Source organism: Sphingomonas qomolangmaensis, assembly GCF_024496245.1.
Lineage (GTDB): Bacteria > Pseudomonadota > Alphaproteobacteria > Sphingomonadales > Sphingomonadaceae > Sphingomonas > Sphingomonas qomolangmaensis.
This window is the reverse complement of sequence record NZ_CP101740.1, coordinates 2,481,631-2,535,630: the sequence shown is the minus strand read 5'-3', so window position 1 is coordinate 2,535,630 and position 54,000 is coordinate 2,481,631. Positions and strand designations below refer to the sequence as shown.

Here is a 54,000-nt window from a genome sequence, read left to right as displayed (position 1 = left end):
CGCCCGATCACCGCGCGCTTGGCGGCATCGATGTCCATCCCGTCGAGGAAGCGCGAATTCACCAGCGCGCCCGGGCCGGTATACGCCTCGTTGCCCTCGAACAGCGGATCGGTGCGGTCGCCATCACCGACGACTCGCGTCACCGGCAGGTCGTATTTGCGCGCGAAATCGAGATCGCGCTGGTCGTGCGCGGGCACGCCGAACACTGCGCCGGTGCCATAGTCCATCAGCACGAAATTGGCGATGTAGACTGGCAATTGCCACGTCGGATCGAACGGGTGCGTCGCGGTGAGGCCGGTGTCGAACCCCAGCTTTTCCTGCGTTTCGAGCTCGGCGGCGGTGGTCCCCCCCTGCTTGCACCGCGCGATGAACGCGGCAACCTGAGGGTTGTCGGCGAGCCCTTGCGCGATCGGATGATCGGCGGCGACCGCGACGAAACTCGCGCCGAAGATCGTGTCGGGGCGCGTGGTGAAGACTTCGACCGACTGCTCCCCTCCCGCTTGCGGGAGGGGCTGGGGGAGGGAATGTTCGGGCGTTTGGGTCGAAGACAGGCCCTCCCCCGACCCCTCCCGCAAGCGGGAGGGGAGGTTCAGCACAAACCGAAACTGCAACCCCACGCTCTTGCCGATCCAGTTCTCCTGCATCAGCCGAACCTTGTCGGGCCACTTCTCGAGCGACCCCAGCCCGTCGAGCAATTCATCGGCGAAATCGGTGATCTTCAGGAACCACTGCGACAATTTCCGCCGCTCGACCAGCGCCCCCGAACGCCAGCCGCGCCCGTCGATCACCTGCTCGTTGGCGAGCACCGTCATGTCGACCGGGTCCCAATTGACCGCGCTTTCCTTGCGATAGACTAGCCCCGCGGCATAGAGATCGAGGAACAGCGCCTGCTCATGCCCGTAATAGGCAGGATCGCAGGTCGCGAGCTCGCGCGTCCAGTCGAGCGCGAAGCCCAGCCGCTTCAACTGCGCGCGCATCGTCGCGATATTCTCGTAGGTCCAGCCGCCCGGATGGACGCCGCGCTCCATCGCCGCATTCTCGGCGGGCATCCCGAACGCGTCCCACCCCATCGGGTGGAGCACTTCCATCCCCTGCATCCGCCGGAAGCGCGCCAGCACGTCGCCCATCGTGTAGTTGCGGACGTGCCCCATATGGATCTTCCCCGATGGATAGGGGAACATCTCGAGCACATAGCTCTTGGGCTTGGGGCTGTCGTCGCGCGCGGCGAAGGTGGCGCGGTCTTCCCACACCTTCTGCCACGCCGCATCCGCCTTCAGCGCATTGAAGCGTGACGCCATGCTATGCTCAACTCCGTCGAGAGGCGGCACCGCCACGCCGCCCCGTCGGCAATGCCGGGCGGGGGAGCGGGCAGCACCGCACGGTAGATTCTATGCTCAGCCGGCGACCGCGGAGCGGCGCAGGTCGCGGGCGCGCGTCAGGATGACGTCTTCCAGCTTCTGCACCGTCGCTGCCTGGACCGGCGATGCGACCCACTGGCCGCCGCGATTGACTTCGCGCAGCGCCGCGACCCGCACCGCATCGGCGCGCAGGTCGGTATCGAGGATCGACACCGTCACCTTCATCCGCTCGGTCGGGGTGTTGGGGTTCACATACCAGTCGGTAACGATCACGCCGCCCGCCGAATCGGTCTGCAACAGCGGCATGAAGCTCAGCGTGTCGAGGCTGGCGCGCCACAAATAGCTGTTCACGCCGATTGTGGTGATCTGCGAAGGCGCGAGTTCGCGCGGGCGATCGCCGCCGCCACCGCAGCCGGCCAGCGCCAGAGCGAGGGCTGGGGCGAGCGGGAAAACAAAAGCCAGACGGCGATACATCGGCGGATTCCTCAAGGATGGGGACGCTACGAAAAGCCTCTATAGATACTGTAGCGAACCCCGCAAGCAGCGCCCGTGTCTCGTCCGCTGTGGGCGATCGGCAACAGGTCAGACAAAAAGCGTCGGGGCCATGGAACGGGCACGCCGAGTCATGGTAGTGCAACGTGCAGGAGACAGGGGATTTTCATGTCGGTTCGTCGGGCCATAGTTGCGGTTGCAGGGGGAGCGCTCGTCGCTGCCGGCATCGCGCTTGCGCCCGCGATTGGCGCGCCGGGTACTCAGGAAACCCGTCAATTGCGCAAGACGCCGTCGTTCGCGCGCTCGGGGATTGGTTCGTTCACCCCGGCGTCGGCCGATCCGCGGCTCGCCGCGGCGATGGCGCGTACCGGGCTGTCGGCCACTGGTTTTCGCTTCGCCCCCTCCGAATCGCGGCTGAAGCGCCAGGAAGTCACCGTCGCGGTGCGCGCGCGCACCACGCGCGACGATGGCGGCCTGACGCGCACGCTTTCGGCACCGACCGTCGCTGCGGTCAGCATGCAGCCGATCGCCTACAATCTCGGCATGTCGGTCGGCTGGCGCCGCTTCGCGGTGTCGGGTGATGTGTCGAGGCTCGACACCGCGGCGCTGCCCGGCGGACGCGAATCGGTTGATGTCGGCGTCAGCTACACCGGCCGCCGGTTGAGCGGCCGGCTTTCCGCCAACGCAGCCAAGCCTACCGATGGCCAGCCGCAGCTGGTCGCCGAGGCGCCGAGCTATTCGGTCGACGTCGGCACCTCCTATTCGCTGACGCGCAACCTCGATGTCACCGCCGGCGTCCGCTATCGCACCGAAACCGACCGGATGCGCCTGCAACAGCTCCCCGACAACCGCCGCGACAGCCAAGCGGTCTACGTAGGCACCGCCTTCCGCTTCTGATTCGCGTCCGGCGCCCGATCGTCGCCCAACGAAAGCCGACGTCATGCCTGGCTCCCCTCCCTGCAAGCGAGGGGCTGGGGTGGGTCGAGTGGTCCTGATCCGCAGCGTGCGGGGAAATAACCCGCCGTATCTGCGCACCTCGCGCGTCATGCAGGCGGAGGCACCCGCCGCCGAACCGAAACCTTGGCAGGCGCCGTAAGCGAGAAACGCACCTCGGTTAGCGCCCGGCCAGGCGCATCGAGCCAGAACTCCACCACATCCCCGTCCTGGTTCACCGCCCAAGGCGTCAACGTCGCCAACTCTGCTCGTATCGCCTTCGGACTCGCGCATAAATTCGAAAATGTCTCATCGACACAAGCAAACGCCGCCCGCGTCGATTGCTTCGGCAGGGTCGCGAGAACCCTGAGCGCCCTGAAGGCGACCTCAACCGTAGCCCCGCTATGAACCCGAACATACCCACCGACCGGACAGCGCCCGCCGCGTGCCAAGGCCACCTCGGTCGACGGATACGCGCTTTGCATCAACCCCGTTTCTTTCGGCTCGCCCACCGGCGCGGCAAAACCGACCCGCCAGCGCACCCGCGAACAACCCCCGTCCCCCGCCACCGCGCGCTCGACCATCTCGAGGTCGCTATGTCCCGGCGGCTGCAACGCGGTGTTGCGCTCGGGCACGACTGCCTCGATCGGCTGTCGGTTCTTGCCGCGCAGCACCAATTCGCCAGCCGCAGCGGGCGGCAGCCGCTGCACCATCGCCAAGGTCGGCGCGTCCTGCATCACCAGCATCAACGCCGTCGCCAGAAACATCGCTTCCTCCCTTAGCCACAGTCACCAGAGCCATATGGTTGTGCCATGCTAGCGCACCCGCTGGTTCAGGCCAGCATCGCCGCGATCTTTTGCCACCAACTGCGCTGTTTCCCCCAAAGCCACGCTTCAACGCGCTCCGCCGGCGGGGTATGATCGCCCGACGACAGGAGGGCACGGATGCAGGTTTCGTTGATCGACCACGCGCGAAGCCACTGGTTCTACCTACTGCTGCCGCTGTGGCTCGCGATCGCATTCGGCTTTCGCGCGACCCATCCATGGACCGAGAGTCCCGCGATCGGCGAAGCGACCGCGCTGTTCGACTGGTGCGTGTTCGTGCCCTAGCTCTATGCTATTTGCTACCGCGCCATGCCGCGTCGCGCGCTGCTGATCCGGCTGCTTGCGCTGGTCTGCGGCGGGATCTGGATCGCGGGGCTGGTCGTCCCCGCATCGGCGCAAACCATTCTCCCCCAGTTGGGCTGGCTGCGCATGATCGGTATCGCGGTGTTGGTCGTGGCCGAAGCTTTCGTCATCATCGCCGCGCTACGCGTGGTCTTCGGCGCCGACCCCGATGCGCAGCAGCTCGAACGGCAAGGCATACCCCCGTTGCTGGCCCGCCTGATGCTGGCCGAGGCGCGGTTCTGGCGCTGGCTATGGAGTCGCTTGCGCGGACGCTAACCGTCGCCGTGATCCAGCCACGCATCTATCCCCGCCCAGCCATGCACGCCCAACCCCCGCAACCGCCGGATCGTACCCGCGTCGATCCCCCCCATCGCCACCGCCGGCTGCGCAACGCCCCGCAGCAGCAACCCCAGCCGCACCACTCCCAGTCCCCGCGCGCCAGCATGCGAGCGGGTGGCGAATACCGGCGACACGAACACCGCATCCGCCCCCGCGCGCCGTGCCACCATCGCCTCGGCGGGATCATGCACCGCGCGCGTCCGCAGGCCGCGCCCGCGGGCGTTATGCACCCCCATCTCGCCGCGCATCGCCACCTTGCCAGCGCGCACCAGCACCAGTCTCCGCCGCTGCGCTACCCTGAGCACTCGCGCGAACAGCGCGCGCCGCTCGGTCACCGGCGTCGCATAATGCCGAAACACCACCCCGCCGCCGCGCGGCAGCCGCTCGAGCGCGGCCCATAGCGCCTCGCCCATCCGCTCGTCGGTCATCAGCCACTGCTGGGGCAGGGCGCGGGTGCCGAAAGGCGGGCGGGGCAGGGGGTGGCGGCGCTGCATCGCGCTGCGTATAGCCGCGACCATGACCCCAGACGAAGCCCGTATCGCGCTCGCCGCCGTCCAGACGCGCATCGCCAAGGCCGCGCGCACCGCGACGCGCGACCCCGCCGATACCACGCTGATCGCGGTATCGAAGACGCACGACGCCGAAGCGATCCGCCCGCTCATCGCCGCCGGCCAGCGCGTATTCGGCGAAAATCGTGTCCAGGAGGCACAGGGCAAATGGCCCGCGCTCCAGGCCGAAACCCCTGGGATCGCGCTCCACCTCGTCGGCCAGCTCCAGTCGAACAAGGCCGACGACGCCGTCGCGTTGTTCGACGCGATCCATTCGGTCGATCGCCCCTCGCTGGTGACCGCGCTCGCCAAGGCGATGGACAAGGCCGATCGCCGCCCCGCCTGCTTCATCCAGGTGAATATCGGCGACGAGGAACAGAAGGGCGGCGTCGCGGTCGCCGATCTGCCCGCGCTGCTCGCCGCCGCGCGCGCCGCCGATCTGCCGCTTGCCGGGCTGATGGCGGTGCCCCCCTTCGATATCGAGGCGGCACCCTTCTTTGCGCTGCTCGCGAAGCTCGCGCGCGACCAAGGCCTGGCGGGACTCAGCATGGGCATGTCGGGTGATTACGAAACCGCGGTGACGCTCGGCGCGACGCATGTCCGCGTCGGCAGCGCACTGTTCGGCCAGCGCGGCTGAGCACGGCTACTGGTTGAGTGACACGGCGGGCGTCCTACATGGCGTGCTCCCCCGATGAACGGAATTCCCATGCGTTTCGATGCGATACTCTTCGATTTCGACGGCGTGCTGCTCGAAAGCGAATATGCCGGCAACCGTCACCTCGCCGCCTATTTGACCGATCTCGGTCATCCGACCACGCCCGCCGATGCGATGGCGAACTTCATGGGGCTCGCGGGCAAGGATTTCCTCGACCGGGTCGAGCATTATATCGGCCGCGACATCCCCAATGATTTCCACGCCGCGCGCGCCGAAGAAGATGCCCGCGTCCTGCGCGAAGGGTTGGAGGAAGTCGCCGGCGCCCGCGCCTTCCTGCGCTCGCTCCCCGCCGAGCTCCCCCGCGCGGTCGCTTCCTCGAGCTCGACCCACTGGATCCGCACCCATCTCGAGCATCTCGGCGTCGCCGACGTGTTCGGTGACCACCTCTATTCGGGCCGCGAACACGTAACCCGCGGCAAGCCCGCCCCCGATCTGTACCTCTACGCTGCCGCGCAACTGGGCGTGCCGATCGATCGCTGCGTGATCCTCGAGGACTCCCCCGTCGGCGCGACCGGCGCGGTAGCCTCGGGCGCGCATGTCATCGGCATCCACGCCGGCGCGCATTGCCCGCCCGATCACGCCGAGACGCTACGCGCGATCGGCGTGCATGACGTCGCGGGCGACTTCGACGAAGTAGCGCGACTGCTAGCTTAGCTCCCTCCCTTTCAGGGAAGGGAGCGCGCGGGCGCCATCACCCTACAACTGGTGCCCGGTCCGATCGCGCTTGGTCGCCAGATACCGCGCATTATGCGCATTCGCCGGCAACGCGTGCGGCACCCGCTCGACCACCTCGACCCCTGCCGCCTCGAGTGCCGCCACCTTGGCCGGATTGTTGGTCAGCAACCGAATCCGGTCCTGCTTGAGCAGCGCCAGCATCCGCGCCGCCACCCCGAAATCGCGCGCATCGACGGCGAAGCCCAGCCGGGTATTGGCATCGACGGTGTCGAACCCCTGGTCCTGCAGCGCATAGGCGCGCAATTTGTTGACCAGCCCGATCCCGCGCCCCTCCTGCCGCAGATACAGCAGGATTCCCCAGCCATCGGCGACCATCGCCGCGAGCGCGGCATCCAATTGCGGTCCGCAATCGCATTTCAGGCTGCCCAGCACGTCGCCGGTCAGGCATTCGCTGTGCAGCCGCACCAGCGGCGGGCGGCCATCGGGGGCGCCGATCAGCAGCGCGACATGCTCGCCCGCCGCCTCGGGGGTGCGGAACGCGACGATCTCGGCATCCTCGGCGTGCGCGATCGGCAGCCGCGCGCGCGTCGCGATCGCCAGGCGCCCGGCATCCTCGTGCGCATCGATGTCGGCGATCGACAGCGCATGCGTATTGTCCGCGTCTTGGCCGCCCTCGATCACGAAGAAGGCGGGCAATATCCCCGCGATCCGCGCCAGCCGCAGCGCCGCCGCCGCGGCGTCGGCAACCGGCACCGCGATCGCGCGAAACGGCCCCTTCATCGGCGTCGCCAGGTCGAATTGCGGATCGGCGAGCGCGGTCGCCGCGGCGAAGTTGAGCCACGCCACGCGCGCCACCAGCACCGGCGCGTCGGGCACTGCCGCCTCGCGCTGATTCGCCAGCTTCAGCGTCGCCGCGCGCCCCGCCGACAGCAGCACCCCTGCGCTGCCCTCGGTATCGAACGCCGCCAGCCGCACCGGATCGGCGCTCTCGATCGCCAGCAAGGTCAGCACCCCGCTCGCGCCCGCGATCGCCACCGGCCAGCCGCGCCGCATCGCGTCGATCGCGCGTGCCGTCGCCTGCGGGCCGCTCAAAACGCGAACTCGGTCAGGATCGGCACATGGTCCGATGGCTTGAGCCAGCCGCGGCAATCCTCGTGCACCCGGTGCGCCACCGCCTTGGCGGCGACGTCGCGCGACGCCCACATATGGTCGAGCCGCCGCCCCCGATCCGACGCCGCCCAATCCTTGGCGCGATAGCTCCACCAGGTGAACAGCCGCGCGGGCGCGGGCAAGAAATGCCGCCCCAGATCGACCCAGTCGTTCGCCGCCTGCAGCCGCGCGAGCGTCTCGACCTCGATCGGCGTATGGCTCACCACGTCGAGCAACTGCTTGTGGCTCCAAACATCGCTTTCGAGCGGCGCGACGTTGAAATCGCCCACCAGCAGCGTCGGAATCCCCGCCAGCCCCTCGGACCAGCGCGTCATCCGCTCGAGGAAATCGAGCTTCTGGCCGAATTTGGGGTTCACCTCGCGATCGGGAACATCGCCGCCCGCTGGCACATAGACATTCTCGATCCGCAGCCCGTTCGGCAGCCGCACCCCGACATGCCGCGCCTCGCCATTGGCCTGCCAGTCGAAGCGATCGTCTTCGACCAACGGGATCTTGCTCAGGATCGCGACGCCGTGATGCATCCGCTGGCCGTGGATGACGATATGCGCATACCCCAGCGCGCGCAGCGGTTCGTGCGGGAAGTCGCCGTCGACCACCTTGGTTTCCTGCAGGCACAATATGTCGGGCGCGGCGTCGCGCAGGAACTGTTCGACGATGGCCATGCGAAACCGCACCGAATTGATGTTCCACGAAGCGATCTTGAGCGTGTCGGTCATGGCCAGCGATGTAGCGGCGCGGCGGCGCTACCGCCAGACATGGAAAGACCCCCGCTCCGGGGGCATGGAGCGAGGGCCAACCAGCGTTCGTCACGCATGGCAAAGTCGGGTACGAACCGGGCAACAGGGGGAAAAATCCCGGCAGGCCCCGTGCTCTGCAAGGCCGGTATTAAGGTTTTGCGCCTTGCCCCACGATGAACGAATCGTCAGCTTCGCCGCGCGCCCTTCCGTGGGTCGTTGAAACGGAACGTTCCGTCGGACACCGGCACGTTGAAGCGTTGGTTCGACAGCCGGATCGTCGTGCGGTTGTTCTGCGAATCGAGCGCGACCCAGCCTTGCAGCATCAGCCCCGACGGCGCCGATGCCTGGCGCGAGAAGATCAGCGTGATGCGGCCATATTCGGGGCGCTTGGGGTCATAGGCCTCGACGCTCAGCACCGATGGGTCGTTGCCCGGCACCACCTTGGCATATTTGGCGATGTCGCGGCTGGGATCGATCAGCACCCCGAGCGGTGAATCGCCGATCGGCCAGCGCGATCGCTGCCCCACCGCGTAATCGAGGAACCAGATCGCCTTGCCGTCGCCGACGATCAGGATCGGCACGCCCTTTTCATATTGGAAGCGGATCTTGCCGGGCTTCTTGAGCGTCAGCGCGCCGCCGAGCACCTTGCCGTTGCGGTCGGTCTGGGTGAAATCGGCGGTCATGCTCTCGGTCGCGCGCAGATGCGCCTGTACTGCGGCGAGATCGCGCGAGGGGGCCTGCTGCGCCACGACGGCGACAGGGGCGACGATCGCCGCGGCAAGCGCGGCATAGGGGGCGAGTGCGGTCATGGGGCTCCAAAGCATGCAAGCGGGATAGAGGTTCCGCGATGAAGGCGGGGTGAACTGCTCAAGGCAGCGTGAGCGTAGCGGTTCCGTCGCGGCGGATGTGCAGGTCGCACTGCCCGATGACGTCCATGCCGATGAGCACGTCGTGATCGAAGCTTACCAGCAGCTCGAACGCCAATAGCCCTTCTTCGAGCACATATAGCTGCTGCGGGTCGGCCGATAGGCGCTCGTCGTCGGTATTGCCGGTGGGAAAGCCGATCCGCGCATTCACCTCGGCTGCCACGATGATGCCATTCGCGGTACCGACGCGACGCCGGCCCCGACGCTGCAACCCCAACCTGTCGATTACCCGCGGATGAAAGGCCGAACCGGTTGCACCGGTGTCGAGCAGACCGACCGTGTGCAGCGTCAGGAACGGATTAGCGTCGTCGGGTGCGCTCAATATAACCACCGGCAGCAGCAATTGTCGCCGACTATGCCGCCATTTAATGGATGGCATGGGCGTAGATGCCGAACTCCACGGGTTCGTCGGTAACTTTCTGAATCGAATAGATGCGGTCCTCGAAGCGAGCCGCACCTGCCAAGCCGGCTTCACTGGCGGTGTCAAAGAACCCGATGACTTCGCCATCGCGCATCAGTGCGAACCGATCGCGCTGGGTCAGGAGATACTGCGCGAGCATCCGCTCGAACCGATCGAAATTAATCTCGATCTCACGCTGCTGACGTTCTTTATCCAAGGCCGTTCTCCCAAGCGTGCGAATGCCTACCCGATCTTTGATCGAAAGTGAATCGATCACCCCAGCGGCCGCCCCTCCTCGTCCATCTGCACTTCGCGGCGGCCGACATGGTCGGGCTTCGATACCAGCCCGTCCTTCTCCATCCGCTCGATCAACCGCGCCGCCGAATTATAGCCCACCCGCAACTGGCGCTGCAGCCACGAGGTCGACGCCTTCTGGCTCTGCGCCACCAGCGCGATCGCGTTGCGATACATCTGGTCTTCGGGGCTGTCGCCGCCCTCGGGCGCGCCGTCCATGCTGAAGCCGGCATCGTCCTCGGGCTCGTTGGTCACCGCGTCGATATAATCGGGCTCACCCTGCGCGCGCCAGAAATCGGCGACCGCCTGCACCTCGTCGTCGCTCACGAACGGCCCGTGGACGCGGCTGATCTGCTTGCCATAGGGCATGTAGAGCATGTCGCCCTTGCCCAGCAGCTGCTCGGCACCCTGTTCGCCCAAAATGGTGCGCGAATCGATCTTCGACGTCACGTGGAAGCTGATCCGCGTCGGCAGGTTCGCCTTGATCACCCCGGTGATGACGTCGACCGAGGGGCGCTGCGTCGCCATGATCAGGTGGATCCCCGCCGCGCGCGCCTTTTGCGCGAGCCGCTGGATCAGGAATTCGACCTCCTTGCCCGCGGTCATCATAAGGTCGGCGAGCTCGTCGACGATGATCACGATCTGCGGTAGCACCGACAGGTCGAGCGTCTCTTCCTCGTGCACCGGGCGACCATTGTCGTCATAGCCGACCTGCACCTTGCGGCCCAGTTTCTGCCCCTTGGCCTTGGCGCCGCGTACCTTCTCGTTGAAGCTCGCCAGGCTGCGCACGTTGACGCTCGCCATCATCCGATAGCGATCCTCCATCTGCTCGACCGCCCATTTGAGCGCGCGCACCGCCTTGGGCGGGTCGGTGACGACGTCGGCGAGCAGGTGCGGGATTCCCTTGTACATGCTCAACTCGAGCATCTTGGGATCGATCATGATCAGCCGGCACTGGTCGGGGGTCAGTCGGTACAGCAGCGACAGGATCATGCAGTTGAGCCCCACCGACTTGCCCGAGCCGGTGGTACCCGCGACCAGCAGATGCGGCATCGGCGCGAGATCGGCGATCACTGCATCGCCCGAGATGTTCTTGCCGAGCACGATCGGCAGCGTCGCCGATTGGTCGGCAAAGCCCTGGCTGCCTACCAGCTCGTGCAAATTCACCGGCTCGCGCCGCGCGTTGGGCAGCTCGATGCCGATCACCGTTCGCCCCGGTATCGTCGCGACGCGTGCCGAGATCGCCGACATGTTGCGCGCGATATCGTCGGCCAGCTGGATCACCCGGCTCGCCTTGATCCCCGCTGCGGGCTCGAGTTCGTACATCGTCACCACCGGCCCGGGGCGCACCCCGACGATCGCGCCCTTGACGTGGAAATCGTCGAGCACGCTTTCGAGCAGCCGCGCATTGCGCTCGAGCGACGCCTTGTCGATCGTGTTCTTGGCTCCCACCGGCGCGGGGGTCAGCAGGTCGAGCGGCGGCAGCTTGTAATGATCGCGCAGGTCCAGGCTGGTCTGCGGCTTGGGCTTGGCGGGCGGCGGGGCGAGGCTCGGCTCGGCGATCACCGGCGCGGGGCGGTTGTCGGGGGTCACCGGCTTGCGCGGCGGCGAGGGCATCCGCTTTTCGGTGAGTGCCTCGTGATCGGCGAGCACGAAGGGCGCGGCGTCGCGCTCGTCGTCTTCGTCATGATCGATCGCATCGCCGACCGGCTCGGTCCGCGCGCGGCGCGGCAGCCAGTTGCGATCGACCCACTGGATCGTCAGCCCACGCCCCCAGAGCACCGCGCCAGCGATCCCCGCGAGCGCGCCGACGCCGCGCCCGGTCCACAATTCGGCGACCGGCTGGCCGATGAAATCGATTGCCCAGTTCGCCGCCGCGGCGATCCCCATCGCGAAGATGCCGCCATAGCCCGCGGGCAGCGCCAGCACCGAACCGCCCGCGACGAAGGCAAGCGCGGTCCCCATCAGCACCGCCCCGATCACGCAATTGCGCAGCATCGCCTTCCAGTCGCCCACCGGCCGGTCGCGCCACAGCCGCAGCGCGAGCACGACGCCCAGCGGCAACAGCATCACCGCGGGCACCCCGAACAGGCTCAGCAACAGGTCGGCGGCATAGGACCCCGGCGTCCCCAGCCAATTCTCGGCAGGGCCGCCCGCTGCGGTGTTGAACCCTGGATCGCTCGGGCGATAGGTCGCCAGCGACACCGTCAGCGCGATCACCAGCAGCAGCAGCGCCGCCGCCCCCAGCATCGCGCCCGATCGCATCGCGCCGGCCCGCATGGTGTCGCGCCAGAGCCTGGGCTGCGCACGGCTCGCCATCGAAACTTCCCCTGATTCGGTTTCGGCGTCGATCACGGCCGGAACGTACCGGGAATCATCGCGCGAAAGCCGGGGTGGCGTCAAGGTTGGGGGCGGGCGGCCGATGTCGTCCGATCGCAAGCTGAGGCGCGACAATCGCCGGTTGGCCGTGTAGGGGCACCCGCCCTGCACAGCGTTTGGATGTTTCATGGCCGCCATCGGCATCGACTTCGGCACCACCAACAGCGTCATCGCGATCGCGCGCGATACCCAGACCGCCGACCTGGTCGAACTCGAATCGCCCGCCGGCCACGACGCGGTTTTCCGCTCGGCCTTGTGCTTCTGGCAGGACGACGACGCGCCCGGCGGCGTCGCGGCCGAGGCTGGCCCCTGGGCGATCGCCGAATATCTCGAATATCCGCAGGACAGCCGCTTCCTCCAATCGTTCAAATCGGTCGCCGCCAGCACCAGCTTCGAACATGCCAGCGTCTTCGACCGCCGCTATCGCTTCGAGGAACTCGGGCGCCTGTTCCTCGACCGCCTCGCCGCGCGGGCGAACGGCGCACTGGACGGCGGCAACCGCCGGATCGTCGTCGGCCGCCCGGTCGAATATGCCGGTGCCCGCCCCGACGAGGCGCTCGCGCGCACCCGCTACGCCGCGATGTTCGCCGCGCTCGGCACCGATTTGCACTATGTCTATGAACCCGTCGGCGCGGCGTTCAGCTATGCCGCGCGGATCGACGAGCCAGCGACGATCCTGGTCGCCGATTTCGGCGGCGGCACCAGCGACTTTTCGGTGGTGCGGATCGAGCGCCCCGGCGCCGCGCGCCGCTGCGTGCCGCTGGGCCATGCCGGCGTCGGCATCGCCGGCGATCGCTTCGACGCGCGGCTGATCGATCGGCTCGTCCTGCCGCTGCTCGGCAAGGGCGGCACCTATCGCTCGTTCGACAAGGTGCTCGACATCCCCGGCGGCTATTTCGCCGATTTCGCCGATTGGTCGCGGCTCGCGCTGATGCGCAACCGCCGCACGCTCGCCGAACTCGAAAAGCTCCAGCGCAACGCCACCGATCCCGCCGCGATCGGCCGGATGATCGCGGTGATCGAGGCCGAACAGGGCTATCGCCTCTACGACGCCGTCGGCTGCGCCAAGCGCGACCTGTCGGCAGCCGACACCGCGTGCTTCGCCTTCGAAGGCGGCGGCGTCGGAATCGAGACCGAGGTCACCCGCGGCCAGTTCGAAGCCTGGATCGCCCCCGACATCGCGCGGATCGACGACGCCGTGACCCGCGCGCTCACCGCCTCGGCCACCGAACCCGCCGCGATCGACCGCGTGTTCCTGACCGGCGGCACCTCGCTGACCCCGCGAATCCGCCGGCTGTTCACCGATCGCTTCGGCGACGACCGGATCGCCACCGGCGGCGAACTCACCTCGATCGCGCACGGCCTGGCGCTGATCGGCGCGCAGGACGACGTCGCCGCCTGGGCCGCGTAATCCGTGCCCCGATCACCCCGGCCCCGTTCGTCATCCCCGCGCCCCCTCGTCATCCCCGCGAAAGCGGGGATCCAGAGCCGCGCCTCCCACGGCCCCTGGATTCCCGCCTTCGCGGGAATGACGGAGCGCAATCATCGGTTCGTTTCGAGCGAAGTCGAGAAACCGCCCCAACCACACGATACCCCCCAAGGTCCGTTCCCAACGCGCCGCACATCGCCTACATCAGCGCCATGAGCGATGTCCTGATCCTCGGCGCGGGCCTTGTCGGCAGTGCGCTGGCTACCGCCCTCGGTTCGCATGGCGTCACCGCCACCGTGATCGACCCCGCCGACCCCGCAACCATCCTGGCCGCCGATTATGACGGCCGCGCCACCGCGGTCGCCAGCGCCAGCCACCGGATGCTCGACGCGATCGGCGTCGGCGCGCGGCTGGCGGGCAAGGGCTGCCCGATCGCCTCGATCCGCGTCAGCGATGGCCTCGAACCCGGCGCGCTCGATTTCGTCCCCGACGCAAACGACGGCGTGCTCGGCGTCATGTACGAGAACCGCCATTTGCGCGCCGCGCTCCACGGTGCCGCCGCCGAGACGCCAGGGGTCGACCTGCGGATGAACACCCGCGCGGTGCATGTCGAACGCCACGATGCCGGCGTCACCGCCACGCTCGACAATGGCAGCACCGTCACCGCGCAATTGCTGATCGCCGCCGAGGGGCGCAACTCGCCGACGCGCGAGGCTGCTGGCATCCGCATGGCCAAGTGGCGCTACCAGCATGTCGCGATGATCGCGACCTTCGGCCACGAACACCCCAACGACAATTGCGCCTACGAAATCTTCTACCCCGCCGGCCCCTTCGCGATCCTGCCGCTGGGCGACGACGAGCACGGCCACCGTTCGGCGCTCGTGTGGACCGTCCACGAGAAGGACGCCCCCGGCATGCTCAAGCTTTCGGACCGCGCGTGGCTGCACGAGGCCGAAAAGGCGATGGGCGGGTTCCTCGGCAAGCTCGGCCCGCTCTCGAAGCGCACCAGCTATCCTTTGGGCTTCCACCACGCCGCGACGATCACCGCGAACCGCCTCGCGCTGGTGGGTGACGCAGCGCACGGCATCCACCCGATCGCCGGCCAGGGGCTGAACCTCGGCTTCCGCGACGTCGCCACGCTGGTCGAGGTGCTGGTCGAGGGCAAGCGCCTGGGCCTTGACCTCGGCGACGCCCAACTCCTCGCGCGCTACGAACGCTGGCGCGGGCTCGACACCTTCCTGGTCGCGCTCGCCACCGACGGCCTCACCCGCCTGTTCGGCATCCCCGGCAAAAGCGCCTCGGCCGTCCGCCGCTTCGGCATCTCGGCGGTCAACGCGATCCCCCCGCTAAAGAACCGCTTCATGGCCGAAGCGCGCGGAGAGAGCGGTGACCTACCAAAGCTGCTGAAAGGGATGTCGGTCTAACCGACGACCCCTTCTTCCCCCCTCCCTGAAAGAGTGTCGGGTCGGTTATGCCCCCGGCATGACCTGAACAGCGCGGGGCGCTGTTCACCCGACACTGGGCCGGGGGTGGGTCGACGCCCGCGAGCCGGTCGTTAATCTCCAGCGCATGCAGCGCACCCCGCCAGAACTGACAACCAACGCCCGCGCGCTGCGCCGCGACCCCACCCCTGCCAAACGCGCCGTCTGGCAAGCGCTGAGAACCCACCACCCCCGCTTCACGCGGCAACTGGTCGTCGGCCACTACATCCTCGACTTCGCCTGCCGATCCGCCAAGATCGCGGTGGAACTAGACGGCGGCCAACACGCGCTGCAAGTCGAAGAAGATGCCGCCCGAACCGCTTACCTCACAGCCCAAGGCTGGACCGTCCTCCGCTTCTGGAACAACGATGTCCTCGAAAACCTCGAAGGCGTAATCACCACGATCCAAACCACCGTCGCGCGGGCGTCGACCCACCCCCAACCCCTCCCTTTCAGGGAGGGGAGCTAGGTCAGCAGCACCTTGGCGTGGACCCCGGCCCGGTCCCGTACCGCCGCTCGATCCGATTCCGGTGGAACTCGGCCAGCGTCATCACCGGCTCGCCCGGGTGCAGCGCCGCGCGGTGCGCGACATAGCCGTCATAATCGGGCACCCCCACCATCAGTCGCGCGGTCTTGGCGGCACCCCGCCAGCCCTCAAGCAACCACGACATCGCCCACCTCCTGCACGCTCGGCCGCTCGCTCGCCAGCGCCTGCCGGCACGCGCCGATCCCGTACGCCACGATCGCCAGCACCGCGATCATGAACAGCGCGCACAACCCCGCATCGATCCGGTCGTTGAACACGATCCGCCCCATCTCTGCCATCGACTTGGCGGGCGCCAGCACCTCGCCGCGCGCCGCGGCGTCGGAGAAAATCCGCGCATGCGCCAGGAACCCGATCCGCGGATCGGCGTCGAACATCTTCTGCCACCCGGCGGTCAGCGTGCAGATCAACAGCCAGCTCGTCGGCAGAATCGTCACCCAGGCAAAGCGCTGGCGCTTCATCTTGAACAGGATCACCGTCGCCAGCGTCAGTGCGATTGCCGCGAGCATCTGGTTCGAGATGCCGAACAGCGGCCACAGCGTGTTGATCCCCCCCAGCGGGTCGGTCACCCCCTGATAGAGGAAATAACCCCAGGCGCTCACCGCCAGCGCGGTCGCCAGCAGGTTCGGCCCGAGCCGCTGCGTTTCCTTCATCGCCGGCACCACCGAACCCAGCAAATCCTGGATCATGAACCGCGCCACCCGCGTGCCCGCATCGACCGTGGTGAGGATGAACAACGCCTCGAACAAAATCGCGAAATGATACCAGAACGCCATCAGCGCCTGGCCGCCGATCACCTGGCTCAAGATCTGCGCCATCCCCACCGCCAGCGTCGGCGCGCCGCCCGCGCGCGACAGGATCGTCCCCTCGCCGACATCGCGCGCGATCCCGTCGAGCGCTTCCGGCGTCACCACGAAGCCCCATTCGGCGATCGCGCGCGCCGCTTCGGCGCTGGTGGTGCCGATCAGCGCGGCGGGCGCGTTCATCGCGAAATACACCGCGGGGTCGAGCACGCACGCCGCGATCAGCGCCATCACCGCGACGAAGCTCTCGGTCAGCATCGCGCCATAGCCGATGAAGCGAAGGTCGCCCTCGCTCTCGATCATCTTGGGCGTCGTCCCGCTCGAAATCAGCGCGTGGAATCCCGATACCGCGCCGCACGCGATGGTGATGAACAGGAAGGGGAAGATCGTCCCCGCAAACGCCGGCCCGGTGCCATCGACGAAGCGGGTGACCGCAGGCATCTGCAATTCGGGCCGGACGATCAATATGCCCAGCGCCAGCCCCGCGATCACCCCGATCTTCAGGAAGGTCGACAGATAATCGCGCGGCGCCAGCAACAGCCACACCGGCACCACCGACGCGATAAAGCCATAGGCCATCAGCAACAGCGCCAAGGTCGGCCCGCTAAAGGTGAACCACGGCGCCAGCGTCGCCGATCGCGCCACCGGCTCGCCCCCGACGATCGCCAGCATCAGCAGCACGAAGCCGATCGCCGACATCTCGCCGATCCGCCCAGGCCGTACGAACCGGCCGTAAATCCCCATCAACAGCGCGATCGGGATCGTCGCAAACACGGTGAAGGTGCCCCACGGGCTCCCCTCGAGCGCCTTGACCACCACCAGCGCCAGCACCGCGAGCAGGATCACCATGATCATCAGCACCGCGACCAATGCGATCGTGCCGGGCACCCGCCCCATCTCGGATCGCACCATGTCGCCGAGCGACCGCGCATCGCGCCGCGTCGAAAAGGTCAGGATCAGGAAATCCTGCACCGCGCCTGCAAACACCACGCCTGCCAGCAGCCACAAGGTGCCCGGCAGATACCCCATCTGCGCCGCCAGCACCGGCCCCACCAGCGGCCCCGCCCCGGCGATCGCCGCGAAATGATGCCCGAACAGGACGTTGCGGTTGGTCGGCACGTAATCGAGTCCGTCGTTGCGCCGCACCGCCGGGGTCGACCGCGCCGGATCGATCCCCAGCACCTTGCGCTCGATGAACAGCCCATAGAATCGATACGCGATCGCGTAGGTGCACAAAGCCGCGACCACCAGCCACAGCGCATTGATCGGCTCGCCGCGCACCAGCGCCACGAACCCCAGCGCCCCCGCGCCGGCAAGCGCCACCGCCACCCAACCGATCAGCGCCGGCCCGCGCGGCAGGAAGGGGGGCGATACGGCGGCAACGGCCATGGCGAAATCCTCCGGTTCGTCGGCGCGGCGCCGATCGCTTTGCGCGGTGATGCCATCACCCGCGCGTTGACGCATCTCCTAAATCCTCCCCCGCCAGGGGGAGGGGGACCGCCGCGAAGCGGTGGTGGAGGGGGCGGAGGCGGTCGCGGCGTTTCGGCGACGCCCCCTCCGTCAGCCCGCAGGCTGCCACCTCACCCGCCCCGCGGACGCGGTTCCCAGCCCACCCCCGCAGGTTGCTTTCCCGCACCCCGATCGAGTAGGGGGCCTGCATTCGCAAGGACCCGGTGCAATTCCGGGTGGCTATTCCGGCCGCCGATCCGCCGGACAACAACACGCACCCATGCTGACGCGCCGCTTGGCGCCCCGTGCCCTGTTGTGGAACCCAAGATGACCTTCGATCTTCCCGCCTATCGCCGCCAATGGTTCACCGATGGCGCCGCCGCCCGCCGCGATGTGTTGGCGGGCATCGTCGTCGCGCTCGCGCTGATTCCCGAAGCGATTGGCTTCTCGATCATCGCCGGCGTCGATCCGCGCGTCGGCCTCTACGCCTCGGTGGCGATCGCCATCACCATCGCGCTGATCGGCGGGCGTCCGGGGATGGTCTCGGCCGCCACCGCCGCGGTGGCAGTGCTCGTGGTGCCGCTGGTGCGCGACCATGGCGTCGACTATCTCTTCGCCGCGACGATCCTGATGGGCCTCATCCAGATCGCCGCCGGACTGCTTCGGCTCGATCTCGTCATGCAGTTCGTCTCGCGCTCGGTGATCACCGGCTTCGTCAACGCGCTCGCGATCCTCATCTTCCTGGCGCAGCTGCCGCAACTGACCAACGTCGGCTGGGAAACCTATGCGATGGTCGCCGCCGGCCTCGCGATCATCTACGGCTTTCCGCGCCTCACCAGGGCGATACCGTCGCCGCTGGTCGCGATCCTGGTGCTCAGCGGCATCAGCATTGGCCTGGGCCTGTCGGTCAACACCGTCAGCGACATGGGCGAACTGCCCGACGGACTCCCCAGCCTCGTACTGCCGCAGGTGCCGCTCACGCTCGACACCTTGTGGATCATCTTGCCCTATTCGCTGACGATGGCCGCGGTCGGGCTGCTCGAATCGCTGCTCACCGCACAGATCGTCGACGACATGACCGACACCGACAGCAACAAGCGGCAGGAATGCGCGGGGCAGGGCGGCGCCAACATCGTCGCCGCGCTGTTCGGCGGGATGGGCGGGTGCGCGATGATCGGCCAGTCGGTCATCAACGTTACCTCGGGCGGGCGCGGCCGGCTCTCCACCTTCGTTGCCGGCGCCTTCCTGTTGTTCCTGCTGACCGTCCTCGGCCCCTTTGTCGGGCGCGTGCCGATGCCCGCGCTGGTTGCCGTCATGATCATGGTGTCGATCGGCACCTTCAGCTGGAATTCGATCCCCAACCTGCGCCGTCACCCGCCGGCGTCGTCGGTGGTGATGCTCACCACGGTCGTCGTCGTCGTCGCCACGCACGACCTGTCGCTGGGCGTGCTCGCCGGGGTGCTGCTGTCGGGCATCTTCTTCGCCGGCAAGGTGCAGCGGATGTTCTCGGTCGAGCGCGAGATATCGCCGGACGGCGAAAAGGCGAACTACCGCGTCGTCGGCGAGATATTCTTCGCGTCGGTCGATCGCTTCACCCAGGCGTTCCAGGGCGAAGACAGCGCGCGCCGGGTTCGCATCGACGTTACCGGCGCGCATTTCTGGGACATTTCGGGGGTCGCCGCCCTCGACAAGATCGTTGCGCGCCTGCGCCGCGACGGGCGCGAGGTCGAGGTCGTGGGCTATAACCGCGCAAGCGCCGACATCGTCGATCGCTTCGCGCTGCACGACAAGACCGGCGTAGAAATGGGGCTGGCGCCGCACTGACCCGGGGGTTGGCTGCTTCAGCGCAGGCCTAGACCCACCCAATCCCCTAGCGTCCGCCCCCCCACTGCCCTACATCCCCCCCATGTCGATCGGTCTCGCCATCCTCCTCTCGGCGCTCGCGATGACGGTCATCGTCGGTGTCCGCTATCTCCTCGCCAGCGGCGCGTTCGCATTGCTCACCCGCGCGACGCGGCCCGGGCTCTATACCGGGCTCGACCAGCAGATCGGGCGCGAGATCAAATGGTCGATGATGTCGGCGGCGATCTACGGCATTCCCGCAGGGATCATCGCCTGGGGCTGGGACAATCACGGCTGGACGCGGATCTACAGCGACGTGAACGCCTATCCCTTATGGTATCTGCCGGTATCGGTGCTGGCGTATCTCTTCCTGCACGATACGTGGTTCTATTGGACGCATCGCTGGATGCACATTCCCAAGTGGTTTCGCATCGCGCACGCCGTTCACCATGCCAGCCGCCCGCCCACCGCCTGGGCGGCGATGGCGTTCCACCCGGTTGAAGCGCTCACCGGTGCCGTGATAATTCCGCTACTGGTGTTCGTGATTCCGATCCACACCGTCGGACTGTGCATTGTCCTTACCGTCATGACCGTTATGGGGGTCACCAACCACATGGGCTGGGAGGTTTTCCCTAGGTTCATCGTGCAGGGGCCATTGGGACGCTGGTTGATTACCGCCAGCCATCACCAGCGGCATCATGAACGATATGGGTGCAACTATGGGCTATATTTCCGCTTCTGGGACCGCGTCTGCGGTACCGACAAGGGCCTGGGCGATTTCGCCGAACCTTCGGGTACGCGCGATTTCGCCAAGCCGGCGCCTGGGCGGGCTGCTGGCGTTGCCGCTGGCGGCGATCGCGCTGGGCGGCGCGATGCCGGTGTCGCAGCTGAAGGTTGAGGTCGCCGAGCTGCGCAACGCGCGCGGCGTGCTCCAATTCTGCCTCACCGCCGATCCCGACAATTTCCCCAATTGCATCGACGACGCCCGCGCGGTGAGCCGCGTCGTTCCCGCGGGCGACCGCGCGATGCGCTTCGACGCGCTCCCCCACGGCAATTACGCGATCGCGGTGTTCCACGACGAGAACGCCAACCGCAAGCTCGATACCTTCGCGGGCATCCCGCGCGAAGGCTTCGGATTCTCGCGCAACCCGCGCATCGGCTTTGGCCCGCCGCGCTTTTCGGCGGCGCGCTTCGCCTTCGGCAACGATGCCCAAATACAACAGGTGAAGCTTCGTTACATGCTATGACGCGCTGCGGCGGAACCAATAACTGAACGCTGGCGTTCGGCTGGAAATCCTCGGAGTGTGTCTTCCTTGAAAACCAAGCTTTTGTTGCTGGCCGGTGCCGGCCTGTCGTTGCTGTCGGTCCCCGCGCTGGCGCAGGACGCCGTCCCCCCGCCTTCGGCGATCCCCGACCCCGAGACCGCCGATCCGCGCGGCGACTTCACGATCGTCGGCGTCGGCGCGGGAATCCTGCCCAATTACGAAGGCTCGGACGATTACGGCTTCTCGCCGGTCCCCGCGGCGATCGGCCAGATCGAGGGCTTCCGCTACAGTTTCCTCGGCAACCGCCTCAGCGTCGACCTGATCCGCGACGGCTATGGCCCGACGGTCGACCTCCAGGCCGGCCCGATCGGCGTCATCGGCTTCAACCGCACCAGCGCCGACGCGATCGACGATCCGCAGGTGGCGCTGCTCGACGAGCGCAACACCGCGATCGAACTCGGCGGCTATGTCGGCATCGGCAAGACCGGGGTGCTCACCAGCGACTATGACCGGCTGTCGGCGACGATCAGCTATCGCTACGACGTCGCCGGCGCGCACGACAGCGGCATCCTGACGCCGACGGTCGCCTACACCACCCCGCTCAGCACCAAGGCGCTGGTCGGGCTGTTCCTCTCGGCCGAGCGCGTCGAAAACGGCTATGGCGACGCCTATTTCAGCGTTTCGGCCGCCGAATCGCTGCGCAGCGGGCTGCCGGTGTACGATGCCGATGGCGGGTGGAAGAACTACACGATCGGTTTCGCCGGCGCGCATTCGCTCACCGGCGACCTGACCGGCGGGCTGCAGATGGTGGTCGGCGGCACCTATCGCCGGTTGCTGGGCGATTTCAGCGCCAGCCCGGTCACCGCGATCGCGGGTTCGCCGCACCAGTGGCTCGGCACCGTCGGCCTTGCCTATTCGTTCTGAGCCGCCGGTAACCCCCGACGGCCGCTACATCGTCGTGCGCGGCCGGCTCTGGCGCCGTGCGAACCCGGCCCTCCCCGAAGCCACCCGCGCCGCGCTGGTCCACGACCTGATGGACGCACGCCGCGCGGTGGGGGCAGCCAAGCGCGCCGACGACCCCGAAGCGATGGCCAAGGCCCGCGCCCGCGTCGACGCCGCCAAGCTAGGCTTGGGCGAGCGCGGCCCCGTCTGGTGGACCGACGGCGCCCCTGACCTCAACCGCCACATGGCGCACAACACCCCCTATGCCGCCTGGCACGCCGCGCTTGCCGACGCCCCCGAACCCGCCTAGCGTGCTGCCATTCCCCGGGGGAGCGCTGCATGCGCGCTTGAGAGGGGGGCAGCAGCCCCCGACCCGCTGAACCTGATCCGGTTGACACCGGCGTAGGGAGGGAGCGGCGCTTCACCCGGAGCCCGTGCTCTCCCCAATATTTGGAGAGCATCATGGCCGACGTCGCAGCACCCACCGAACTCCAGGTCACCACCGGCCCGATCCGCGGCAGCCGCAAGATCCACGTCGGCCCGCTGAACGTCGCGATGCGCGAGATCGTCCTCGATCCCAGCTGCGACGAACCGCCCTTGCGCGTCTACGACCCCTCGGGCCCCTATACCGACGTCAATGCCCGCATCGACATCATGGCGGGGCTCCCCGAACTGCGCCGCGACTGGATCGTCGGCCGCGGCGATGTCGAGCAGGTCGCCCAGCGCGAAGTCCGCCCCGAGGATAACGGCCAGCTCGGCCCCGATCGCTCGGGCGGCGTCCAGCCCTTCCCGAATGTCCGCAAGCAGGTGTTGCGCGCAAAGCCCGGCGCCAATGTCAGCCAGATGCACTATGCCCGCCGCGGCATCGTCACCCCCGAGATGGAATATGTCGCCACCCGCGAGAATCTGGGCCGCGAACAGCTGATCGGCCATATCCGCGACGGCCAGGATTTCGGCGCGTCGATCCCCGACTATGTCACCCCCGAATTCGTCCGCGAAGAGGTCGCCCGCGGCCGCGCGATCATCCCCAACAACATCAACCACCCCGAATCCGAACCGATGGCGATCGGCCGCAACTTCTTGGTCAAGATCAACGCCAATATCGGCAACAGCGCGGTGGCGAGCGACGTCGCCAAGGAAGTCGACAAGCTCGTCTGGTCGATCCGCTGGGGGGCCGACACCGTCATGGACCTGTCGACCGGCCGCAACATCCACGACACCCGCGAATGGATCCTGCGCAATTCGCCCGTCCCGATCGGCACGGTCCCGATCTACCAGGCACTCGAAAAGGTCGGCGGCATCGCCGAGGACCTCGACTGGGAAATCTTCCGCGACACGCTGATCGAGCAGGCCGAACAGGGCGTCGACTATTTCACCATCCACGCCGGCGTCCGCCTGCCCTACATCCCGATGACCGCCAAGCGCGTCACCGGCATCGTCAGCCGCGGCGGATCGATCATGGCCAAATGGTGCCTCGCGCATCACCAGGAAAGCTTCCTCTACACCCGCTTCGAGGAAATCTGCGAGATCATGAAGGCGTATGACGTCGCCTTCTCGCTGGGTGACGGCCTGCGCCCCGGCAGCATCGCCGACGCCAATGACGAAGCGCAGTTCGCCGAACTCCATACGCTGGGCGAGCTTACCAAGATCGCCTGGAACCACGACATCCAGGTGATGATCGAAGGGCCGGGCCATGTGCCGATGCACAAGATCAAGGCCAATATGGACAAGCAGCTCGAGGCGTGCGGCGAAGCCCCTTTCTACACGCTGGGGCCGCTAACCACCGACATCGCGCCGGGCTATGACCATATCACCAGCGGTATCGGCGCCGCGATGATCGGCTGGTTCGGCTGCGCGATGCTGTGTTACGTCACCCCCAAGGAGCATCTGGGGCTGCCCGATCGCGACGACGTCAAGGTCGGCGTCGTCACCTACAAGCTCGCCGCCCACGCCGCCGATCTCGCCAAGGGCCACCCCGCCGCCAAGATGCGCGACGATGCGCTGAGCCGCGCGCGCTTCGAATTCCGCTGGCGCGACCAGTTCAACCTGTCGCTCGACCCCGACACGGCGGAGCAGTACCACGACCAGACGCTGCCGGCCGAAGGCGCCAAGACCGCGCATTTCTGCTCGATGTGCGGCCCCAAATTCTGCAGCATGAAGATCACCGCCGAAGTCCGCGAATTCGCCGCCAAGCAAAACCAAAGCGCCGACAGCTTCCTGGCAGCTTCGATCCTCCCCCATAGCGGAGCGGCGGGGGAGGTGGCATCGCGCAGCGATGACGGAGGGGGCCTCGCCCCAACCACCACCCCCGAAGCCGAAGCCGGCATGGCCGCGATGAGCGACATCTTCAAACAAACCGGCAGCGAACTCTACATCGGCGCAGCGGGGCGCGAGCGGGACTAAAGCCTAATCCTCCCCCAAAGGGGGAGGATTGCTTTAATGACCTTTGTTTGGCGGCTTATTCGTTTGCCTTCAGCATAGATGCTCGGGGTTCCGCATTGCCATATGCGGCTGGCAGCGGGTGTGTTTCCGGCCAGTAACCGAATCCTTTAAGGCTGATGAAGCGGCGCGAACGCCAGAGGTTGGTTCCAAAAACCTTCACCTTGTCAGTGCCTGGAAAGCTAAACCCTTGTTGCTCCAGCCTTTTTAGCAACTCGCTTCGAGAAAGCGGTTTTCCCGCCTGAAGTATTGTCTGCTCTGCAGCTTCATAAAGTTTGTTCAGGTTCGGAGTCCGCACCGCCCGCCCGCGTGAAGCCGAAGGAGGTTCCAATCTGAACTCATAGTTCGCTCGAGTGTCCGGCGAGGGTCCCGAAGCGATCGATTCCGAGTTGGCGATAAAAACATCGAGCGCGGCTAGCTCGCGTCTAAGCCTCTCTCGACGCTCGTACGCTTGTCGTAGCAGATCATCCATTGTGACACCCTAGCAGCACGCCGGTAACCAAAGTCTTAAAAGTCCACCAAAGCAAGAACATTCGGACTCCAAAGTGTTGCACTGAGTGCTCATCGTGCTATGACACGATTGGGCAATCAGCGAATCGGGAGACGTGACCTATCAATGTGGGACCCGGCAATGCCGGAAGACGAAGAGGACCGACCTTTCGGCCGGCCTCCCCAATGCCTCAACGTCGGAACGACGCGAAACCTCAGCTGTGCAAAGCGGGAATCGCACGCTCCGACGAAAGGGTCAACCTTTAAGGAGACGTTCCATGGCAGATCGCGCCATGCGTGATGATGGAAAGACATACATTTTCCGTCAATGCATCACGCTTCGGAATGGGACCCGCATCTGCAAGCCCAAGGGACAAGCATTTCGGATTCCCCTGAACGATAACGACAAAGCCTGAAAGCCGACCGGCGAGTCCGCTCGCCGGTCGCATCAGCTATGTTGGCGATGCTGGCAGGATCGCTCCATCGGAGCTTTCAAGATGGGTCAAGGGTATAACTTCGAGCAGCTAAAGGCTGAAATGATTGCGCGCAGTAGCGAGCAAGACTGGCAACAGGCCAAGCTAGAATGGGATTTGGAGGACGTGTTTCGCGCCAGCGAGGAACGGGACTGTCTCTGCGGACACAATCCTATCTTCCAAATATGCACTCTGCGGAACCAGATCACGCAAAGTACAGCAGAAGTCGGTAACGTGTGCGTCGAACGCTTCTTAGGGATGCGGTCCAAACGCATATTTTCTGCGATTAAGCGGGTGAGAGATGACGAAAATCGCTCCTTAAATAAGGAAGCGATCGAAATGTTTCGCAAGCTCCGGATCATAAGCCATAGTGATGCTACAGAATATCTAGTTTTCTATCGTCGGCGCAAAAATGTGACAGACGACCAACGAGAGCTTAAACGGCAAGTGAATGCGGCTGTACTCGCCTATGTCGATCGCCGCGCACATCGCTCGGTCCAAGCTTTTCGCGCCCTAGGGGGTCGGCCTGCTACGAAAGGGGCTCCACCAGCGGCGATTTAAAACGCGCAGTGCCGGTATCAATAATGATACCGGCACTGCGCCACTTCCAACGCCTGCCCCTCACCCTTACCCGTAACCCGATACACCAGCCGATCCTCGCGGGTGATGCGGCCCGACCACCAGCCCCCTAGGTTGCCACCCAGTGGCTCGGGCTTTCCGGTCCCGCGAAAGGGATCGCGCATGCATTCCTTGAGCAGCGCGTTGATCCGCTCCACCCCGCGCCGATCGTCGCCCTGCCATTCGAGATACTGGTCCCAGGCGCGCGACGAGAAGACCAGCTTCACGGCGCGATCAGGTCGCGCTCGCTACCCTTGCCGGCGTCCAGCTCGGCGATCGATTCGATCAGCGCGCGCGCGTTCGCCGGCGACTGCAGCAGGTACAATGTTTCCTCGATCGACGCCCATTCGCTCGCCGATATCATCACCACGCCCTCACCGCGCTGGCGGGTGATCGCCACCGGTGCCTTGTCGGCGACGACGCGATCGACGACCGCCTTCATATTGGCGCGCGCTTCGGAGATGCTCAGGCTTTCCATGCCGCCAATGTACGCCATCGCGTACAAACATCAATGCGCGACGTGCCCGTAAAACGGGGCGGCAATCGTCCCGCCCGAACGCCGCCACCCTCACCGATACACCCCGCGCCGATGCGCCACCCGCACCACCAGGATCAACACCCGGTCATCCTCGATCCGCGCCACCACGTGATAGTCACCGATCTGCCAGCGCCAATATCCAGCATGGTCACCCGTGAGCGTGCTCCCCAGCGAACGCGGATCATCCTGCACCGCTATCCGCGTTTCCAACGTCTTGATGATCCGCGCCGCTGCGGTGCGATCGAGCTTGGCCAGTTCCTTTGCCGCCTCGGGCAGGAACTCAATCCGCCAGGCCAAGCTGCGCCTTCAGATCGGCAAGCGGGATCGCGTCGCCGTCGCGGAAATCGCGCAGCCGCTCCTCGGCCAGATAGAAATCCTCGAGATCGTCGAGATGCGCGACGATCGCCTCGCGTGCATAGAAGGTCTTGGTCCGCCCCGTCCGCGCGGCGAGCGCTTCGAGCCTCGCCTCGGTTTCGGTGTCCAATCGCACTGCCAGCATCGCCGCCTCCTGTCGCTATACAGGTATAGCAAGCGCGCATCCGCCTCAACGCGCGAACATCAATCCCCCGGCGCCCACCCCGCCGCCGCCAGTTCGAACCCCTCGAACCCGAACCCCGGCGACACCACGCAGCTCACCAGCGCCCAGCCTTCGGTCGCCTCGGCCGCCTGCCACCACCCGGCGGGCACCAGCCCCTGCGGCATCTCGCCCGCCAGCACGTCGCCGCCCAGCCGCAGCGTCTCCACCGGCCCCGCGTCGCTCGCCGCGGTGCGCAGCGCGAGCGGGCTGCCAGCGTGCCACAGCCACAATTCGGCGGCATCCACCCGGTGCCAGTGCGATCGCTCGCCGGCATCGAGCAGGAACAGGATCGCGCTCGCACTCGCGCGCTCGCCCGCGGGGGCAGGGGCGCGCCACGTCTCGCGATACCAGCCGCCCTCGGGATGCGGGGCGAGGTCCAGGCGGGCGATCAGGGCAGCGGCATCGGTCATCGCGCCAGCATAAGCCCAGCGCCATCATCCCCCAAGCCGTTGCTTTCGTGCCCCCCAACCGTCCGTTTCCCGCCCCCCGTTCGTTTCGAGCGTAGTCGAGAAACCGCCCCACGCCCCACCACTGATGGATGCCAAACCCCCACACAAACCGCCATTTCGGTCCAACCCGCGCCTAAACGCGCTGTCCTACAACCCCCGATTCATGCTTGCCTCGCGCCATGCCAAGATCGCGCCGCCCCATCCCGCCCGCGCCGCCAGCCGACGATGCCGCGAACGCCATGCCCGATTTCGATCCGGTCCCGCTGCGCGAACGCAGCGACGGCTGGACCCCCGATCGCCAGATCGAGTTCATCGAAGCGCTCGCCGCCACCGGCTGCGTCGCCCAGGCCGCCGAATCGGTGGGGATGAACCGCGTCGCCGCCTATCGGCTGCGCGGCGATCCAAGGGCGGCCAGCTTTCGCGCGGCATGGCGCTGGGCGCTCGAACATGCCGTCGGGCAGCTTTCGGACGCGGTGACCTCGCGCGCGATCCACGGCGTCGCGCGCCCGGTCTTCTTCCAAGGGAAACAGGTCGGCGAGCGGCGCTATTATGACGAAAGGTTGGCGATGTTCCTGCTGCGCTATCGCGATCCGATGCGCTACGGCGCTTGGATCGACAAGGTGAAGTCCGCCAGCCGGCACCCCGAGGCAAACACCTTGGGGCTCTTCGATGCGATGATCGCGCTGTGCGACGATGCGCATCTCGAACAGTTCGGCGATCCGCCCGCGCGCCGGCGTCCGATGTCGCCGGGCTCCCGCTGCGTCATGCCCGACACCCCCGAAGAGGCGCATGAGAAGCTGGTCGCCGAAAACGACCGGCTTCGCCAGGACTGGGGCAAAGAGGCCGAACGTGCCGACGATGCCGAATTCGACCTCGCCGAGCTGCGCGCGAGCATCGCTGCGGCCAGCCAGGCGGGTGCGGCGGCAGATGGGTCGGCGGGCCCGGAAGGGGCGAATCCGGGGGGTACGTAGTGTAGCTTTTGTAGCGTTCCGCCACCGTGAGCCCCGCCCCCGAACCTCAATTCTTCGCGTCGAGCCCCACCGGCTTGCCCTTGGTCGACGGGTTCGACGCGTTCTGCTTGGGGGGCTTTTCGGCCTTGGGCTTGCGCGTCTCGCGGCTGGTCTTTTTCTGGCCCTTGGCCATGATCGGTTCCTGAAGAGGCGGGAGGCCCCATGCCGACAATACGCCGGTTCGCGCCGCCCCGCCAGCTAGCGCTTGCGAACGAATTCGGCGCGCAGCACCAGCCCCTTGATGCCGTCGAACTTGCAGTCGATTTCCTGCGCGTCGCCGGTCAGCCGGATCGATTTGATCAGCGTGCCGCGCTTGAGCGTCTGCCCCGCGCCCTTGACCGTCAGGTCCTTGATCAAGGTCACCTGGTCGCCATCGGCCAGCACATTGCCCACCGAATCGCGCACCACGACGCCATCGTCGGCAGCGACGGCAACCGCCGCCCCCGCCGCAACCCACCCGCCGCTCGCCTCGTCATAGACATAGTCGTCGCCGCTCACGCCTTGACCTCGACACCCTTCCAGAACGCCAGCCGCCCCTTGATCTGTGCCGCCTTGTCCTTGGGCTCGGGATAATACCACACCGCGTCGCGGTTCTCGGCCCCGTCGACGACCAGCGTATGATAGTGCGCGGTCCCCTTCCACGGGCAGTTGCTCGTCGTGGCGCTGGCCTTCAGAAGCGCCGGGTCGACCGAATCGGCGGGGAAATAATGATTGCCCTCGACCACCACGGTATCGTCGCTCGACGCGATCACCTGTCCGTTCCAGCGTGCCTCTACCATCGTCATGCTCCCGATTGCCCTGCTCGACCCTATCGCCCTCGACCCTATCGCCTTCGCCGCCCCAGGCAAGCTAAGCTCGCCCGATGCACGCCACCCACGATCCCGCCGCGCCGCCCGCCCCGACGATCGGCTTCGACCAGTTCCTCAGCGTCGACATCCGCGTCGGCACCATCGTTGCGGCCGAGGTCTTCGCCAAGGCGCGCAAGCCCGCTTATATCCTCACGATCGATTTCGGCCCCGCGATCGGCACCCGGCGCTCCTCGGCGCAGATCACCGAGCATTATACCCCGCAGGAATTGGTCGGCACCCAGGTCGCCGCGGTGGTCAACTTCCCGCCGCGCCAGATCGGCCCGATGATGTCCGAAGTGCTGACGTTGGGCTTCCCCGACGCCGAAGGCCGCGTCGTGCTGGTCCGCCCCAGCCAGCCGGTCCCCGACGGCGGCCGCCTGTTCTGACCAAGCCTGTTCTGATCAGCCGCGCACCGCGGTCACCAGATAATCGAGCGACAGATCGTCGCCCAGCACGAACCCCCGCGCCGGGCTGAACGACAGGCCCCGGATGTCGGTTACGCGCAGCCCCGCTAGGCCAAGCAACGCGGTCAGCTCCTCGGGGGTCAGGAACTTGTCCCAGTCATGCGTCCCCCGCGGGATCATCCCGAACCCCTCGGCCACCGACACCATCGCCACCCGCGACAGCGCGGTGCGATTGGGGGTCGACAGCACCAGCAGCCCGTCCTCGGCCAGCGCATCGGCCAGCCCGCGCACGAACCCCGCCGGGTCGGCGACATGCTCGATCACCTCCATCGAGCACACCAGGTCGAACCGCTCGCCCGCCAGCAAATCGAGTTCGCCCGCCAGATAGCGGACGTCGAGCCCCGCAGCCTGCGCATGCGCCGCCGCTGCGCCGACATTCTCGGGTGCCGCATCGACCCCCGTCACCTTCGCCCCCAATCGCGCCAGCGGTTCGGCGAGCAGCCCCGCGCCGCAGCCGACGTCGAGCGCGCTGCGGCCGCGCAGCGGCTGATAGTCGTTGGGCTCGCACCCCCAATGCGCGTCCGCCGCCTGCCGGATATGCCGCAGCCGCACCGGGTTCAGCCGGTGCAGCATCGCCGAGCTTCCCTTGGGGTTCCACCAGTCGGCGGCGAGCGTGCCGAAATGCGCGGCTTCGGCGGGATCGATCGTGATTGCCTTTGTCATTGGGCTTTCCTAACAGTCCGCGCCATTGCTCCCAAGAGGGTCTGAAGGCGGCATGGCGCGCATCGTGATGAAATTCGGCGGCACCTCGATGGCGGGCATCGAGCGTATCCGCACCGTGGCTGCGCTCGTGAAGCGCGAATGGGATGCCGGGCACGAGATCGCGGTGGTGGTCTCGGCGATGGCGGGCGACACCGATCGGCTGGTGGGCTTTTGCCGCGAGGCATCCTCGCTCTACGATCCGCGCGAATATGACGTCGTGGTGTCGAGCGGCGAGCAGGTGACGTCGGGCTTGCTCGCGATCGCGCTCCAGGCAGCCGGCGTGCCGGCGCGCAGCTGGCTCGGCTGGCAATTGCCGATCCACACCTCGGACGCCCACGCCTCGGCGCGGATCGGTGAGATCGAGACCGACGCGCTCAATGCCAGCCTCGCCGCGCGGATCGTCGCGGTGGTGCCAGGGTTCCAGGGCGTGTCCGACGCCAATCGCGTGACGACGCTCGGGCGCGGCGGGTCGGACACCTCGGCGGTCGCGATGGCGGCGGCGATGAAGGCCGATCGCTGCGACATCTACACCGACGTCGATGGCGTCTACACCACCGATCCGCGCATCGTGCCGCGTGCCCGCAAGCTGCAGAAGGTGACATACGAAGAAATGCTCGAACTCGCGAGCGTCGGCGCCAAGGTGCTCCAGACGCGCTCGGTCGGGCTGGCGATGAAGGAGGGCGTGCGCATCCAGGTGCTGTCGTCCTTCGTCGGCGAAGACGGGGCGCCCCGCCCCGGCACGATGATCGTGGGCGAAGAGGAGATCGACGATATGGAAAGCCAGCTCATCACCGGTATCGCGCACGACAAGAACGAGGCGAAGGTGACGCTCGCCGAAGTCCCCGATCGCCCCGGCGCGGTTGCGGCGATCTTCGGCCCGCTCGCCACCGCGGGCATCAACGTCGACATGATCGTCCAGAACGTCGCGCATTCGAGCGGCTCGACCGACGTGACCTTCACCGTGCCCAAGGCCGATCTGGCGCGCGCGCTCGACACGCTCGAAAAGGAACGCGCGACGATCGGCTTCGCCAAGCTGATCCACGATCCTCGCGTCGCCAAGATCTCGGTGGTCGGCGTCGGCATGCGCAGCCACGCCGGCGTCGCCGCGACGATGTTCGAGACGCTGGGTGCGCGCGGCATCAACATCCTCGCGATCGCCACCAGCGAGATCAAGGTGAGCGTTCTTGTCGAAGAGGATTACACCGAGCTGGCGGTTCGCGTCCTTCACACCGCCTACGGCCTCGACGCGCCCGAAGTGGTTGCAGCGTGATGCTTTCCCTCTCCCGCCTGCGGGAGAGGGAAGGGGCCCGCGCCGCGAAGCGGCGTGGGAAGGGTGAGGGTCTGTCCTGCCAGATACAGCAAACCGAAAGCCTATTAGCATGACCGACACTAACCTCCGCCCCGCCGCAACCACCACCGGTCAGGATCGCCTAACCCGCCGCATGGCGCGCGGCGTCGAATTCCTCGGCTCCGAAGTCGCGATCATGTGCGGCGCGATGTCGTGGGTCAGCGAGCGCAATCTCGTCGCTGCGATATCGAACGCCGGCGGCTTCGGCGTGATCGCCTGCGGCGCGATGACCCCCGAACTGCTCGACCGTGAGATCGCCGCCACCGGCAACCTCACCGACAAGCCGTTCGGCGTGAACCTCATCACGATGCACCCGCAATTGTTCGAGCTGATCGACGTCTGCGCGCGCCACGGCGTCACGCATATCGTCCTCGCCGGCGGCCTGCCGCCCAAGGGTAGCCTCGAGGCGATCAAGGCGACCGGCGCCAAGGTCATCGCCTTCGCCCCCGCGCTCAGCCTCGCCAAGAAGCTCATCAAATCGGGGGTCGACGCGCTGGTGATCGAGGGGATGGAGGCCGGCGGCCATATCGGCCCGGTCTCGACCAGCGTGCTGGCGCAGGAAATGCTGCCCGAGATCGCCGACCAGGTGCCGGTGTTCGTCGCCGGCGGCATCGGCCGCGGCGAGGCGATTGCGGGCTATCTCGACATGGGCGCGGCGGGCGTCCAGCTCGGCACGCGCTTCGTCTGCGCCACCGAATCGATCGCGCACCTCAATTTCAAGAAGGCGTTCCTGCGTGCCTCGGCGCGCGACGCGGTCGCGACCGTCCAGGTCGATCCGCGGCTGCCGGTGATCCCGGTGCGCGCGCTCAAAAATGCCGGGTCGGACCTGTTCACCGCCAAGCAGCGCGAAGTTGCCGCGACGCTCGACACGCTGTCGACCGACAAGGCCGCGATGCTCGAGGCGCAGTTGCAGATCGAACATTATTGGGCGGGCGCGCTTCGCCGTGCGGTGGTCGATGGCGATGTCGAACATGGCAGCCTGATGGCGGGCCAGTCGGTCGGCATGGTCACCAAGGAAGAACCCGTCGCCGAGATCATCGAATCGCTGATGGCGCAAGCCGCGCAGGCGCTCGAAAAGCGCGCCGCCTGACGCTGTCCTACAAGGGGGGATAGTGGCAAGCCGCTCCTGCCCGGCTCCGTTCGTTTCGAGCGAAGTCGAGAAACCTCGCGCGCCTACCCAGGACCGTTTCTCGACCGCGCTCGAAACGAACGGGGCGGCGGCGCTAAACCCGCTCATTCTCATCGGCAAACCGGAAGCGCGACGGGCGATTACGATCCGCCGGTACTCCCCTGCACATGCGTTCGGTGCAGTTTTCCCTCGCAGCTCATGATTTGCGCCGAAGTGCCAATACCATCCCGCATCCGTTAACGTCTTCTTAGGCACATCCCTTCATCCTCCGGGTCAACGCGCTGGGGGGTGCGAAAAAGGGAACGGCCATGTCGCGTACACGCTATCTGATGCTGCCAATGCTGGCGCTGCTTCCGGTCCTTGGCGGCTGCGCACGCACCCCGGTCGCGGTAGCGGTCGCGCCGCCAGCCGCCCCGGTCGTGGCAGCGCCGATGCCGCGTCCGCCGCTCAACGCTGCGCCGACGCTCGCGCTGCCACAGCCCGCCGCCGATGGCAGCTTCGCCACCCCCAACCGGGGCCTGTCGCCCGCCGCGACGATCTGGCATCTGCGCGCCGCGCTCAACGTCGCGGTGCTCCAATGCGCCAAGCCCGGCGACCCCGCCGAAGCCGGCTACAACGCGTTTCTAGCGGCGCACAAGACCGACCTGGCAGCGGCGTTCAAGACGCTTGAAGCGGAATATCGCGGCCGGGCCGGCGCGCAATGGCAGGATTCGTTCGATGATTCGATGACCCGTCTCTACAATTTCTACGCCCAGCCCCCCGCGCGCGCCGCCTATTGCGCCGCCGCCGAACCGCTGATCACGCAGGCTGCGGCCACCACCGCCGCGACGCTCCCCGCCTTTGCCCCCGGCGCGCTGGCGGCGCTCGATCGCCCCTTCACCGATTTCTACGCCGCCTATCATGGCTATCGGATCGAGCTCGCACAGTGGAAGGCGGGGCAGGCGCCTTCAGTGCCGCGGCTGACGGTCGATCCGCAGATCTTCGTCGCGGGCACCGACGTCACCGTACGCGGGCGGGTGATGTTCGCCGCGCGTTGACCGCGGCCAACCCATTCGGCCCGAACGTCTTGGCGCTCGCTGACGCAATCTGATAGCGATGGTGCATGTCCGTTTCGGCCGCTGCCTCCGCCCGCGAAATCCTCGTCCGCCTGCACGATGTGATGGCGGCGCGAACCGCTGCGCAGGCCAAGTTGAACGCGGTGGTCAACATCATCGGCGAGGCGCTCGATAGCGAGGTCTGTTCGATCTATCTGCTGCGCGAAGGCGTGCTCGAACTCTTCGCGACGCGCGGCCTCGCGCAGGAAGCGGTTCACGTCACCAAGCTCGCGCTCGGCGAAGGCCTGGTCGGCACAATTGCGGGCAATGTCGAGACGCTCAACCTCGACCAGGCCGCCGCCCACCCCGATTTCGCCTATCGCCCCGAGACCGGCGAGGAGAAATTCCACAGTTTTGCCGGCGTGCCGATCATCCGCCGCGAACGCGCGGTGGGGGTGCTCGCGGTGCAGCATGCCGATCCGCGCCGCTATGCCGATATCGAGATCGAAGCGCTGCAGACCGTCGCGATGGTGCTGTCCGAACTGATCGCCAATGCCGGGCTGATCGACCCTGCCGGCGGCACGACGCTCCGCCCGCAATCGACCGCGCCGGTGCGCGTGCCCGGCTTCAAGCTGGTCGACGGGATGGCGGCGGGCGCGGCGGTGTTCCACCAGCCGCGGATCACGATCGAGCATACCGTCGCCGAGGATACCGAGGCCGAACGCCACCGCGTCTACGGCGCGTTCGACAAGATGCGCGAGCAGATCGAGCGCATGTCCAACCAGGCCGATTTCGGCGTCGGCGGCGAACATGACGAGGTGCTCGAGACCTACAAGATGTTCGCCTATGACGAGGGCTGGGCACGCAGGATCAACGAGGCGATCGACAGCGGCCTGACTGCCGAGGCGGCGATCGAACGGGTGCAGCAACGCACGCGGATGCGGATGCGCGAGATCGGCGACCCGCTGCTGCGTGATCGGATGCACGATCTAGAGGACCTGTCGAACCGCTTGCTGCGGATCGTCTCGGGGCAATTGGGGACTGCGGCGCAGATGGGGCTGCGGCAGGATTCGATCCTGATCGCGCGCAATCTCGGCCCCGCCGAACTGCTCGAATATGATCGCCGCCGGCTGAAGGGCGTGGTGCTCGAGGAAGGCTCGCTCACCGCGCACGTCACGATCGTCGCGCGCGCGATGGGGATCCCGGTCCTCGGGCGCGTCCGCGACGTCAAGCGGCTGATCGCCGAGGGTGACCGGCTGCTGCTCGATGTGCCCGCCGAGGCGCTGGTGGTGCGCCCGTCGCTGGCGATGGAAGAGGCGTTCGACGCCAAGCTGGCGATCAGCCAGAAGCGCCGCGCCGCCTTCACCGCGATGCGCGCCGAACCGCCGGTGACCAGGGACGGCCAGCGGATCACGCTGATGGTCAATGCCGGGCTGCGCGACGACGCCGCCGCGCTCGACCTGACCGGCGCCGACGGCATCGGCCTGTTCCGCACCGAATTTCAGTTTCTCGTGTCGGCAACGCTGCCGCAGCGCGAACGCCAGCAGCGACTATATCGCGACGTGCTCGAAGTCGCGGGCGATCGCCCCGTAGTGTTCCGCACCGTCGATATCGGTGGCGACAAGGCGCTGCCCTATCTCGATCACGGCGACGGCTATGTCGAGGAGAACCCGGCGATGGGCTGGCGCGCGCTTCGCCTAGCGCTCGAACGCGACGGGTTGATGAAGGCGCAGGCGCGCGCGCTGCTCGAGGCGGGCGCGGGCAGGACGCTCAACGTCATGTTCCCGATGGTGTCCGAACCCTGGGAATTCGACGCCGCCAAGGCGATCTTCGAAAAACAGCGCGACTGGTTGGTAACGCGCGGGCGCAAGCTGCCGATCGACATCCGCTACGGCGCGATGCTCGAAGTGCCGGCGCTTGCCGAAGTGCTCGATCTGTTGCTGCCCAAGGTCGACTTTCTGTCGATCGGCACCAACGATCTGACGCAGTTCCTTTTCGCTGCCGATCGTGCGCATCCCAAGCTGGCGCTGCGCTATGATTGGCTCAGCACGCCGATCCTGCGCTTCCTGCGCCGGGTGATCGAACCGTGCCGCGACGCCGCGGTGCCGGTGGCGGTGTGCGGCGAGATGGGCGGGCGCCCGCTCGAGGCGATGGCACTGCTCGGCATCGGCATCGAACGCCTGTCGATCACCCCCGCCGCGGTGGGGCCCGTCAAGGCGATGATCCGCTCGCTCGACCTGGGCGCGCTGCGCGAAGTCATGGGGCCCGCGCTGGCTACCCCGCCCGCCGACATGCGCGCGATGCTCGAGGAATGGGCGATGGCATCGGGGGTCGAACTCGCCTGAAATCATTCGAAAGATGCGTCTTCCCCCTCGTTGACAGCCGATCGCTCGTGCTAGAGACGCTGCAATGCGGGAGCACCCGGGGTCGCAACCCTTCCGCTGGAGACATTGATGACCGAGGAGGCCGAAGGCGCCAACCGCCCACCGATCGCGACCAGGGTCGGGGATCGGTTGCGTATCGCGCGTGAAGCCCAGGGCCTCGCGCTGGCCGACATCGCCCAGCGCACCCGCGTCCCGCAGCGCCACCTCGAAGCGATCGAGGCGTCGAACTATGTCTCGCTGCCCTCGATCACCTACGCGATGGGGTTCACCCGCGCCTATGCCCGCGCGATCGGCGCCGACGAGGTCGGCATCGCGCGCGATTTGCGCGTCGAGATCGCCGACACCTGGGAAGCGGTGCCGCGCCACGAGCCCTATAACCTGCACGATCCGGCACGCGTGCCACCCCGCGGGCTGGCGCTGGCCGGGGTCGCGGTCGCGGTGCTGCTGCTGATCGGCGTCGCCTTGTGGTACGGCACCGGGCTGTTCCGCGCCGAGGAAGCACCGTCGGCCGAGGCGGTGGTCGCGACCACGCCGGTCCCTTCGGCAGCGCCGACGCCTGCCGCGACCCCCGCCGGTGCAGGGCAGGTGACGCTTACCGCGACCGACGAGGTGTGGGTGCGCGTCTATGATTCGAATGACCAGACGTTGCTGCTCAAGACGATGCAGCCCGGCGAGCGTTACGACGTGCCGATGACCGCGACGGGGCCGATGATCAATGTCGGTCGCCCCGACCAGCTCGCGGTGACGATCGACGGCGGTACCGTCGCACCGCTGGGTGACGGGCGCCGCGCGATCAAGGACGTCGCCATCGATGCGCAGGCGCTGCGCGCACGCGCTTCTTCAGCCACGCCCGATGCTTAATGCTGGTGACAGGATGCGGCGTATAGCTATGCTGCTGCCGACCACGACACCGGGGGGTGAACGATGCGCCTGACGATTACGATGCTGCTCGCCGCCACGATGCTGGTTGCCGCACCGCCGGTGCTGGCGCAGACCGCCGCTGGAGTCGAAGGCCGTGTCGGCCGGCTCGAGCGCGAAATGCGCGCGGTGCAGCGCAAGGTCTTCCCCGGCGGTGCCGGCCAGACGCTCGAACCCCAGATCACCGCGCCGCAGACGCCGCAGGCGGCACCCGGTACGCCGGCAACCAGCGCGATCGCCGATCTCAACGCGCGCGTGAACGCGCTCGAATCGCAGCTCGCGACGATGACCGGGCAGATCGAACAGGGCGAATATCGCCTGCGCCAGCTTGAGCAGGCGGTCGAGGCGTATCGCAAGACCAATGACGCGCGGATCACTGCGATCGAAGGGCGCGGCACGCTCACCCCGTCGCCCGGCGCCGCAGCCGCGGGGGATACACGTCCGGCCGGCGGTACCCGCCCCGCCGCCGCCACCGAAACCGCGACCGCGCCCTCGCGCGACCCCGCGCGCGCCGAGCTTGTCGGCGCGGTCGCGCGGCCCGACACCGGCGATGCTGCCGAGGACAGCTACACCTATGGCTTTCGGCTCTGGCAGGCCAAGCTCTATCCCGAAGCCCAGGCCGAGCTGAAGAAGATGGTCGCCGCCCATCCCAATCACCGCCGCGCCAGTTTCGCGCAGAATTTGCTCGGGCGTGCTTATCTCGACGAGGGCAAGCCGAGCCTGGCTTCGATCGCCTTTTACGACAATTACAAGAAGCTGCCCGACGGCGAGCGAGCGCCCGACAGCCTGTTCTATCTGGGGCAGGCGCTGGTCCAGCTCAAGAAGCCGGCAGATGCCTGCAAGGTCTATGGCGAGCTGACCGACGTCTATGGCGATCGCATCGCGGCGAGCATGGCCGCCGACGTCGCAAGGGCACGTACCGCTGCCAAGTGCAGCTGACACGCTGATCCCCGATGCCGGGGCGGTCGCGCGGTTTCGCGGCGATCTCGCTCGGCTGGTCGATATCGAACGCGTCCAGCTGCTGGTGGCGGTGTCGGGCGGGGCCGACAGCCTGGCGCTGTTGCTGCTGGCAAGCGCGGTATTGGGCGACCGTTGCTCGGCGGCGACGGTGGATCACGGTATCCGCAGCGCCGCCGCCGATGAAGCCGCCTTCGTCGCGCGGCTGTGCGCCGATCGGGGCATCCGCCACCGCGTGCTGACCGGCGATCTACCCCCGCGCGTCGGCCGCACCGCCAATTTGTCGACCCGAGCGCGCGCGCTGCGCTATGCGCTGCTCGAGGCGCACATGGCCGAGGTCGGCGCCGATCGGCTGGCGACAGGGCACCACGCCGACGACCAGATCGAAACCGTCGTGATGCGGCTCAACCGCGGAGCGGGGGTCGCGGGGCTCGCGGGGATCCGCGCGGGCGGCGGCAGGATCGTCCGCCCGCTGCTCGGCTGGAGGCGCAGCGACTTGGCGGCGATCGTCGCGGCTTGCGGCATCAGCGCGATCGACGACCCGAGCAATATCGACGATCGCTACGACCGCGCACGATTGCGCAAGGCGCTGCGCGACGACCTGCTGCTCGACGCCGCCGGGGTGGTAGCCAGCGCTTCGGCGCTCGCCGACGCCGACGACGCGCTCGGCTGGACCGCGCGGCAATTGTTCGACAGCGATTGCCGTCGCGCGGCGAAGGGCATCGTCTTTGACGTCGGCGATATTCCCTTCGAGCTACGTCGCCGAATCGTCGAGCGCTGCCTGCGCGCGATCGATCCGGCGATCGACATGCGCGGCGAGGCATTGGTGCGCTTCGTCCGCGCGCTCGATTCGGGCCGACCGGCGGTGCTCGGGGGCGTCAAGGGCGATGTGGTGACCCGCCCCGACAACGGCACCGCCTGGCATTTCGCGCCGGCACCGCCGCGGCGCGCGCCTTGACCCTGTCCCTTGGTCCATCCGATGCCACTGATCGGCGCTGTTCCATTGCCATTAACCCGCGTTCGCCTATCTTGATATCCAAGGAAAGGTATCTCGCCACATGAACGACAACGACAAGCAGCAGGGCCCGGAGAACGGCGGCGGCAATCCTTGGATGCGCAGCCTGATGATCTGGGTCGGCATCCTGCTCGCACTCGCGCTTTTCGTGACCATGTTCGACGGCCGCGGCAGCCAGTCGGCCGGCAACACGATCGCCTATTCGGCGTTCCTCGACAAGGTCGAGGAAGGGTCGGTGCGCGAGGTCAATGTGGCGCCCAACGTCATCACCGGCACGCTCAGCAACGCCGAGCGTTTCCGCACCAACACCCCCAATGATCCGCAGCTGATCGAGCGCCTGCGCACCCGCGGCGTGACGATCAACGCGCGGCCCGAGGAAGGGCCGAACATCTGGATGGTGCTGCTGTATCAGTCGCTGCCGTTCCTGCTGTTCCTTGGCATCGCGTTCTTCGTGCTGCGCCAGATGCAGAAGAATTCGGGTGCGGGCGGCGCGATGGGCTTCGGCAAGTCGAAGGCCAAATTGCTGACGCAGAAGGAAGGCAAGGTCACCTTCGCCGACGTCGCCGGCATCGACGAAGCGCGCGAGGAGCTCGAGGAGATCGTCGAGTTCCTCAAGGACCCGACCAAGTTCGCGCGTCTCGGCGGCAAGATTCCCAAGGGCGCGTTGCTCGTGGGTTCGCCGGGTACCGGCAAGACTCTGCTGGCGCGCGCGATCGCGGGCGAGGCGGGCGTGCCGTTCTTCACCATTTCGGGTTCGGACTTTGTCGAGATGTTCGTCGGCGTCGGCGCAAGCCGCGTGCGCGACATGTTCGAACAGGCCAAGAAGTCGGCGCCGTGCATCGTCTTCATCGACGAGATCGACGCGGTTGGTCGCCACCGTGGTGCGGGCCTGGGCAACGGCAATGACGAGCGCGAGCAGACGCTCAACCAGCTGCTGGTCGAGATGGACGGCTTCGAGGCGAACGAAGGCATCATCATCATCGCCGCGACCAACCGTCCCGACGTGCTCGATCCCGCCCTGCTGCGCCCGGGTCGCTTCGACCGCCAGGTCGTCGTGCCGCGTCCCGACATCGATGGTCGCGTGAAGATCCTCGAAGTACATATGAAGAAGGTGCCGCTTGCACCCGACGTCGATGCGCGGACGATCGCGCGCGGTACGCCGGGCTTCTCGGGTGCTGATCTCGCGAACCTGGTAAACGAAGCCGCGCTGACCGCTGCACGCAAGGGCAAGCGGCTGGTGGCGATGCTCGAGTTCGAGGAAGCCAAGGACAAGGTCATGATGGGTGCCGAGCGGCGCTCGATGGTGATGACCGACGATGAGAAGCGGATGACTGCTTATCACGAGGCGGGCCATGCCGTCGTCGCGCTGCACGAGGCGGCGTCGGATCCGATCCACAAGGCGACGATCATCCCGCGTGGTCGCGCGCTGGGCATGGTGATGCGGCTCCCCGAGCGCGATTCGTACAGCTATCATCGCGACAAGATGTACGCCAATTTGTCGGTATCGATGGGCGGCCGCGTCGCCGAGGAGATCATCTTCGGCTACGACAAGGTCTCGTCGGGCGCATCGGGCGACATCCAGTACGCGACCAAGCTGGCACGCGATATGGTCACCAAATGGGGCATGTCGGACAAGATCGGGCCGCTGATGTATTCGGAAGGCGAGGAGGAAGTGTTCCTCGGCTATTCGCGCCAGAACAACGTCTCGATGTCGAACGAGACCGCGCAGCTGATTGACAAGGAAATCAAGTCGATCGTCGAGGGCGGCTATGACAAGGCCAAGCAGCTGCTGACCGAGCATGTGGATCAGCTCCACCTCGTCGCGGGCGCGCTGCTCGAGTTCGAGACGCTGTCGGGCGACGAGATCAAGCGGATCATGGCGGGCGAGGACATCGACCGCGGCCAGCCCGGAGCGAAGAACACCCCGGTCGTCGCTGCGGGCACCTCGATCCCCAAGACACGGCGTCCCAAAGGACCGTTCGGCACGCCTCAGCCGGCATAATTCACTTGGCATTCAGCCGACAAGCGACAATCCCCGTCGGGCAACCGGCGGGGATTTTCATATGCGGGCGATCAAACTGACTTTTGCGCTGACGTTGGTAGTGCTGCCGGCGACGGCGCAGGCGATGAGTGTCGCCGAATTCCTCGCCAAGGCGAATGCGCTCAAGGCCAAGGGGATCATGGCGATCGGATCGCCCGATATCGGCTTGCTCAAGACCGAGATGGAGATGATCGGCGCCGCGTACCGCACCGATGTCGAAGGCGCGCGCGCGGCGGGTCGCACGCCGCACAGCTGCCCGCCGCCCAAGGGCAGCGCGAAGGCGAAGCTGGGCGGCAAAGCGTTCCTCGCCGATCTGCAGGCTATCCCTGCGGCGCAGGCGCGCACTACCAGCATGAAGGACGCCTTCTACGCGATCATGCGCAAGCGCTTCCCCTGCTGAGTCAGCCGATCAGCCCTAAGCCTAGCACCAGCGCTACAAACAGCCCGAACACGAGCTGGATGAACACCAATACCAGCAACAGCATCCGCACTAGCGCGCTCGACCGCCGCAGCCGATAGGCGCCGCGCAGCTGGCGATAGATATGGAACGGCGGCACCAGCATCGCGATGGTCCCGAGCACCCCCATGCTCACGCCGATCGCCCCCAGAATCGTCAGTACGATGAACAGCAGCGACATGAACGCGATCGAATAGGTGACGAACACCGCATGGTCATAAGCGTGATATTGCCGCTTCCACGCGAACATCAGCCACAGGAACGGCACCGATAGCGGGATCAGCAGCCACGAGAATTTATAGCTGTTCGCCTGCAGCTTGTAGAGCATCAGCCCAGGATTCTTCCGCGCCTTCTCGATGCCATAGTCGAGCCGCTTCCACCCGGTCTTGATGCGATCGAACGGGCTGTCGGTGTCGCCGAACGCCGGGCGCGCCGAATCGACCAGCCGGATTTCACTCTCTAGTTCGGCGATGGCGGTGATCGCTGCGGCGCGTTCCTGCGGCGTCGATCCGCGCGAATCACGCTCGGCGATCGCCTCCTGCCGCGCTGCGACCATTTCCTTGCGGACCTCGACCACCCCCGCCGCGGCCTGGCTGCGCGCATCGCCGAGATCGGCGGGCGGGGCGATCCCCAGGATCGACATCACGGTGAACAAGGTGAAGACCGAGAACAGGAAACCCGCCATCGGCGACACGAAGCGCGCACGCTCGCCGTCGATGTAGCGGCGGGTCAGTTCGCCGGGCCGAAACGCCAGCATCGGCAGCGTCCGCCACAATTTGCCCTCGAAATGCACGACGCCGTGCAGGATTTCGTGCCAGATCGCGCCGAGCGAGCGGTGGACATGCCCCGCCTGGCCGCACGCGTGGCAATAGGCACCGACCAGCGCTGTCCCGCAATTGAGGCAAAGATCGGGGGCGCCGCCATGCGCCTCGCCGCGAGTCGGCTCGACGCTGCGCGCCAGCAGCGCGCCGGTGGCGAAATCGCCGGCAGCCGAGAGGTCCCCACCCATCGACGGCGAGTGTATCAGCTGTATATTGCGCTTGCGAGCATTTGCTTTGCGACGGAGACGAAGATGGCGACGAAGCCCCGCACCACCGACTGGACCGCGCAGATGCGCGTGCTGGGCCAGCGCGCGCGCGCTGCCGCGCGCGTGCTCGCGGCGATGCCCGGGGCCACCCGCGCCGATGCGCTGCGATCGGCGGCAGCGTCGATCCGCGCCACTGCCGGGCCGATCCTCGATGCCAACGCGCGCGACATGGTACGTGCGCAGACCTCGGGTCTCGCCCCTGCGTTGCTCGACCGGCTGAAGCTCGATGCCGCGCGGCTCGAAGCGACCGCGGCTGGCGTCGAATCGGTCGCTGCGCTCGACGATCCGGTGGGAATCTTGGTCGATCGGCGCGAGCGCCCCAATGGGCTGGTGCTCGATCGGGTGCGCGTGCCGATCGGGGTGATCGGCATCATCTTCGAAAGCCGCCCCAACGTCACCGCCGATGCCGGCGCGCTATGCGTGATGGCGGGCAATGCCGCGATCCTGCGCGGCGGGTCGGAGGCGATCGAGACCAATCGCGCGCTACATGCCGCGTTCGTCGCCGGCCTGGGGGCTGCGGGGGTGACGCCGCACGCGGTCCAGCTGATCGACGACACCGATCGCGCCGCGGTCGGCGCGATGCTCGCCGCCGATGGCCATATCGACCTGGTCATCCCCCGCGGCGGCAAGAGCCTGGTCGCGCGCGTCCAGGCCGAGGCGCGGGTGCCGGTGCTCGCGCATCTCGACGGGATCAACCACACCTATATCGACGCCGCCGCCGATCCGGCGATGGCGCGGGCGATCGCGCTCAACGCCAAGATGCGGCGCACCGGCATCTGCGGCGCAACCGAGACGCTGTTGATCGACCGCGGCTTCGCGGCGCCCGGCCCGATCCTGGCGGCGCTTGCCGATGCCGGCTGCGAGCTGCGCGGTGACGCCGAAGCGTGCGCGATCGATCCTCGTGTCTTGTCCGCCGATGATGAGGATTGGGACACCGAATATCTCGACGCGATCCTGGCGATGCGGATCGTCGGCGGGGTCGACGCCGCGATTGCGCATATCGCCGCGCACGGATCGCACCATACCGACGCGATCGTCACCGCCGACGCCACCGTCGCCGAGCGCTTCCTGGCGCAGGTCGATTCGGCGATCGTGATGTGGAATGCCTCGACCCAGTTCGCCGATGGCGGCGAATTCGGGCTGGGTGCCGAGATCGGCATCGCCACCGGCCGGCTGCATGCTCGCGGCCCGGTCGCGCTCGAAGGGCTGACGACGTATAAATGGGTGGTGCGCGGCACCGGCCAGGTGCGTCCTTGATGCCGGGCTGTGGCAGGCGTACGTTCTCGCCATGAGCAAGCTTACGCGCATCACGGTGTCGGCCGAAATCGACGCCCGAACCCATGACCTGTTGCGACAGGTGACGATGGCGACCGGACGCAGCGAAGCCGAGTTCGTCGCCGAAGCCGTCCAGCGCGCGGCTGAGAGTGATGCCGACTACCTTGCGTTCATCCAGAAGGGTGTCGACAGCGCCGATCGCGGCGAATTGATCCCGCATGCGCAGGTGATGGCAGAGCTCGACGCGATGATCGCCAAGCAACGGGCGCGATGCTCGACCTGAACTGGACGCCTGAGGCGCTGAAGGATTTACGCGCGATAGAGCGGTGGCTGATTGCGAACCGAACACCTCACGTTGCGATGCAGGCGTTGCTCGACATCCGCCTTCGTGCGCAATCGCTGGAGGAGTTTCCGCATGCCGGTCGCCCCGAACGCGACGGCATTCGCATCTTGGTCGTTTACGGATCAGGCTATCTGATCTTCTACCGTATCATCGAAGCGGGCGTGCAAATCCTGCGCGTTCGCAACGAACGTGAAGACTGGCAGTTGGCAACCTGACCCGCATCGGGCTCATGGGCGGATCGTTCAATCCGGCGCATCGCGGGCATCGGCGGATCGCGTTGCAGGCGATCCGCGCGCTCGCGCTCGACGAGCTGTGGTGGATCGTGTCGCCGGGCAATCCGCTCAAGGATGCCGCCACCGACATGGCGCCGTTTTCGGCGCGCTTCGCATCGGCGCGGGCGATGGCGCGGCATGCGCCGATCCGCGTCAGCACGATCGAACAGCGGCTAAAGACCCGCTACACCGTCGATCTGCTCGCCAAATTGCCGCGGATACACCCCAAGAAGCGCTTCATCTGGATCATGGGCGCCGACAATCTGGCGGGGTTCCACCGGTGGAAGGGATGGCGCGATATCGCGCGCGAGGTTCCGATTGCGGTAATCGCGCGTCCGGGATATGAAGGGGATGCCCTCGCCAGTCCAGCGATGGGCTGGTTGCGGCGCTCGGTGCGGCCCGCACGCCAGGCGAAGCAATGGGACGAGTGGAGATTGCCGGCCTTGGTGCTGCTGCGCTTCCGCCCCGATCCAACTTCGGCGACCCGCATCCGCGCCGCTGACCCCGCCTGGCACCGCCGTTTCACCAACGAACGGCGACCCAGCCAATCCACCGCACGTCCCTAGGAGCTACATTGGCCACTTCCACCCCCGCGCTGCGATCATCGGACCCTAACGAAGCCGAAGCGCTGCACGCGATGATCCTTGCCTCGCTCGATGCCGATCAGGCCGAGGAGACGGTGTCGATACCCCTGGCGGGCAAATCGAGCATCGCCGATTTCATGGTCATCGCCTCGGGCCGGTCGACCCGCCAGGTCGCGTCGATGGCGCAGAAGCTGGCCGAAAAGATCAAGGCCGAGTTCGGCTATCGCGCCCGCGTCGAAGGGCTCGCGACCGCCGATTGGGTGTTGATCGATGCCGGCGACGTCATCGTCCACCTCTTCCGCCCCGAAGTGCGCAGCTTCTACAATCTCGAGCGGATGTGGGCGTTCGGCGACGCGCCGCCGCTGCCGACGAGCGACCAGGCCGCCTGAACCGCCGCCCGCGCGCCCGGTGCTGCTCCATATCGTCGCGCGCGGACGCATCGGCCGCAGCGCCGAGGCCGAGCTGGTCGATCGCTATCTCAAGCGCGTGGGCTGGCCGACGCGGATCACCGAACTCCCCGATCGCGGTGGCAAGCTGCCCGCGATCGAGCCCGGCACCCGGATCGTGATGCTCGATGAAAAGGGCGAACAGCCCGGCTCGGTCGACTTCGCCAACCGGCTGTCGGGGTGGCGCGACACCGGGGTGCGCGAGACGCGCTTCCTGATCGGCGCGGCCGACGGGTTCGATGACTCGATGCGCGCGCAGGCCGACTGGCTGATCGCCTTCGGGCGAATGACCTGGCCGCACCTGATCGCGCGCGCGATGCTCGCCGAGCAATTGTGGCGCGCGACCAGCATCCTCGCCAACCACCCCTATCACCGCGAAGGCTGAAGGCGTGCGCACGGCGGGTATCGCGATCGGCGCGGCACTGCTGCTCCTTCCCACGACGATGGCCGCGCAGCAGACCACGCTCGACGAACAGCGCGAGCGGCTGCGCGCCGCCAACGCCGCCTCGCGCGCAGCCGAGCGACGGTCGGGCGATCTCGAACGCCAGGCCGAGGCGGCGAACAACGCAGCATCGCGCGCCGCCGCCGATCGCGCCGCCGTCGCGGCGCGCGCGCAGGCCGCCGAAGCCGATATCGCCGCGGCACGCGCGCGGATCGCGATCATCGATCGGCTGGTCGCGGCGCAGCGGCGCCGGCTCGACGCGCGCCGCGCCCCCACACTGCGGCTGGTCGCGGCAATCCAGTCGTTCGTGCGGCGTCCCGCGGCGCTCGGGCTGCTCCAGCCCGGGTCGACCCGCGACGCGGTGCATGTCCGCGCGGTGCTGGCGACCGTCGTGCCGGTCGTGCGCGCGCGCAGCGCCGGGGTGCGCGCCGAGGTCGAGCGCGCCGCCGCGCTGCGCGATCGCGCGGCGCTGGCCGAACGCGGGCTGCGCGAGGGGCGCGCGCGGCTCGAGATCGAAAGGCTGGCCTTGCTCGATCTCGAGGCCGCGAGCCGACTGCGCTCGCGCGACCTCGGGCGCAGCGCGCTGATCGAATCCGATCGCGCGCTGGCGATGGGCGAGGAGGCGCGCGACATCGTCGATCGAATGGCGAAAATCGATGCGGCAGGCGCGATCCGCGAACGGCTGCTTGCACTGCCAGGCCCATTGCCCCGTCCAGAGACCGAAGCGCTCGCCGCGGCGGCCTCGGGATTGCCCCCCTACATGCTACCCGTGGCTGGCCGCGTGGTAACCGGCTTGGGCGAGGTATCGCCCTCGGGGGTGCGTTCGCGCGGCCTGGCGCTGGCGACCGCGCGCGGCGCGGCGGTGGTCGCGCCGGCGCCAGGCCGGGTCGCCTTTGCCCGACCGTTTCCGGGCTATGGCACCGTGGTGATCCTCGATCACGGCAACGGCTGGACCAGCCTGATGTCGGGGCTCGCCACCGCCGTGGTTCGCCGCGGCCAGCAGCTGCCGCAAGGCGCCCGCTTGGGAAGCGCCCCCAGCCACGACCGCCCGGTGGTGACCGTCGAGCTGCGCCGCCGCGGTCGCCCGGTCGACATGGTGCCCTTGCTCGACTGACCAGTGTTTCAGCGCAGGTTCATCGGCCTGCGATCATCTGCCTTGGCCTTTGCTTGGCACGCGACTTGCGGCTATCCTGCCGCCCAAAGCAATCGCGCTTTCGAAAGGACAGCGTTTCTTCATGTCCCGTCCGATTCTTCAGGTCACAGCCGCGGTTTCGGCGCTGGCGCTCGTGCCGCTGGCCACCGGCGCGATGGCGCAGGTCGACACCAACAGCTATCGCGAGCTCGACGTCTTCATGGACGTCTACAACCAGGTGAAGTCGCAGTACGTCGATACCGTCGACAACAAGGTGCTGGTCAAGGGCGCGATCCAGGGGATGCTGGCGGCGCTCGATCCGCACAGCTCCTATGTCGACGAACTCGATTTCGAGAATCTGCGGATTCAGACCGAAGGCAATTATGGTGGCCTCGGCCTCACGGTCACGCAGGAGGATGGCGCGGTGAAGGTCATTGCGCCGACCGAGGATACCCCTGCCTTCCGCGCCGGGATCAAGGCGGGCGATTACATCACCCATATCAACGGCCAGCTGATCTTCGGCGAAGCGCTCGATGAGGCGATCGAGGGAATGCGCGGGCAGCCGGGTACCAAGGTAACGCTGACGATCGTCCGCCCGGGCCGCGACAAACCGCTCGAACTGACGATGGCGCGCGAGATCATCGTTCAGAAGCCGGTGAAGTGGGAGGTCAAGAACGGCATCGGCATCGTCAACATCAACACCTTCTCGGCCTCGACCGGCGCCGACACCCGCGCCGCTATCATGGCGATCGAAAAGTCGCTCGGGCGCCGCCCCACCGGTTATATCGTCGATCTTCGCTCGAACGGCGGCGGGTTGCTCAACCAGGCAATCGAAGTGTCCGACGCGTTCCTCGAGCGCGGCGAGATCGTGTCGCAGCGCGGCCGCGAGCGCAGCGACATCGAACGTTATTACGCCCGCCCCGGCGACTTGACCAAGGGCGCGCCGATCATCGTGTTGGTCGATGCCGGCACCGCCTCGGCCTCCGAGATCGTCGCCGGCGCGCTGCAGGACCATCACCGCGCGATCGTGATGGGCGTGCGCACCTTCGGAAAGGGATCGGTGCAGACGCTGCTGCAGCTGGGCGAATCGAACGCGCTTAGGCTGACCACCGCGCGCTATTTCACGCCCTCGGGCAAGTCGGTGCAGGAGGGTGGGATCGAACCCGACCTGATCGTGCCGCAGATCAGCGACCCCGATTACAAGACACGCCCGGTGTTCCGCGAGGCCGATCTTCGCCGCCATCTGATCAACGAGGCGAAGGTCGACAACAAGGCGCTCGAGGAAGACGACAAGACCGATCCGCGCTTTGCCGCCACCGCGGAGGCGCTCGAGAAGCAGGGGGTCGAGGACTTCCAGCTGCAATATGCGCTCAAGACGATCGGCCGGTTGGCCCCAGCGCCGCAGGTGGCGCAGGCGCGACCCGTGGGTAAGCGTTGATAGCCGCCAGCGAACGCGGCGGGGCCCGGCCGGAATTGAACCGATGAACGCATTCCGCCTTGCCCGCGCGCTCGCGCTCGCGCTGCCCGTCGCGCTGATGGCGGGAGCGCTCGGGTCGCAATATATCGCCGGTCTGTATCCGTGCGAGATGTGCCACTGGCAGCGCTGGCCGCATTACGCCGCGATCGTGCTGGCGGCGCTCGCCTTTGTCGTGCCCGGCATCGCGGCGAAGCGCACGCTGGTCGCGCTTGCAGCGTTCGGCATCGCCGTCAGCGGTGCGATCGGCGTCTTCCATGCCGGGGTCGAATATCATTGGTGGGAGGGGATCACCGCCTGCACAACCCGCGTCCAGCCCGGCGGCGGCGATTTCCTCGATGCGCTGCTCAAGGCGCCGATCATCCGCTGCGACGTCGCGCAATGGAGCCTGGGCGGTATCTCGCTCGCTGGCTTTAATGCCATCTTTTCGCTGGGGGGTGCCGTCGCCATCTTGGCGCTGCTGACCAGGAGACGATGATGACGACCAAGCGGTGGCGCCCGGGTGACCGGCGCGAAAAGGTGCAGACGATGATCCGCGTCGACCAGGCGGGCGAATATGGCGCGACCCGCATCTATGCCGGGCAGCTGGCGATCATGGGCGATCACGTCCCCGCCGCGCGCGCGATCGCAGGGATGGCGGCGCAGGAAGACGAGCATTGCGCCTATTTCGACAAGCTGATCGTCGAACGCGGCGTGCGGCCCACCTTGCTCCAGCCCTTCTGGGACAGCGCGGGCTATGCGCTGGGCGTCGTGACCGCGGCGATCGGGCCCGAGGCGGCGATGGCGTGCACCGTCGCGGTGGAAACCGAGATCGACGAACATTATCGCCAGCAGCTCGAAGAGATCGGCATCGACGACGCCGAATTGCGCGCCAAGGTCTCGCAGTTCCGTGAGGAAGAGATCGAGCACAAGCACGCCGCGCTCGCCGCGGGCGCCGAACTAGCGCCCGCCTATCCGTTGATGACCGCGGCGATCCGCGCCGGATGCCGGGTGGCGATCGCCGCGTCGAAGCGGATTTGAGGCGATTTCCGGGCGCTGCGCGTTATAAGGGGCAAAAGGAGCGAGAGTGATGGCACGTTGGATGATCCTGGCAGCAGCGGCTGTCCTCCCCGCGATTTCGGCCCCGGCGACGGCGCAGGTGCAAAATGGTACGTTGACGATCTTCGGCAATGACCGCTGCCCCACCAACGCCGATGGCGAGGAAATCGTCGTCTGCGTGCGCAAGGGCGAGGCGGAGCGCTTCCGAATCCCGCAGGAACTGCGCGAGCTCGAAATCACCCCCGAAAACCGCGCCTGGGCGGTTCGCTCCGAAGACACGCTGCGGGTCGGCAATTCGGGGATCGGCAGCTGCTCGCCGGTCGGTGCCGGCGGGATGATCGGCTGTGCTGGGCAGGCCGCCGACACCAATCGCGCGATCCGTCGCGAGCGCCGCGAGGCGCAGGAAGGCATCCCGCTTCCCTGAACCGCGTTGCAATCGCTTGATTAGCGACCTCGCGTTCGGATAGCGCGAGCGCAATGACCCGCACCCCGCACCGCTCCTTGCCGGTCCTGCTGTTCGCACTGGTCTGGCTGTCGGTTGCCTGGTTCGGCTGCTGGGCCTGGAACCCCAATACCGCGGTGCGGATGTTCGCCGCCGCCGCGATCGTCGAGGAACACCAGCCGACAATCGATCGCTTCGCGCATCTCACGATCGATCGCGCGCAATTCGGTGGTAATTTCTACATGGACAAGGCGCCGGGCATGACGCTGATGGCGTTGCCCGCGGTGGCGATCGCCGATGTCCTGGAAGACGCCAGCAGCGTCGGCATGGCGATGGACGTGAGCGACCCCGCGCTCGATCGCTACATGCGGCTGCGCGTTTGGTTGGCGGCGGCGATGATCAACGCGACCTTGCTGGCGTTTGCCAGCGCCGCGATGTTCGACATCGGCCGCCGCACCAGCGGCGCTACCTCGGCAGGCTTGTTCGCTGCGCTCGGCTTTGCGCTCGGGACGCCATTATGGGGGTGGTCGACCACGCTGTTCGGTCATGCGCCGGTGGCCTCGCTGTTGGTGATCGCGATCTGGCTGGTGATGCGCGGTACGCTGCGCGGGCGCGCGACGCCGGGGCGATATCCCTCGCTTGCCGGGCTCACGCTCGGCTGGGCGCTCGTGATCGAGCATAGCGCGCTGCTGTTCGCCCTGCCGATCGGGCTCTGGGCGCTGTGGCGGATGCGCACGCTACGGCCAGCGGTGGCGCGGCGCGCGATCGTCGAAGCGGTGATTGGCGGCGTGCTCGCGGCGGTACCGCTGCTCGGCTACAACCTCTTCGCGTTCGGCGATCCCTTCCGGCTCGGCTATCAGGGCGTCGTCGGCTTCGATGGGATGAAGCAGGGCTTGTTCGGGCTGACCCGCCCCAGTTCGGCTGCGCTGGTCGAAATCCTGGTCGGCGCGCGGCGCGGCATGCTCTGGGTCGCGCCGATCCTCGTGATCGCGCCGTTCGGGCTTGCGCGACTGTGGCGACGTGGCGAGCGTTCGCTGGTCGCACTTGCCGTCTCGGGCGCGGTAATCGCCTTCCTGTACAACGCCTCCTATGTCTATTGGGACGGCGGCAATTCGACCGGACCGCGCCACGCGATGCCCGCGATCGCCTTCCTGGCCTTGGGTTTTGCCCCGCTTTGGGCGGCAGCCACCCCCATCGCGCGGGTCCCGCTGGCTGCCCTGCTGGCGGCGAGCATGACCATCAACTGCACCATCGCCGCCGCCGAAATCACCGCCCCCCAGCACATCCCCAACGCCTTGGTCGACGCGGTGTGGCTAGGCCGGTTCGTGCCGGGCTATCTGCGAACGATTCCCAGTGAATGGTTTGGCTACACCGCCTGGCAGGGACTGGGGATGTATCTGGGGCTTGCCGCGTTGCTGTTGGCGGCGTTGGTGATTGCCGCTCGACAGGCAAGGTTGCCGAACATATAAGGAACGAATGGCGCAACTCGACACCCGCGAAAAGCTCGCCATTCTTGCCGATGCGGCGAAGTACGACGCATCCTGCTCCTCCTCGGGCACCAGCAAGCGCAAATCCTCGGGCGGCAAGGGGCTGGGCTCGACCGAGGGGTCGGGCATCTGCCATGCCTATGCGCCTGACGGTCGCTGCATCAGCCTGCTCAAGATCCTGCTGACCAACAGCTGCATCTTCGACTGCCATTATTGCATCAATCGCAGGAGCTCGAACGTTCGCCGCGCGCGCTTCACCGCGCAGGAAGTCGTCGCGCTGACGCTGAGCTTCTATCGCCGCAATTACATTGAGGGGCTATTCCTTTCCTCGGGCATCATCCGCTCGTCGAACTACACGATGGAGCAGCTGGTCGAGGTTGCGCGATCGCTGCGCGAGGACCATGATTTCCGCGGTTATATCCACCTCAAGACGATCCCCGACGCCGATCCCGAGTTGGTGCACCAGGCGGGGCTGTATGCCGATCGTGTGTCGATCAACGTCGAACTGCCCACCGTCGGCGGGTTGACGCGGCTCGCCCCCGAGAAATCGGCGACGCGGATCGAGGATGCGATGGGCGAGATGAAGACCGCCATCATCGATACCGCCGATGCCAAAAAGCGTTACAAATCGGCACCGCGCTTCGCGCCCGCAGGCCAATCGACGCAGATGATCGTCGGCGCCGATGCCGCGACCGATGGCGATATCGTTGGCAAGGCGGCGTCGCTCTATGGCCGCTTCGGCCTGCGCCGCGTCTATTATTCGGCGTTCAGCCCGATCCCCGACGCGAGTGCGGTGTTGCCGCTTCAGCGCCCGCCCTTGATGCGCGAACATCGGCTGTACCAGTCCGACTGGCTGATGCGCTTCTACGATTATCGCCCCGATGAAGTTGCCGCCGCCGCCGATGACGCGACGGGCATGCTGCCGCTCGACATCGATCCCAAGCTCGCCTGGGCGCTGAAGTTCCGCGATCGCTTCCCGGTCGACGTCAACCGTGCGCCGCGCGAGGATTTGCTGCGCGTGCCGGGGTTGGGGGTAAAGGCAGTGCACTCGATTCTGTCGGCGAGGCGGTGGCGGCGACTGAGCCTCGAGGATGTCGCGCGGCTGACGGTGTCGGTAGCGAAGGTGCGCCCGTTCCTGATTGCCGATGGCTGGCGTCCGGTCGCGCTGGCCGACCGCGCCGATCTGCGGCCGTTGGTGGCGCCCAAGCGCGAAACCCAGCTCGAGCTGTTCGCGGCGTGATACCGACTCGCAGGTGAAACCAGCGCGGCTGCCACCGGTTGGGCTTCGGATATTCGATTTGGAGCTTACCGCATGACCGACGCCCGCATTTTCGAAGACCTGAAGGCCGATCACGATCGCCACCGCGAATTGCTGAAGGCGATCGCCGGCGCCGAAGGTGACAAGCGCGCAGCGCTGTTCGAGGATTTCCGCATCGAAGTCACCGCCCACGCCGCAGCCGAGGAGGAGTCGCTCTACGCCACGATGCTCGGCAAGCCCGAGCTGCGCGACGAGGCACGCCATTCGGTGTCCGAGCACAAGGAAATCGACGATTTCTTCGGCGAGATGCTCGAGCTCGAAACTGACTCGCCCGAATGGCAGGCCACGTTCGAGGAGATGCGCCACCGCTACGAGCATCATATCGACGAGGAGGAGAAAGAGATGTTCCCCGCTGCCGCCGAGGCGCTGTCGGAGATCGAGCAGGCGAGGCTCGGCAACATCTTCGAGGACCGCAAGCCCAAGGAGCTCGAAGCCGCAGAGGATGCGCAGCCCGGTGACGACCGCGACTGAGCCGCACTGATGCGCGTCGCGACGCTGGCGCAGCCCGATGATTTCGATGGCTGGCGCGACGCCGCGCGTTCGCTGGCGGCGGCGCAGGTGCCGGCGTCCGAAGTCGTATGGCAGGTGGGATCGCAGCCGACCGATTTGTTTGGTGGCGATCCATTGCCCGAGCCGCCTGCCACCGCGCCGGCCTTTCGCGTGCCGCGCGCCTTTCTCGATCTGGCGCGCAGCGTCGTGCTGCACGCGGATCCCGAACGCTTTGCGCTGCTCTATGCGATGCTGACGCGGCTGATCGATCAGCCGGGGCTGATCGACGACCGCGCCGACCGCCTGCGCCGCCGGCTCGACGAAATGGCCAAGGCGGTGCGCCGTGACATCCACAAGATGCGCGCCTTCGTCCGCTTCCGCGAATTGCCCGACG

65 protein-coding genes, 1 riboswitch and 1 other annotated feature (2 of these 67 cut by a window edge) are annotated in these 54,000 nt (G+C 67.0%); of the genes, 42 read left to right on the top strand and 23 right to left on the bottom strand.

The features are described 5' to 3' along the window. Positions 1–1,298, bottom strand: partial view of a leucine--tRNA ligase gene (gene leuS, locus NMP03_RS12070; protein WP_256505670.1) — the 5' portion only. Its footprint begins 1,288 nt before the window's first position; the window shows 1,298 of its 2,586 coding nt (coding positions 1–1,298); the start codon lies at positions 1,296–1,298; its stop codon lies beyond the left edge, outside the window. Between the two features lie 96 nt (positions 1,299–1,394). Beyond that, the gene (locus tag NMP03_RS12065; RefSeq protein WP_256505669.1) at positions 1,395–1,832 is read right to left on the bottom strand and encodes a DUF3576 domain-containing protein; all 438 of its coding nucleotides are present in this window, start codon (positions 1,830–1,832) and stop codon (positions 1,395–1,397) included. 186 nt (positions 1,833–2,018) lie between these two features. Between NMP03_RS12065 and NMP03_RS12060 the strand changes: the two genes are divergently transcribed. Next, a complete protein-coding gene (locus tag NMP03_RS12060) occupies positions 2,019–2,747 on the top strand; it encodes a hypothetical protein (RefSeq protein ID WP_256505667.1) in 729 nt (242 codons plus the stop codon). A 146-nt stretch (positions 2,748–2,893) separates the two neighbouring features. Here NMP03_RS12060 and NMP03_RS12055 read toward each other — a convergent pair whose 3' ends face one another. After that, complete coding sequence (locus tag NMP03_RS12055; protein WP_256505666.1) at positions 2,894–3,550, bottom strand: hypothetical protein; 657 nt, start codon at positions 3,548–3,550, stop codon at positions 2,894–2,896. 177 nt (positions 3,551–3,727) lie between these two features. Here NMP03_RS12055 and NMP03_RS12050 point away from each other — a divergent pair, with 177 nt between their 5' ends. Then, entirely contained in the window at positions 3,728–3,892 is a 165-nt protein-coding gene (locus NMP03_RS12050) for a hypothetical protein (protein WP_256505664.1), read from the top strand. A 24-nt stretch (positions 3,893–3,916) separates the two neighbouring features. Beyond that, a complete protein-coding gene (locus NMP03_RS12045; RefSeq protein ID WP_256505662.1) occupies positions 3,917–4,225 on the top strand; it encodes a hypothetical protein in 309 nt (102 codons plus the stop codon). Here the strand turns inward: NMP03_RS12045 and NMP03_RS12040 are convergent. Next, the gene (locus NMP03_RS12040) at positions 4,222–4,782 is read right to left on the bottom strand and encodes a thiamine phosphate synthase (RefSeq protein WP_256505661.1); all 561 of its coding nucleotides are present in this window, start codon (positions 4,780–4,782) and stop codon (positions 4,222–4,224) included. The two genes, NMP03_RS12045 and NMP03_RS12040, sit on opposite strands and share 4 nt — an antisense overlap. 22 nt (positions 4,783–4,804) lie before the next feature. Between NMP03_RS12040 and NMP03_RS12035 the strand changes: the two genes are divergently transcribed. Further along, positions 4,805–5,473 carry a YggS family pyridoxal phosphate-dependent enzyme gene (locus NMP03_RS12035; protein WP_256505660.1) on the top strand — a complete coding sequence of 223 codons (669 nt, stop codon included), beginning with the start codon at positions 4,805–4,807 and terminating at the stop codon, positions 5,471–5,473. Positions 5,474–5,542: 69 nt separating this feature from the next. Then, a complete protein-coding gene (locus NMP03_RS12030; protein ID WP_256505659.1) occupies positions 5,543–6,205 on the top strand; it encodes an HAD family hydrolase in 663 nt (220 codons plus the stop codon). A 42-nt stretch (positions 6,206–6,247) separates the two neighbouring features. Here NMP03_RS12030 and ribA read toward each other — a convergent pair whose 3' ends face one another. The 6 genes from ribA to NMP03_RS12000 all read right to left on the bottom strand — a co-directional run bounded on the left by ribA (position 6,248) and on the right by NMP03_RS12000 (position 12,072). Continuing rightward, positions 6,248–7,279, bottom strand: a complete 1,032-nt coding sequence (gene ribA / locus NMP03_RS12025; protein ID WP_406698457.1) for a GTP cyclohydrolase II — start codon at positions 7,277–7,279, stop codon at positions 6,248–6,250. Between the two features lie 35 nt (positions 7,280–7,314). Next, positions 7,315–8,112 carry an exodeoxyribonuclease III gene (locus NMP03_RS12020; RefSeq protein ID WP_256505657.1) on the bottom strand — a complete coding sequence of 266 codons (798 nt, stop codon included), beginning with the start codon at positions 8,110–8,112 and terminating at the stop codon, positions 7,315–7,317. Positions 8,113–8,318: 206 nt separating this feature from the next. After that, positions 8,319–8,942, bottom strand: a complete 624-nt coding sequence (locus NMP03_RS12015; RefSeq protein WP_256505656.1) for a LolA family protein — start codon at positions 8,940–8,942, stop codon at positions 8,319–8,321. A gap of 58 nt (positions 8,943–9,000) precedes the next feature. Further along, entirely contained in the window at positions 9,001–9,402 is a 402-nt protein-coding gene (locus NMP03_RS12010; protein WP_256505655.1) for an aspartyl protease family protein, read from the bottom strand. A gap of 22 nt (positions 9,403–9,424) precedes the next feature. Further along, positions 9,425–9,736, bottom strand: coding sequence for a hypothetical protein (locus tag NMP03_RS12005; RefSeq protein WP_256505654.1), 312 nt, complete (start codon positions 9,734–9,736; stop codon positions 9,425–9,427). Next, complete coding sequence (locus NMP03_RS12000; RefSeq protein ID WP_256505653.1) at positions 9,733–12,072, bottom strand: FtsK/SpoIIIE family DNA translocase; 2,340 nt, start codon at positions 12,070–12,072, stop codon at positions 9,733–9,735. Before NMP03_RS12000 ends, NMP03_RS12005 begins: the two co-directional genes overlap by 4 nt. Before the next feature lie 187 nt (positions 12,073–12,259). Here NMP03_RS12000 and NMP03_RS11995 point away from each other — a divergent pair, with 187 nt between their 5' ends. From NMP03_RS11995 to NMP03_RS11985, 3 genes are all read left to right on the top strand, one after another. Further along, positions 12,260–13,543, top strand: coding sequence for an Hsp70 family protein (locus tag NMP03_RS11995; protein ID WP_256505652.1), 1,284 nt, complete (start codon positions 12,260–12,262; stop codon positions 13,541–13,543). A gap of 230 nt (positions 13,544–13,773) precedes the next feature. After that, positions 13,774–14,985: a UbiH/UbiF/VisC/COQ6 family ubiquinone biosynthesis hydroxylase gene (locus NMP03_RS11990; protein WP_256505648.1), complete on the top strand. Its 1,212-nt coding sequence runs from the start codon at positions 13,774–13,776 to the stop codon at positions 14,983–14,985. Between the two features lie 145 nt (positions 14,986–15,130). Further along, positions 15,131–15,511, top strand: coding sequence for an endonuclease domain-containing protein (locus tag NMP03_RS11985; protein WP_256505647.1), 381 nt, complete (start codon positions 15,131–15,133; stop codon positions 15,509–15,511). A 1-nt stretch (position 15,512) separates the two neighbouring features. Here the strand turns inward: NMP03_RS11985 and NMP03_RS11980 are convergent, their stop codons facing one another. Both NMP03_RS11980 and NMP03_RS11975 read right to left on the bottom strand, forming a co-directional pair. Continuing rightward, complete coding sequence (locus NMP03_RS11980; protein WP_256505646.1) at positions 15,513–15,713, bottom strand: YbdD/YjiX family protein; 201 nt, start codon at positions 15,711–15,713, stop codon at positions 15,513–15,515. Then, the gene (locus NMP03_RS11975; protein ID WP_256508113.1) at positions 15,697–17,778 is read right to left on the bottom strand and encodes a carbon starvation CstA family protein; all 2,082 of its coding nucleotides are present in this window, start codon (positions 17,776–17,778) and stop codon (positions 15,697–15,699) included. The genes NMP03_RS11980 and NMP03_RS11975 overlap by 17 nt, the downstream gene beginning before the upstream one ends. Before the next feature lie 274 nt (positions 17,779–18,052). Further along, positions 18,053–18,108 (top strand) — a sequence feature (sul1 is cis-regulatory element that is thought to sense ions involved in sulfur or methionine metabolism; They are found in Alphaproteobacteria). A 57-nt stretch (positions 18,109–18,165) separates the two neighbouring features. Here NMP03_RS11975 and NMP03_RS11970 point away from each other — a divergent pair. From NMP03_RS11970 to thiC, 6 genes are all read left to right on the top strand, one after another. Next, positions 18,166–19,662, top strand: a complete 1,497-nt coding sequence (locus NMP03_RS11970; RefSeq protein ID WP_256505645.1) for a SulP family inorganic anion transporter — start codon at positions 18,166–18,168, stop codon at positions 19,660–19,662. 82 nt (positions 19,663–19,744) lie between these two features. Next, positions 19,745–20,578 carry a sterol desaturase family protein gene (locus NMP03_RS11965; protein ID WP_256505644.1) on the top strand — a complete coding sequence of 278 codons (834 nt, stop codon included), beginning with the start codon at positions 19,745–19,747 and terminating at the stop codon, positions 20,576–20,578. Next, on the top strand, positions 20,553–20,927 hold the full coding sequence (locus NMP03_RS11960) for a DUF2141 domain-containing protein (protein ID WP_256505643.1): 375 nt from the start codon (positions 20,553–20,555) through the stop codon (positions 20,925–20,927). The genes NMP03_RS11965 and NMP03_RS11960 overlap by 26 nt, the downstream gene beginning before the upstream one ends. Positions 20,928–20,993: 66 nt before the next feature. Beyond that, a complete protein-coding gene (locus tag NMP03_RS11955) occupies positions 20,994–21,869 on the top strand; it encodes a MipA/OmpV family protein (RefSeq protein WP_256505642.1) in 876 nt (291 codons plus the stop codon). Then, complete coding sequence (locus tag NMP03_RS11950; RefSeq protein ID WP_256505641.1) at positions 21,853–22,197, top strand: hypothetical protein; 345 nt, start codon at positions 21,853–21,855, stop codon at positions 22,195–22,197. The genes NMP03_RS11955 and NMP03_RS11950 overlap by 17 nt, the downstream gene beginning before the upstream one ends. Before the next feature lie 6 nt (positions 22,198–22,203). Continuing rightward, positions 22,204–22,313, top strand: a riboswitch (TPP riboswitch). A gap of 36 nt (positions 22,314–22,349) precedes the next feature. Continuing rightward, positions 22,350–24,290, top strand: a complete 1,941-nt coding sequence (thiC, locus tag NMP03_RS11945) for a phosphomethylpyrimidine synthase ThiC (protein ID WP_256505640.1) — start codon at positions 22,350–22,352, stop codon at positions 24,288–24,290. A gap of 55 nt (positions 24,291–24,345) precedes the next feature. Here thiC and NMP03_RS11940 read toward each other — a convergent pair whose 3' ends face one another. Next, positions 24,346–24,798: a hypothetical protein gene (locus NMP03_RS11940; protein ID WP_256505639.1), complete on the bottom strand. Its 453-nt coding sequence runs from the start codon at positions 24,796–24,798 to the stop codon at positions 24,346–24,348. 295 nt (positions 24,799–25,093) lie between these two features. Between NMP03_RS11940 and NMP03_RS11935 the strand changes: the two genes are divergently transcribed. Both NMP03_RS11935 and NMP03_RS11930 read left to right on the top strand, forming a co-directional pair. Continuing rightward, positions 25,094–25,231, top strand: coding sequence for a hypothetical protein (locus tag NMP03_RS11935; protein WP_256505638.1), 138 nt, complete (start codon positions 25,094–25,096; stop codon positions 25,229–25,231). An 81-nt stretch (positions 25,232–25,312) separates the two neighbouring features. Continuing rightward, positions 25,313–25,849, top strand: coding sequence for a hypothetical protein (locus NMP03_RS11930; protein WP_256505636.1), 537 nt, complete (start codon positions 25,313–25,315; stop codon positions 25,847–25,849). 17 nt (positions 25,850–25,866) lie between these two features. On the opposite strand, the gene NMP03_RS11925 is transcribed toward NMP03_RS11930, so the two are convergent. The 5 genes from NMP03_RS11925 to NMP03_RS11905 form a co-directional block, all read right to left on the bottom strand. Continuing rightward, positions 25,867–26,133 carry a Txe/YoeB family addiction module toxin gene (locus NMP03_RS11925; protein WP_256505635.1) on the bottom strand — a complete coding sequence of 89 codons (267 nt, stop codon included), beginning with the start codon at positions 26,131–26,133 and terminating at the stop codon, positions 25,867–25,869. Further along, the gene (locus NMP03_RS11920; RefSeq protein WP_033920619.1) at positions 26,130–26,384 is read right to left on the bottom strand and encodes a type II toxin-antitoxin system Phd/YefM family antitoxin; all 255 of its coding nucleotides are present in this window, start codon (positions 26,382–26,384) and stop codon (positions 26,130–26,132) included. Before NMP03_RS11920 ends, NMP03_RS11925 begins: the two co-directional genes overlap by 4 nt. 90 nt (positions 26,385–26,474) lie before the next feature. Further along, complete coding sequence (locus tag NMP03_RS11915; RefSeq protein WP_256505634.1) at positions 26,475–26,741, bottom strand: type II toxin-antitoxin system RelE family toxin; 267 nt, start codon at positions 26,739–26,741, stop codon at positions 26,475–26,477. Further along, positions 26,725–26,943, bottom strand: a complete 219-nt coding sequence (gene relB / locus NMP03_RS11910; protein ID WP_256505633.1) for a type II toxin-antitoxin system RelB family antitoxin — start codon at positions 26,941–26,943, stop codon at positions 26,725–26,727. Before relB ends, NMP03_RS11915 begins: the two co-directional genes overlap by 17 nt. A gap of 59 nt (positions 26,944–27,002) precedes the next feature. Further along, entirely contained in the window at positions 27,003–27,431 is a 429-nt protein-coding gene (locus NMP03_RS11905; protein WP_256505632.1) for a cupin domain-containing protein, read from the bottom strand. Between the two features lie 218 nt (positions 27,432–27,649). Between NMP03_RS11905 and NMP03_RS11900 the strand changes: the two genes are divergently transcribed. Then, positions 27,650–28,441 carry a hypothetical protein gene (locus NMP03_RS11900; protein WP_256505630.1) on the top strand — a complete coding sequence of 264 codons (792 nt, stop codon included), beginning with the start codon at positions 27,650–27,652 and terminating at the stop codon, positions 28,439–28,441. A gap of 46 nt (positions 28,442–28,487) precedes the next feature. Here the strand turns inward: NMP03_RS11900 and NMP03_RS11895 are convergent, their stop codons facing one another. The 3 genes from NMP03_RS11895 to NMP03_RS11885 form a co-directional block, all read right to left on the bottom strand. Beyond that, positions 28,488–28,613, bottom strand: a complete 126-nt coding sequence (locus NMP03_RS11895; RefSeq protein ID WP_256505629.1) for a hypothetical protein — start codon at positions 28,611–28,613, stop codon at positions 28,488–28,490. Between the two features lie 65 nt (positions 28,614–28,678). Continuing rightward, complete coding sequence (locus NMP03_RS11890; protein ID WP_256505628.1) at positions 28,679–28,978, bottom strand: alkylphosphonate utilization protein; 300 nt, start codon at positions 28,976–28,978, stop codon at positions 28,679–28,681. Further along, positions 28,975–29,259, bottom strand: a complete 285-nt coding sequence (locus tag NMP03_RS11885; protein ID WP_256508112.1) for a DUF427 domain-containing protein — start codon at positions 29,257–29,259, stop codon at positions 28,975–28,977. The genes NMP03_RS11890 and NMP03_RS11885 overlap by 4 nt, the downstream gene beginning before the upstream one ends. A gap of 83 nt (positions 29,260–29,342) precedes the next feature. On the opposite strand from NMP03_RS11885, the gene NMP03_RS11880 reads away from it, so the two are divergent. Then, the gene (locus NMP03_RS11880) at positions 29,343–29,714 is read left to right on the top strand and encodes a tRNA-binding protein (protein WP_256505627.1); all 372 of its coding nucleotides are present in this window, start codon (positions 29,343–29,345) and stop codon (positions 29,712–29,714) included. Between the two features lie 15 nt (positions 29,715–29,729). Here NMP03_RS11880 and ubiG read toward each other — a convergent pair whose 3' ends face one another. Then, positions 29,730–30,455, bottom strand: coding sequence for a bifunctional 2-polyprenyl-6-hydroxyphenol methylase/3-demethylubiquinol 3-O-methyltransferase UbiG (gene ubiG / locus NMP03_RS11875; RefSeq protein ID WP_256505625.1), 726 nt, complete (start codon positions 30,453–30,455; stop codon positions 29,730–29,732). A gap of 52 nt (positions 30,456–30,507) precedes the next feature. Here ubiG and NMP03_RS11870 point away from each other — a divergent pair, with 52 nt between their 5' ends. From NMP03_RS11870 to NMP03_RS11830, 9 genes are all read left to right on the top strand, one after another. Then, positions 30,508–31,764, top strand: a complete 1,257-nt coding sequence (locus NMP03_RS11870; protein ID WP_256505624.1) for an aspartate kinase — start codon at positions 30,508–30,510, stop codon at positions 31,762–31,764. A gap of 172 nt (positions 31,765–31,936) precedes the next feature. Next, positions 31,937–32,932, top strand: coding sequence for an NAD(P)H-dependent flavin oxidoreductase (locus tag NMP03_RS11865; protein WP_256508111.1), 996 nt, complete (start codon positions 31,937–31,939; stop codon positions 32,930–32,932). A 347-nt stretch (positions 32,933–33,279) separates the two neighbouring features. Further along, on the top strand, positions 33,280–34,008 hold the full coding sequence (locus tag NMP03_RS11860; protein WP_256505623.1) for a hypothetical protein: 729 nt from the start codon (positions 33,280–33,282) through the stop codon (positions 34,006–34,008). Positions 34,009–34,073: 65 nt separating this feature from the next. Then, positions 34,074–36,350 (top strand): phosphoenolpyruvate--protein phosphotransferase, encoded by a 2,277-nt coding sequence (gene ptsP / locus NMP03_RS11855; RefSeq protein WP_256505621.1) that lies wholly within the window; start codon positions 34,074–34,076, stop codon positions 36,348–36,350. 108 nt (positions 36,351–36,458) lie between these two features. Beyond that, a complete protein-coding gene (locus NMP03_RS11850) occupies positions 36,459–37,250 on the top strand; it encodes a helix-turn-helix domain-containing protein (protein WP_256505620.1) in 792 nt (263 codons plus the stop codon). Between the two features lie 63 nt (positions 37,251–37,313). Then, a complete protein-coding gene (locus NMP03_RS11845; protein ID WP_256505619.1) occupies positions 37,314–38,246 on the top strand; it encodes a tetratricopeptide repeat protein in 933 nt (310 codons plus the stop codon). After that, positions 38,176–39,222, top strand: coding sequence for a tRNA lysidine(34) synthetase TilS (gene tilS / locus NMP03_RS11840; RefSeq protein WP_256505618.1), 1,047 nt, complete (start codon positions 38,176–38,178; stop codon positions 39,220–39,222). The genes NMP03_RS11845 and tilS overlap by 71 nt, the downstream gene beginning before the upstream one ends. A 100-nt stretch (positions 39,223–39,322) precedes the next feature. Further along, positions 39,323–41,281 (top strand): ATP-dependent zinc metalloprotease FtsH, encoded by a 1,959-nt coding sequence (gene ftsH / locus NMP03_RS11835; protein ID WP_319937592.1) that lies wholly within the window; start codon positions 39,323–39,325, stop codon positions 41,279–41,281. 61 nt (positions 41,282–41,342) lie between these two features. Continuing rightward, a complete protein-coding gene (locus tag NMP03_RS11830) occupies positions 41,343–41,720 on the top strand; it encodes a hypothetical protein (protein ID WP_256505617.1) in 378 nt (125 codons plus the stop codon). Position 41,721: 1 nt separating this feature from the next. Here NMP03_RS11830 and NMP03_RS11825 read toward each other — a convergent pair whose 3' ends face one another. Further along, on the bottom strand, positions 41,722–42,786 hold the full coding sequence (locus NMP03_RS11825) for a DUF3667 domain-containing protein (protein WP_256505616.1): 1,065 nt from the start codon (positions 42,784–42,786) through the stop codon (positions 41,722–41,724). A gap of 63 nt (positions 42,787–42,849) precedes the next feature. Here NMP03_RS11825 and NMP03_RS11820 point away from each other — a divergent pair, with 63 nt between their 5' ends. The 15 genes from NMP03_RS11820 to NMP03_RS11750 form a co-directional block, all read left to right on the top strand. Then, positions 42,850–44,121: a glutamate-5-semialdehyde dehydrogenase gene (locus tag NMP03_RS11820; RefSeq protein WP_256505615.1), complete on the top strand. Its 1,272-nt coding sequence runs from the start codon at positions 42,850–42,852 to the stop codon at positions 44,119–44,121. Positions 44,122–44,152: 31 nt separating this feature from the next. Continuing rightward, complete coding sequence (locus NMP03_RS11815; protein WP_256505614.1) at positions 44,153–44,422, top strand: CopG family ribbon-helix-helix protein; 270 nt, start codon at positions 44,153–44,155, stop codon at positions 44,420–44,422. Further along, a complete protein-coding gene (locus tag NMP03_RS11810) occupies positions 44,410–44,697 on the top strand; it encodes a type II toxin-antitoxin system RelE/ParE family toxin (RefSeq protein ID WP_256505613.1) in 288 nt (95 codons plus the stop codon). The genes NMP03_RS11815 and NMP03_RS11810 overlap by 13 nt, the downstream gene beginning before the upstream one ends. Before the next feature lie 14 nt (positions 44,698–44,711). Further along, positions 44,712–45,320, top strand: coding sequence for a nicotinate-nucleotide adenylyltransferase (locus NMP03_RS11805; RefSeq protein WP_256505612.1), 609 nt, complete (start codon positions 44,712–44,714; stop codon positions 45,318–45,320). A 71-nt stretch (positions 45,321–45,391) separates the two neighbouring features. Next, positions 45,392–45,727, top strand: coding sequence for a ribosome silencing factor (gene rsfS, locus NMP03_RS11800; RefSeq protein ID WP_256508109.1), 336 nt, complete (start codon positions 45,392–45,394; stop codon positions 45,725–45,727). Positions 45,728–45,746: 19 nt separating this feature from the next. Continuing rightward, positions 45,747–46,169, top strand: a complete 423-nt coding sequence (locus NMP03_RS11795; RefSeq protein ID WP_256505611.1) for a 23S rRNA (pseudouridine(1915)-N(3))-methyltransferase RlmH — start codon at positions 45,747–45,749, stop codon at positions 46,167–46,169. A gap of 4 nt (positions 46,170–46,173) precedes the next feature. Further along, the gene (locus NMP03_RS11790) at positions 46,174–47,340 is read left to right on the top strand and encodes a murein hydrolase activator EnvC family protein (RefSeq protein ID WP_256505610.1); all 1,167 of its coding nucleotides are present in this window, start codon (positions 46,174–46,176) and stop codon (positions 47,338–47,340) included. Positions 47,341–47,461: 121 nt separating this feature from the next. After that, positions 47,462–48,796 (top strand): S41 family peptidase, encoded by a 1,335-nt coding sequence (locus NMP03_RS11785; RefSeq protein WP_256505609.1) that lies wholly within the window; start codon positions 47,462–47,464, stop codon positions 48,794–48,796. A gap of 43 nt (positions 48,797–48,839) precedes the next feature. After that, positions 48,840–49,310, top strand: coding sequence for a disulfide bond formation protein B (locus NMP03_RS11780; RefSeq protein WP_256505607.1), 471 nt, complete (start codon positions 48,840–48,842; stop codon positions 49,308–49,310). Next, the gene (locus tag NMP03_RS11775; RefSeq protein WP_256505606.1) at positions 49,307–49,852 is read left to right on the top strand and encodes a demethoxyubiquinone hydroxylase family protein; all 546 of its coding nucleotides are present in this window, start codon (positions 49,307–49,309) and stop codon (positions 49,850–49,852) included. Before NMP03_RS11780 ends, NMP03_RS11775 begins: the two co-directional genes overlap by 4 nt. Positions 49,853–49,901: 49 nt before the next feature. Next, entirely contained in the window at positions 49,902–50,294 is a 393-nt protein-coding gene (locus tag NMP03_RS11770) for a hypothetical protein (protein WP_256505605.1), read from the top strand. A gap of 53 nt (positions 50,295–50,347) precedes the next feature. Continuing rightward, positions 50,348–51,781 (top strand): hypothetical protein, encoded by a 1,434-nt coding sequence (locus NMP03_RS11765; protein WP_256505604.1) that lies wholly within the window; start codon positions 50,348–50,350, stop codon positions 51,779–51,781. Positions 51,782–51,788: 7 nt separating this feature from the next. Then, a complete protein-coding gene (locus tag NMP03_RS11760; protein ID WP_256505603.1) occupies positions 51,789–53,039 on the top strand; it encodes a putative DNA modification/repair radical SAM protein in 1,251 nt (416 codons plus the stop codon). 72 nt (positions 53,040–53,111) lie between these two features. Beyond that, the gene (locus tag NMP03_RS11755; protein ID WP_256505602.1) at positions 53,112–53,588 is read left to right on the top strand and encodes a hemerythrin domain-containing protein; all 477 of its coding nucleotides are present in this window, start codon (positions 53,112–53,114) and stop codon (positions 53,586–53,588) included. Between the two features lie 9 nt (positions 53,589–53,597). Further along, on the top strand, positions 53,598–54,000 hold the 5' end (the start) of the coding sequence (locus NMP03_RS11750) for a UdgX family uracil-DNA binding protein (RefSeq protein ID WP_256505601.1). The gene runs 986 nt beyond the window's last position; the window shows 403 of its 1,389 coding nt (coding positions 1–403); the start codon lies at positions 53,598–53,600; its stop codon lies beyond the right edge, outside the window.

Coding starts and splice junctions, on each gene's coding strand:
- NMP03_RS12065 (WP_256505669.1), bottom strand. CDS start 1,832: ATGTATCGCCGTCTGGCTTTTGTTTTCCCGCTCGCCCCAGCCCTCGCT.
- NMP03_RS12060 (WP_256505667.1), top strand. CDS start 2,019: ATGTCGGTTCGTCGGGCCATAGTTGCGGTTGCAGGGGGAGCGCTCGTC.
- NMP03_RS12055 (WP_256505666.1), bottom strand. CDS start 3,550: ATGTTTCTGGCGACGGCGTTGATGCTGGTGATGCAGGACGCGCCGACC.
- NMP03_RS12050 (WP_256505664.1), top strand. CDS start 3,728: ATGCAGGTTTCGTTGATCGACCACGCGCGAAGCCACTGGTTCTACCTA.
- NMP03_RS12045 (WP_256505662.1), top strand. CDS start 3,917: ATGCCGCGTCGCGCGCTGCTGATCCGGCTGCTTGCGCTGGTCTGCGGC.
- NMP03_RS12040 (WP_256505661.1), bottom strand. CDS start 4,782: ATGCAGCGCCGCCACCCCCTGCCCCGCCCGCCTTTCGGCACCCGCGCC.
- NMP03_RS12035 (WP_256505660.1), top strand. CDS start 4,805: ATGACCCCAGACGAAGCCCGTATCGCGCTCGCCGCCGTCCAGACGCGC.
- NMP03_RS12030 (WP_256505659.1), top strand. CDS start 5,543: ATGCGTTTCGATGCGATACTCTTCGATTTCGACGGCGTGCTGCTCGAA.
- ribA (WP_406698457.1), bottom strand. CDS start 7,279: ATGCGGCGCGGCTGGCCGGTGGCGATCGCGGGCGCGAGCGGGGTGCTG.
- NMP03_RS12020 (WP_256505657.1), bottom strand. CDS start 8,112: ATGACCGACACGCTCAAGATCGCTTCGTGGAACATCAATTCGGTGCGG.
- NMP03_RS12015 (WP_256505656.1), bottom strand. CDS start 8,942: ATGACCGCACTCGCCCCCTATGCCGCGCTTGCCGCGGCGATCGTCGCC.
- NMP03_RS12000 (WP_256505653.1), bottom strand. CDS start 12,072: ATGGCGAGCCGTGCGCAGCCCAGGCTCTGGCGCGACACCATGCGGGCC.
- NMP03_RS11995 (WP_256505652.1), top strand. CDS start 12,260: ATGGCCGCCATCGGCATCGACTTCGGCACCACCAACAGCGTCATCGCG.
- NMP03_RS11990 (WP_256505648.1), top strand. CDS start 13,774: ATGAGCGATGTCCTGATCCTCGGCGCGGGCCTTGTCGGCAGTGCGCTG.
- NMP03_RS11985 (WP_256505647.1), top strand. CDS start 15,131: ATGCAGCGCACCCCGCCAGAACTGACAACCAACGCCCGCGCGCTGCGC.
- NMP03_RS11980 (WP_256505646.1), bottom strand. CDS start 15,713: ATGTCGTGGTTGCTTGAGGGCTGGCGGGGTGCCGCCAAGACCGCGCGA.
- NMP03_RS11975 (WP_256508113.1), bottom strand. CDS start 17,778: ATGGCCGTTGCCGCCGTATCGCCCCCCTTCCTGCCGCGCGGGCCGGCG.
- NMP03_RS11970 (WP_256505645.1), top strand. CDS start 18,166: ATGACCTTCGATCTTCCCGCCTATCGCCGCCAATGGTTCACCGATGGC.
- NMP03_RS11965 (WP_256505644.1), top strand. CDS start 19,745: ATGTCGATCGGTCTCGCCATCCTCCTCTCGGCGCTCGCGATGACGGTC.
- NMP03_RS11960 (WP_256505643.1), top strand. CDS start 20,553: ATGCCGGTGTCGCAGCTGAAGGTTGAGGTCGCCGAGCTGCGCAACGCG.
- thiC (WP_256505640.1), top strand. CDS start 22,350: ATGGCCGACGTCGCAGCACCCACCGAACTCCAGGTCACCACCGGCCCG.
- NMP03_RS11940 (WP_256505639.1), bottom strand. CDS start 24,798: ATGGATGATCTGCTACGACAAGCGTACGAGCGTCGAGAGAGGCTTAGA.
- NMP03_RS11935 (WP_256505638.1), top strand. CDS start 25,094: ATGGCAGATCGCGCCATGCGTGATGATGGAAAGACATACATTTTCCGT.
- NMP03_RS11930 (WP_256505636.1), top strand. CDS start 25,313: ATGGGTCAAGGGTATAACTTCGAGCAGCTAAAGGCTGAAATGATTGCG.
- NMP03_RS11920 (WP_033920619.1), bottom strand. CDS start 26,384: ATGGAAAGCCTGAGCATCTCCGAAGCGCGCGCCAATATGAAGGCGGTC.
- relB (WP_256505633.1), bottom strand. CDS start 26,943: ATGCTGGCAGTGCGATTGGACACCGAAACCGAGGCGAGGCTCGAAGCG.
- NMP03_RS11905 (WP_256505632.1), bottom strand. CDS start 27,431: ATGACCGATGCCGCTGCCCTGATCGCCCGCCTGGACCTCGCCCCGCAT.
- NMP03_RS11900 (WP_256505630.1), top strand. CDS start 27,650: ATGCCAAGATCGCGCCGCCCCATCCCGCCCGCGCCGCCAGCCGACGAT.
- NMP03_RS11895 (WP_256505629.1), bottom strand. CDS start 28,613: ATGGCCAAGGGCCAGAAAAAGACCAGCCGCGAGACGCGCAAGCCCAAG.
- NMP03_RS11885 (WP_256508112.1), bottom strand. CDS start 29,259: ATGGTAGAGGCACGCTGGAACGGACAGGTGATCGCGTCGAGCGACGAT.
- NMP03_RS11880 (WP_256505627.1), top strand. CDS start 29,343: ATGCACGCCACCCACGATCCCGCCGCGCCGCCCGCCCCGACGATCGGC.
- ubiG (WP_256505625.1), bottom strand. CDS start 30,455: ATGACAAAGGCAATCACGATCGATCCCGCCGAAGCCGCGCATTTCGGC.
- NMP03_RS11870 (WP_256505624.1), top strand. CDS start 30,508: ATGGCGCGCATCGTGATGAAATTCGGCGGCACCTCGATGGCGGGCATC.
- NMP03_RS11865 (WP_256508111.1), top strand. CDS start 31,937: ATGGCGCGCGGCGTCGAATTCCTCGGCTCCGAAGTCGCGATCATGTGC.
- NMP03_RS11860 (WP_256505623.1), top strand. CDS start 33,280: ATGTCGCGTACACGCTATCTGATGCTGCCAATGCTGGCGCTGCTTCCG.
- ptsP (WP_256505621.1), top strand. CDS start 34,074: ATGTCCGTTTCGGCCGCTGCCTCCGCCCGCGAAATCCTCGTCCGCCTG.
- NMP03_RS11850 (WP_256505620.1), top strand. CDS start 36,459: ATGACCGAGGAGGCCGAAGGCGCCAACCGCCCACCGATCGCGACCAGG.
- NMP03_RS11845 (WP_256505619.1), top strand. CDS start 37,314: ATGCGCCTGACGATTACGATGCTGCTCGCCGCCACGATGCTGGTTGCC.
- tilS (WP_256505618.1), top strand. CDS start 38,176: ATGGCGATCGCATCGCGGCGAGCATGGCCGCCGACGTCGCAAGGGCAC.
- ftsH (WP_319937592.1), top strand. CDS start 39,323: ATGAACGACAACGACAAGCAGCAGGGCCCGGAGAACGGCGGCGGCAAT.
- NMP03_RS11830 (WP_256505617.1), top strand. CDS start 41,343: ATGCGGGCGATCAAACTGACTTTTGCGCTGACGTTGGTAGTGCTGCCG.
- NMP03_RS11825 (WP_256505616.1), bottom strand. CDS start 42,786: ATGGGTGGGGACCTCTCGGCTGCCGGCGATTTCGCCACCGGCGCGCTG.
- NMP03_RS11820 (WP_256505615.1), top strand. CDS start 42,850: ATGGCGACGAAGCCCCGCACCACCGACTGGACCGCGCAGATGCGCGTG.
- NMP03_RS11815 (WP_256505614.1), top strand. CDS start 44,153: ATGAGCAAGCTTACGCGCATCACGGTGTCGGCCGAAATCGACGCCCGA.
- NMP03_RS11810 (WP_256505613.1), top strand. CDS start 44,410: ATGCTCGACCTGAACTGGACGCCTGAGGCGCTGAAGGATTTACGCGCG.
- NMP03_RS11805 (WP_256505612.1), top strand. CDS start 44,712: ATGGGCGGATCGTTCAATCCGGCGCATCGCGGGCATCGGCGGATCGCG.
- rsfS (WP_256508109.1), top strand. CDS start 45,392: ATGATCCTTGCCTCGCTCGATGCCGATCAGGCCGAGGAGACGGTGTCG.
- NMP03_RS11785 (WP_256505609.1), top strand. CDS start 47,462: ATGTCCCGTCCGATTCTTCAGGTCACAGCCGCGGTTTCGGCGCTGGCG.
- NMP03_RS11780 (WP_256505607.1), top strand. CDS start 48,840: ATGAACGCATTCCGCCTTGCCCGCGCGCTCGCGCTCGCGCTGCCCGTC.
- NMP03_RS11775 (WP_256505606.1), top strand. CDS start 49,307: ATGATGACGACCAAGCGGTGGCGCCCGGGTGACCGGCGCGAAAAGGTG.
- NMP03_RS11770 (WP_256505605.1), top strand. CDS start 49,902: ATGGCACGTTGGATGATCCTGGCAGCAGCGGCTGTCCTCCCCGCGATT.
- NMP03_RS11765 (WP_256505604.1), top strand. CDS start 50,348: ATGACCCGCACCCCGCACCGCTCCTTGCCGGTCCTGCTGTTCGCACTG.
- NMP03_RS11760 (WP_256505603.1), top strand. CDS start 51,789: ATGGCGCAACTCGACACCCGCGAAAAGCTCGCCATTCTTGCCGATGCG.
- NMP03_RS11755 (WP_256505602.1), top strand. CDS start 53,112: ATGACCGACGCCCGCATTTTCGAAGACCTGAAGGCCGATCACGATCGC.